This window comes from Idiomarina sp. UBA3176, assembly GCF_002364295.1.
Lineage (GTDB): Bacteria > Pseudomonadota > Gammaproteobacteria > Enterobacterales > Alteromonadaceae > Idiomarina > Idiomarina loihiensis.
On the sequence record NZ_DEXU01000018.1, the window covers coordinates 72,651 to 130,321 of the forward strand.

The 57,671-nt window shown below is 49.1% G+C and carries 47 protein-coding genes and 1 other RNA gene (2 of these 48 cut by a window edge); 36 read left to right on the plus strand and 12 right to left on the minus strand.

What is annotated here, in order from left to right:
* Positions 1-46: RNase P RNA component class A (rnpB, locus tag B2U97_RS07280), an RNA gene on the plus strand; it begins 429 nt to the left of the window's first position.
* Positions 47-58: 12 nt separating this feature from the next.
* On the opposite strand, the gene B2U97_RS07285 is transcribed toward rnpB, so the two are convergent.
* Positions 59-2,197 (minus strand): bifunctional diguanylate cyclase/phosphodiesterase, encoded by a 2,139-nt coding sequence (locus B2U97_RS07285; RefSeq protein WP_286822974.1) that lies wholly within the window; start codon positions 2,195-2,197, stop codon positions 59-61.
* Between the two features lie 224 nt (positions 2,198-2,421).
* Here B2U97_RS07285 and mraZ point away from each other — a divergent pair, with 224 nt between their 5' ends.
* The 16 genes from mraZ to lpxC all read left to right on the plus strand — a co-directional run bounded on the left by mraZ (position 2,422) and on the right by lpxC (position 20,151).
* On the plus strand, positions 2,422-2,880 hold the full coding sequence (gene mraZ / locus B2U97_RS07290) for a division/cell wall cluster transcriptional repressor MraZ (protein ID WP_011233688.1): 459 nt from the start codon (positions 2,422-2,424) through the stop codon (positions 2,878-2,880).
* Positions 2,880-3,827 carry a 16S rRNA (cytosine(1402)-N(4))-methyltransferase RsmH gene (gene rsmH / locus B2U97_RS07295; RefSeq protein WP_034818620.1) on the plus strand — a complete coding sequence of 316 codons (948 nt, stop codon included), beginning with the start codon at positions 2,880-2,882 and terminating at the stop codon, positions 3,825-3,827. The genes mraZ and rsmH overlap by 1 nt, the downstream gene beginning before the upstream one ends.
* Positions 3,820-4,137: a cell division protein FtsL gene (ftsL, locus tag B2U97_RS07300; protein WP_034818618.1), complete on the plus strand. Its 318-nt coding sequence runs from the start codon at positions 3,820-3,822 to the stop codon at positions 4,135-4,137. Before rsmH ends, ftsL begins: the two co-directional genes overlap by 8 nt.
* Complete coding sequence (locus B2U97_RS07305) at positions 4,128-5,861, plus strand: peptidoglycan D,D-transpeptidase FtsI family protein (protein ID WP_110013575.1); 1,734 nt, start codon at positions 4,128-4,130, stop codon at positions 5,859-5,861. The genes ftsL and B2U97_RS07305 overlap by 10 nt, the downstream gene beginning before the upstream one ends.
* Positions 5,858-7,324 (plus strand): UDP-N-acetylmuramoyl-L-alanyl-D-glutamate--2,6-diaminopimelate ligase, encoded by a 1,467-nt coding sequence (gene murE / locus B2U97_RS07310; RefSeq protein WP_243734924.1) that lies wholly within the window; start codon positions 5,858-5,860, stop codon positions 7,322-7,324. Before B2U97_RS07305 ends, murE begins: the two co-directional genes overlap by 4 nt.
* Positions 7,321-8,724, plus strand: coding sequence for a UDP-N-acetylmuramoyl-tripeptide--D-alanyl-D-alanine ligase (locus tag B2U97_RS07315; RefSeq protein ID WP_110013576.1), 1,404 nt, complete (start codon positions 7,321-7,323; stop codon positions 8,722-8,724). The genes murE and B2U97_RS07315 overlap by 4 nt, the downstream gene beginning before the upstream one ends.
* Complete coding sequence (gene mraY, locus B2U97_RS07320; protein WP_034818612.1) at positions 8,718-9,800, plus strand: phospho-N-acetylmuramoyl-pentapeptide-transferase; 1,083 nt, start codon at positions 8,718-8,720, stop codon at positions 9,798-9,800. Before B2U97_RS07315 ends, mraY begins: the two co-directional genes overlap by 7 nt.
* A gap of 6 nt (positions 9,801-9,806) precedes the next feature.
* Positions 9,807-11,198 (plus strand): UDP-N-acetylmuramoyl-L-alanine--D-glutamate ligase, encoded by a 1,392-nt coding sequence (murD, locus tag B2U97_RS07325; protein WP_034818610.1) that lies wholly within the window; start codon positions 9,807-9,809, stop codon positions 11,196-11,198.
* Positions 11,182-12,411: a putative lipid II flippase FtsW gene (ftsW, locus tag B2U97_RS07330; protein WP_011233696.1), complete on the plus strand. Its 1,230-nt coding sequence runs from the start codon at positions 11,182-11,184 to the stop codon at positions 12,409-12,411. The genes murD and ftsW overlap by 17 nt, the downstream gene beginning before the upstream one ends.
* Entirely contained in the window at positions 12,408-13,496 is a 1,089-nt protein-coding gene (murG, locus tag B2U97_RS07335; protein WP_011233697.1) for an undecaprenyldiphospho-muramoylpentapeptide beta-N-acetylglucosaminyltransferase, read from the plus strand. Before ftsW ends, murG begins: the two co-directional genes overlap by 4 nt.
* Entirely contained in the window at positions 13,489-14,961 is a 1,473-nt protein-coding gene (gene murC / locus B2U97_RS07340; RefSeq protein ID WP_034818604.1) for a UDP-N-acetylmuramate--L-alanine ligase, read from the plus strand. Before murG ends, murC begins: the two co-directional genes overlap by 8 nt.
* Positions 14,951-15,880 carry a D-alanine--D-alanine ligase gene (locus B2U97_RS07345; protein WP_286822972.1) on the plus strand — a complete coding sequence of 310 codons (930 nt, stop codon included), beginning with the start codon at positions 14,951-14,953 and terminating at the stop codon, positions 15,878-15,880. The genes murC and B2U97_RS07345 overlap by 11 nt, the downstream gene beginning before the upstream one ends.
* A 2-nt stretch (positions 15,881-15,882) precedes the next feature.
* Entirely contained in the window at positions 15,883-16,629 is a 747-nt protein-coding gene (locus B2U97_RS07350) for a cell division protein FtsQ/DivIB (protein ID WP_011233700.1), read from the plus strand.
* A gap of 6 nt (positions 16,630-16,635) precedes the next feature.
* Entirely contained in the window at positions 16,636-17,868 is a 1,233-nt protein-coding gene (ftsA, locus tag B2U97_RS07355) for a cell division protein FtsA (protein WP_114982071.1), read from the plus strand.
* A gap of 39 nt (positions 17,869-17,907) precedes the next feature.
* Positions 17,908-19,107, plus strand: coding sequence for a cell division protein FtsZ (gene ftsZ, locus B2U97_RS07360; protein WP_011233702.1), 1,200 nt, complete (start codon positions 17,908-17,910; stop codon positions 19,105-19,107).
* 123 nt (positions 19,108-19,230) lie between these two features.
* Positions 19,231-20,151 carry a UDP-3-O-acyl-N-acetylglucosamine deacetylase gene (lpxC, locus tag B2U97_RS07365; RefSeq protein WP_011233703.1) on the plus strand — a complete coding sequence of 307 codons (921 nt, stop codon included), beginning with the start codon at positions 19,231-19,233 and terminating at the stop codon, positions 20,149-20,151.
* Here lpxC and B2U97_RS07370 read toward each other — a convergent pair.
* Entirely contained in the window at positions 20,148-20,552 is a 405-nt protein-coding gene (locus B2U97_RS07370; protein ID WP_235598896.1) for a DUF721 domain-containing protein, read from the minus strand. The two genes, lpxC and B2U97_RS07370, sit on opposite strands and share 4 nt — an antisense overlap.
* Before the next feature lie 88 nt (positions 20,553-20,640).
* On the opposite strand from B2U97_RS07370, the gene B2U97_RS07375 reads away from it, so the two are divergent.
* From B2U97_RS07375 to mutT, 3 genes are all read left to right on the plus strand, one after another.
* Positions 20,641-21,573: a M23 family metallopeptidase gene (locus B2U97_RS07375; RefSeq protein WP_272988676.1), complete on the plus strand. Its 933-nt coding sequence runs from the start codon at positions 20,641-20,643 to the stop codon at positions 21,571-21,573.
* 82 nt (positions 21,574-21,655) lie between these two features.
* Complete coding sequence (gene secA, locus B2U97_RS07380; RefSeq protein ID WP_011233706.1) at positions 21,656-24,373, plus strand: preprotein translocase subunit SecA; 2,718 nt, start codon at positions 21,656-21,658, stop codon at positions 24,371-24,373.
* A 6-nt stretch (positions 24,374-24,379) separates the two neighbouring features.
* The gene (mutT, locus tag B2U97_RS07385) at positions 24,380-24,796 is read left to right on the plus strand and encodes an 8-oxo-dGTP diphosphatase MutT (RefSeq protein ID WP_011233707.1); all 417 of its coding nucleotides are present in this window, start codon (positions 24,380-24,382) and stop codon (positions 24,794-24,796) included.
* A 35-nt stretch (positions 24,797-24,831) separates the two neighbouring features.
* On the opposite strand, the gene yacG is transcribed toward mutT, so the two are convergent.
* The 8 genes from yacG to nadC all read right to left on the minus strand — a co-directional run bounded on the left by yacG (position 24,832) and on the right by nadC (position 31,244).
* Entirely contained in the window at positions 24,832-25,026 is a 195-nt protein-coding gene (gene yacG, locus B2U97_RS07390; protein WP_011233708.1) for a DNA gyrase inhibitor YacG, read from the minus strand.
* A complete protein-coding gene (zapD, locus tag B2U97_RS07395) occupies positions 25,023-25,787 on the minus strand; it encodes a cell division protein ZapD (RefSeq protein ID WP_034818590.1) in 765 nt (254 codons plus the stop codon). Before zapD ends, yacG begins: the two co-directional genes overlap by 4 nt.
* A 40-nt stretch (positions 25,788-25,827) precedes the next feature.
* A complete protein-coding gene (gene coaE / locus B2U97_RS07400; protein WP_034818588.1) occupies positions 25,828-26,436 on the minus strand; it encodes a dephospho-CoA kinase in 609 nt (202 codons plus the stop codon).
* A 2-nt stretch (positions 26,437-26,438) separates the two neighbouring features.
* Positions 26,439-27,299 (minus strand): prepilin peptidase, encoded by an 861-nt coding sequence (locus tag B2U97_RS07405; protein WP_011233711.1) that lies wholly within the window; start codon positions 27,297-27,299, stop codon positions 26,439-26,441.
* 15 nt (positions 27,300-27,314) lie between these two features.
* On the minus strand, positions 27,315-28,493 hold the full coding sequence (locus tag B2U97_RS07410; RefSeq protein ID WP_286823014.1) for a type II secretion system F family protein: 1,179 nt from the start codon (positions 28,491-28,493) through the stop codon (positions 27,315-27,317).
* Complete coding sequence (locus tag B2U97_RS07415; protein ID WP_011233713.1) at positions 28,480-29,793, minus strand: GspE/PulE family protein; 1,314 nt, start codon at positions 29,791-29,793, stop codon at positions 28,480-28,482. The genes B2U97_RS07410 and B2U97_RS07415 overlap by 14 nt, the downstream gene beginning before the upstream one ends.
* Entirely contained in the window at positions 29,793-30,275 is a 483-nt protein-coding gene (locus tag B2U97_RS07420) for a pilin (protein ID WP_011233714.1), read from the minus strand. Before B2U97_RS07420 ends, B2U97_RS07415 begins: the two co-directional genes overlap by 1 nt.
* A gap of 99 nt (positions 30,276-30,374) precedes the next feature.
* The gene (gene nadC / locus B2U97_RS07425) at positions 30,375-31,244 is read right to left on the minus strand and encodes a carboxylating nicotinate-nucleotide diphosphorylase (protein ID WP_011233715.1); all 870 of its coding nucleotides are present in this window, start codon (positions 31,242-31,244) and stop codon (positions 30,375-30,377) included.
* Positions 31,245-31,311: 67 nt separating this feature from the next.
* Here nadC and ampD point away from each other — a divergent pair, with 67 nt between their 5' ends.
* The 10 genes from ampD (at position 31,312) to B2U97_RS07475 (ending at position 46,510) form a co-directional block, all read left to right on the plus strand.
* Complete coding sequence (gene ampD, locus B2U97_RS07430; protein ID WP_011233716.1) at positions 31,312-31,860, plus strand: 1,6-anhydro-N-acetylmuramyl-L-alanine amidase AmpD; 549 nt, start codon at positions 31,312-31,314, stop codon at positions 31,858-31,860.
* A 10-nt stretch (positions 31,861-31,870) separates the two neighbouring features.
* Positions 31,871-32,695: a beta-lactamase regulator AmpE gene (ampE, locus tag B2U97_RS07435; protein WP_011233717.1), complete on the plus strand. Its 825-nt coding sequence runs from the start codon at positions 31,871-31,873 to the stop codon at positions 32,693-32,695.
* Between the two features lie 85 nt (positions 32,696-32,780).
* Positions 32,781-33,527 (plus strand): pyruvate dehydrogenase complex transcriptional repressor PdhR, encoded by a 747-nt coding sequence (gene pdhR, locus B2U97_RS07440; RefSeq protein WP_011233718.1) that lies wholly within the window; start codon positions 32,781-32,783, stop codon positions 33,525-33,527.
* Between the two features lie 25 nt (positions 33,528-33,552).
* On the plus strand, positions 33,553-36,225 hold the full coding sequence (aceE, locus tag B2U97_RS07445) for a pyruvate dehydrogenase (acetyl-transferring), homodimeric type (protein WP_286823013.1): 2,673 nt from the start codon (positions 33,553-33,555) through the stop codon (positions 36,223-36,225).
* A gap of 12 nt (positions 36,226-36,237) precedes the next feature.
* A complete protein-coding gene (gene aceF / locus B2U97_RS07450; RefSeq protein ID WP_114982077.1) occupies positions 36,238-38,007 on the plus strand; it encodes a dihydrolipoyllysine-residue acetyltransferase in 1,770 nt (589 codons plus the stop codon).
* A gap of 111 nt (positions 38,008-38,118) precedes the next feature.
* Complete coding sequence (lpdA, locus tag B2U97_RS07455; RefSeq protein ID WP_272988691.1) at positions 38,119-39,546, plus strand: dihydrolipoyl dehydrogenase; 1,428 nt, start codon at positions 38,119-38,121, stop codon at positions 39,544-39,546.
* Positions 39,547-39,680: 134 nt separating this feature from the next.
* Entirely contained in the window at positions 39,681-41,750 is a 2,070-nt protein-coding gene (locus tag B2U97_RS07460; protein WP_272988693.1) for a M13 family metallopeptidase, read from the plus strand.
* Positions 41,751-41,761: 11 nt separating this feature from the next.
* The gene (locus B2U97_RS07465; protein WP_145914804.1) at positions 41,762-42,115 is read left to right on the plus strand and encodes a hypothetical protein; all 354 of its coding nucleotides are present in this window, start codon (positions 41,762-41,764) and stop codon (positions 42,113-42,115) included.
* 43 nt (positions 42,116-42,158) lie between these two features.
* A complete protein-coding gene (locus B2U97_RS07470) occupies positions 42,159-43,400 on the plus strand; it encodes an efflux RND transporter periplasmic adaptor subunit (RefSeq protein WP_272988697.1) in 1,242 nt (413 codons plus the stop codon).
* 8 nt (positions 43,401-43,408) lie between these two features.
* Positions 43,409-46,510 carry an efflux RND transporter permease subunit gene (locus B2U97_RS07475; RefSeq protein ID WP_286830390.1) on the plus strand — a complete coding sequence of 1,034 codons (3,102 nt, stop codon included), beginning with the start codon at positions 43,409-43,411 and terminating at the stop codon, positions 46,508-46,510.
* 286 nt (positions 46,511-46,796) lie between these two features.
* Here the strand turns inward: B2U97_RS07475 and B2U97_RS07480 are convergent, their stop codons facing one another.
* Positions 46,797-47,675 (minus strand): LysR family transcriptional regulator, encoded by an 879-nt coding sequence (locus B2U97_RS07480; protein ID WP_011233726.1) that lies wholly within the window; start codon positions 47,673-47,675, stop codon positions 46,797-46,799.
* A gap of 106 nt (positions 47,676-47,781) precedes the next feature.
* Here B2U97_RS07480 and B2U97_RS07485 point away from each other — a divergent pair, with 106 nt between their 5' ends.
* From B2U97_RS07485 to B2U97_RS07505, 5 genes are all read left to right on the plus strand, one after another.
* The gene (locus B2U97_RS07485; protein ID WP_286823010.1) at positions 47,782-48,849 is read left to right on the plus strand and encodes an efflux RND transporter periplasmic adaptor subunit; all 1,068 of its coding nucleotides are present in this window, start codon (positions 47,782-47,784) and stop codon (positions 48,847-48,849) included.
* Positions 48,849-51,902 (plus strand): efflux RND transporter permease subunit, encoded by a 3,054-nt coding sequence (locus B2U97_RS07490; protein ID WP_110013596.1) that lies wholly within the window; start codon positions 48,849-48,851, stop codon positions 51,900-51,902. The genes B2U97_RS07485 and B2U97_RS07490 overlap by 1 nt, the downstream gene beginning before the upstream one ends.
* 141 nt (positions 51,903-52,043) lie before the next feature.
* Positions 52,044-54,632, plus strand: coding sequence for a bifunctional aconitate hydratase 2/2-methylisocitrate dehydratase (gene acnB / locus B2U97_RS07495; RefSeq protein WP_286823007.1), 2,589 nt, complete (start codon positions 52,044-52,046; stop codon positions 54,630-54,632).
* 265 nt (positions 54,633-54,897) lie between these two features.
* Positions 54,898-55,158, plus strand: coding sequence for a type II toxin-antitoxin system Phd/YefM family antitoxin (locus B2U97_RS07500; protein WP_034818500.1), 261 nt, complete (start codon positions 54,898-54,900; stop codon positions 55,156-55,158).
* 9 nt (positions 55,159-55,167) lie between these two features.
* Positions 55,168-55,500 (plus strand): hypothetical protein, encoded by a 333-nt coding sequence (locus tag B2U97_RS07505; protein WP_034818499.1) that lies wholly within the window; start codon positions 55,168-55,170, stop codon positions 55,498-55,500.
* 254 nt (positions 55,501-55,754) lie between these two features.
* Here B2U97_RS07505 and B2U97_RS07510 read toward each other — a convergent pair whose 3' ends face one another.
* The gene (locus B2U97_RS07510) at positions 55,755-57,497 is read right to left on the minus strand and encodes a DUF885 domain-containing protein (RefSeq protein WP_286823006.1); all 1,743 of its coding nucleotides are present in this window, start codon (positions 57,495-57,497) and stop codon (positions 55,755-55,757) included.
* 116 nt (positions 57,498-57,613) lie between these two features.
* Here B2U97_RS07510 and B2U97_RS07515 point away from each other — a divergent pair, with 116 nt between their 5' ends.
* Positions 57,614-57,671, plus strand: the beginning of a protein-coding gene (locus B2U97_RS07515) for a Dyp-type peroxidase (RefSeq protein ID WP_114981855.1). 908 nt of this gene lie beyond the right edge of the window; the window shows 58 of its 966 coding nt (coding positions 1-58); the start codon lies at positions 57,614-57,616; the stop codon falls past the right edge of the window.

The window sequence follows — 57,671 nt, forward strand, 5'->3', positions numbered from 1 at the left end:
GAATGATTGGCCACGACAGAACCCGGCTTATCGGCCGGCTCTCCACCTTTTTAGGGTTTTAAAACTGCCAGTCTTTTAGAAACTTCAATAATTCATTAAGCGGCAATGGCTCACTAATAAAATAGCCCTGTGCAAAATCGCATCTCTGTCGCTGCAGTAATTCCCACTGTTGCCGGGTTTCAACGCCCTCGGCAATAACGTTAATATCCAAAGCTCTGGCTACCTGTAACAACGCATCCAGCAGTGCTACCTGCACCTTATTTTGAGGTGCCTGACTTAAAAAACTACGATCTATTTTTATATAATCGACAGGATACCGTTGCAGGTAATTAATACTGGAATAGCCGGTACCAAAATCGTCGATTGCTAACTGCACTCCCTGAGACCGCAAATAATGTAAAATTTGTAATTGCCGCTGTTTATTGCTCATTAACAGTGACTCGGTAATTTCAAAGGTTATGCTGGTATTAGGTATTCCATGCTGACTGATGCAGGACAGCCATCGTTTGGCCGACTCCATATCATTAAGTTCACGTTCGGAGCGATTAATTGAGACCTCAATGGGGTAACCAGACTTGTGTACGACAGCCCAGTCAACGCAAGCTTGCTCCAGAACAAACTGCCCTAGTTCATGAATAAGCCCGGTACGTTCAGCAACCGGAATGAATTCAGCCGGCGAAATCATGTTTCCGTCTTCATCCTGCCAGCGCAAGAGCGCTTCGCATTTACTGATTTTACCGGTGCTGAAGTCGATGATGGGTTGATAAACCAAATAAAACTCATGCCGCTTAAGGCCTTCACGCATACGTTTATGAATGGCGTTTTGGCGTTCAGTTTGCTCTCTTAATTCGTCGTTAAAAAAGTAATGAGTGCGTCGCCCAGCCGTTTTTGCTGCGTACATGGCAAGATCGGCATTTTTTAATAGTTCAGAGGCTTTGATGCCGTCGTCAGGGTAAAGCGCAATACCTATGCTGCAGGTGGTTTGAATTTGGTTCTGGCGTAAGTTGAAAGGTTCACTTAACTGCCGGTTAATTTGGCTGGCAAGGTCATTAATTATTTGATGCGACGTAAAACGGTTAATAACGACAACAAATTCATCACCACCAATACGGGCAATGAAGTCGGAACCCCTTAGTTGGTTTCGTAAACGGTCAGAAACTGAAACTAACAGTTCGTCGCCAGCATCGTGACCAAGGTTATCGTTAACTTCTTTAAAGTGGTCAAGGTCGATGAATAGAATGGCAAAGTGTTGTTCCCTGCCTTTCTGGGTAAGTTGATCAAGGTAGTCGACAAAAGCCCGACGATTCGGTAAATCAGTAATCGAATCAAAATGCGCCTGGTGGTCAATAGTAACAAGCGCCGAGCGCAGTCGGCTTTGCGCCGTCACCAAATTGTACATAAAGGCGGTCATTAAAAAGGACAACAGCAGTCCGGCCACAATAATGCTCCAATAAATGCTGCCGCGATGGGCCCAAACTGCATTTTTTGGAGCCAGAGCCAGTATCCACTTGCCGGTTGAAACCGCCACTTCAATGGCGACGTAATCTTGCTGCCAGAGTGAAGCATCGCCGAAGTCAAACAGGTGGTCGCCATTGCCGTTTTCTTTCTTTAACGCGAAAAGGTAGTCGTTGACGGAGTCCAGGCCGCTGCTGGCAATTAAGTCTCCTATATCAATGACCACGGCAATCATGCCCCACAGCTTATTGTCATTGATAAAAACCGGAGCTCTGGCAATTAACGCCCAGCCTCCTTGTATTAAGTTGACCGGGCCATCGATAACAATTTGCTTTTTCTGAATAGCTTCCTGAACGCTTTCGAATTGCTGTGGAGATGTGCGGTAGTCAAAACCCAGAGCAGCTTTATTTGGAGCCAGAGGGTAAACAAACTCAATGATCAAATTAGGTGCTAACGCTACGTGCCGTACCGGAACATCGCTATCAATAAGCTCCTGCATTAACAGCCGGTAACGTTCAGGAGAAATGTCTGGTGAGAGCTTAATTTCGGCCTGTAGTGCACGAGCCGTAACTAACGACGAATTGATCTGACCTTCCAGCGCGGCGCGAAGTTTACCTAAGCGCTCGGTAGCTACCCGCTTGCGTGACTCTACTACCTGTGAATGCTGGTTTTCAGCAAACCAGATAACGCCCGTTACCAGAATGCAGAAGCTGATGAAAATAACGAATAAGTAGCGTTTCATTAATTACCGTTGCCCACCAAAACTGAAATGAGTATCGCACAAAAATTATACGAGCTCTAACGGAAAAATAATTTTACGCGTTGCATCAACCGCTTAATGTAAATTTACCGTCAAGGCCTGACAAATAGAGAGGTTTTTTCTTGACAGTGGGAAAGAGAGACACCTAGACTGTAACATTGTGGGGATTTGTGGATAATAGTGGATCGCAATGATCAGGTGGGATCATGTTCCGAGGTGCAACAACATTAAGTCTGGATAGCAAAGGACGGTTAGCCATACCGGCTAAATACCGTCATGCGTTGTCATTAGACTGTGAAGGCAAAATGGTCTGCACGATTGATATTAAGCAACCGTGCCTGTTGCTGTACCCGCTTCCCGAGTGGCAAATCATCGAACAAAAGCTTACTCGATTATCCAGTATGAACCCTGCAGAACGTCGCTTACAGCGACTTCTTTTAGGCCACGCCGACGACTGTGAAATGGATAAAAATGGTCGTTTGCTCCTGTCAGCTCCGTTGAGACAACACGCCGGTTTAGAGAAAAAACTGATGCTTGTCGGGCAGCTGAATAAATTTGAAGTTTGGAATGAAGACGCCTGGCACGAACAAGTGGCGCAGGACATGGATGTTGAACGCGAAGGTGACTTTACTCTTAACGAACGACTAGAAGACTTTTCATTATAATGATTACAACGTCACCGCAACACGTTTCGGTGCTACTGGAAGAGTCGATAGAAGCATTAGCGACTGATCCGCAAGGCACATACATCGACGCCACATTTGGTCGCGGCGGACACACGCGTGCTCTGCTCAACCAGTTAGGTGACGACGCCCGCGTTATTGCCCTGGATCAGGATCCTGAGGCTATTGCTGCGGCTGCAGCATTTGCTGATGACCCCCGTTTTCAAATTATCCACACCCCTTTCTCAAACCTGCAACAGGTACTTGATGACTTGCAGTTGAACCAGCAAGTGACCGGAATTCTATTTGACCTTGGCGTATCTTCCCCACAATTAGATGACGCTGAGCGTGGCTTTAGCTTTATGCGGGACGGTCCTTTGGATATGCGGATGAACACCACCAGTGGAGAAACCGCAGCCGAGTGGCTTAATCGCGCAGAAAAGGACGATATTAGCTGGGTTCTGAGAGAATACGGAGAAGAGCGTTTTGCCCGCCGTATCGCCAGTGCCATTGTTATGGATCGCGAGAAAAAGCCGTTTACCCGCACTAAAGAACTGGCTGAAATGATTGCCCGCGTGAGTCCGGTAAAAGAAAAGCATAAACACCCGGCAACACGAACCTTTCAGGCCATCCGCATTCACATTAACCGCGAACTGGAACAAATTGAACAGGCGCTGGACGCTTCGCTGTCTGGTCTGAAAGAAGATGGGCGACTGGTGGTTATTAGTTTCCACAGTCTGGAAGACCGTTTAGTAAAACGTTTTATTCGCAAACATAGCGAAGGAAAGCAATTACCTCCTGGCTTGCCGGTAACTGAAGCCGAGCGCAATAAAGATAAAGCGCTGGAGAAAGTTGGTAAAGCAATTAAGCCGGGTAAAGCGGAAGTGCAGGTTAATCCTCGTTCGCGCAGCTCTGTGTTGCGTATAGCAAGGAGGGTTCGCAATGACTAAGCGGCGCTACCCCAGTCTGATGAAAATGTTGCTGCAGGATTTGTTGCAGCATAAATGGGTTTTACTTCTGAGTGTGGTGGTTATCGGCAACGCGTTAAGCATTGTCTATACCGCCCATTTGAACCGCCAGTTAACTGGCGAACGTGATGATTTATTATCGCACCGGGATACTCTGGATAGAGAGTGGCGACACCTTGTGGTGGAGCAAAACGCCCTGACTGAACACAGCCGGGTTGAACGTATTGCGCAGGAACAACTGGGCATGCGGGACGTTGAGCCAGAGCAGGAGGTGTTGGTTTCATGGCAGTGAATCGTCGCAATAAACGCACAGAGCCAGTCGGTACTCGTTGGCGCTTTTACACCGCAGTATTCTTACTGTTCGGTGTGTTTTCTGTGTTAATTGCACGCGCAGCCTATATCCAGGTCATAAGTCCCGATGCTTTTTCGCTGCAAGGCGATATGCGCAGTTTAAGGGCATCCAGCGTCGCGGTTCAGCGAGGCACTATTGTTGATCGTAACGGAAGAGAACTTGCGGTTAGCGTCCCGGTAGAAACCGTATGGGCCGATCCCAAACGTATCGCCGAGCGCGAGGCTTTAGCTGACGAACGTCGCTGGCAGGCCCTGGCTGAAACTTTTCGCATGAACCGTAACGAGCTGGTCAGTAAAGTGGACGACCCGTCAAAACGTTTCGTTTATCTGCAACGCAAAGTGACGCCATCAGAAGCGGATTATGTGAAGCAGTTGAAAATTCCCGGTGTGTATTTAAAAACAGAGTCACGCCGTTATTATCCTACCGGTGAGATCAGTTCTCACTTAATCGGTTTAACCGACATTGACGGCGCTGGGCAGGAAGGCCTGGAGCTTCTGTACGACGAGCATTTAACCGGTACGCCGGGTAAACGAGTTTATCGCAAGGACGCAGAAGGACGGGTTGTTGAAGAAATTAGCCAGACAGATGCACAACAACCAAAACAGCTGACACTGAGTATCGACCAACGTATTCAGGCAACTGCTTATACCGAGCTGAAAAAAGCCGTGCGCTACAATCAGGCAACTTCAGGCTCGGCAGTAGTGCTGGATGTCGAGACAGGTGAAGTGCTGGCTATGGTCAATAGCCCGTCCTATAACCCTAACAATCGTGCGGACTTGCAGTCTTTCAGAATGCGGAACCGGGCGATTACCGACAGCTACGAACCCGGTTCAACGATGAAACCTCTTGTGGTTCTTAGTGCGTTAGAAAAAGGTCGGCATAAAGCCGGCGATACTATTGATACGAGCCCCGGTTGGTTAAGAATCGGTGGACGCCGGGTGAGTGACCCTCGTGACTATGGCGAATTGACATTGAGCGAGGTGCTTGAGCATTCATCTAACGTGGGTGTAACTAAAATAGCTTTGGATCTTGGCGTTGACTCTTTATTGCAAACCTACGCCGACGCAGGCTTAGGTAGTGACACTGGGGTTGCTTTGCTAGGCGAGAGTATTGGTTTGCTGAGTGGCAGACGCCGCTGGTCGGATTTTGAAACTGCGACATTGGCTTATGGGTACGGTTTGTCGGCAACGACACTGCAACTGGCTAACGCTTATAACATTATCGCTAATGGCGGGAAAAAAAGGCCGCTGACGATTTTCAGGCAGGAATCGCCTTTACCTGCAGAGCAAGTTTTCAATCCGGATAACACCCGAGCCGTTATGCATATGCTGGAAGAGGTGGTTCGCGATGGAACAGCCAAAGCAGCACAAGTGCCCGGATATCGTGTTGCAGGAAAAACAGGGACTACCCGTAAAACCAAAGCAACAGGTGGGTACGGTGATGAATACGTCGCGTTGTTTGCGGGGATAGCTCCGGTTAGCGATCCGAAAGTGGTTGTGGTGGTGACAATAAACGAACCCGGCACTGATGACTATTATGGCGGCACAGCCGCTGCTCCGGTGTTCTCAAAAATTGTATCGCAAACTATGCGGCTACTGAATATACCGCCGGATAACCTGGATGATACACAGGTGCACGCCGCTGGCTTTGGGGGGGATAAATGATGAAGCTTGCAGAATTGTTAACTATGCTGCCGACGTCGTTTTCCGTTCCGGATGTTACCGTTAGTGGTATAAAACTCGATAGTCGGCAAGTAGCCAATGGCGATGTTTTTGTCGCTATTCCGGGCTATGAAACCGATGGCCGCGCTTATATTGATGCAGCTATTGATGCTGGTGCAGCAGCAATTATTGCTGAAGCTCCGGGAATGGCTGTTGAACAGCGCCGGGGCGTGGTCGTTATCGGTTTTAGTGGCGTTCGTGAGCATCTCTCCCGCATCGCCGGTAATTTTTTCGGCCATCCATCAGAGAAAATGAACCTGGTTGGTGTGACCGGAACCAATGGTAAAACGTCGGTTACCCACATTATGGCGCAGTTGGCAAAAGCCCTGGGTATGGAAGCGGCTGTTATTGGTACAACCGGAAGCGGACTTATTGGTCGCTTATTACCTGAGCGTCATACCACACCAGATGCCGTTACCGTCCAACAACGTCTGGCTACGCTATTAGCTGAAGGCGCAGAACTGGTTGCTATGGAGGTGTCTTCACACGCACTGATACAGCGCCGTGTCGAGGCTTTACACTTTGCGGCGGCCGCCATAACCAATATTAGTCGGGATCATCTCGACTATCACGGCACCATGGAAAATTACGTGGCCGCAAAACAACGTTTATTTGCTGACTTTGGCGTGCAAAACCGAGTGGTTAACGCCGACGACGACACGTTAAGCCAGTGGCAGCAGGATGATTTAGCCGATTTATGGGTAAGTCTTAATGCCAGCCCCAACGAACCATGCCTGCAGGCGACTGGTGTTCAGTTCCATGAGCAGGGCTCGGTGTTCAGTTTAAATTGGCAGGGTGAATCCTGCGTCGTTGAAACTCCATTGTTGGGCCGTTTCAACGTTTATAACTTACTCTGCGCGGTTGCTGTATTGCTGAAACTGAATAAGCCTCTTGCGGATATCGGCAAAGCCTGTGGCAGTTTGCAGCCCGTTCCCGGACGGATGGAAGCCTTTCATAATAATCAGTCGCCGCTGGTGGTGGTTGACTACGCGCATACACCGGACGCTCTGCATCAGGTATTGAGTGCGCTGCGCCTGCATTGCAAGGGCCGTTTGTGGTGTGTGTTTGGCTGCGGCGGTGACCGTGACCGTGGCAAGCGTCCGCAAATGGGTAAAGTCGCGGCAGATTACGCTGATGTTGTTGTGGTTACCGATGACAACCCGCGGACAGAACCCGCGGAACAAATTATTGAAGATATTTTGACCGGCATTGCGGATAAAACTCAGGTTAAGGTTTGGCCGGGTCGCCGCGAGGCGGTGATACGTGCAATGCAGGAAGCCGGAAAAGATGACGTTGTATTACTCGCCGGTAAAGGACACGAAGACTATCAGGTTATTGGTACTCAACGCATTGACTATAACGAACGAGCGGTAGTCAGTGAATGGCTGCAAGGAGACTGCGCATGATCTCAGTATCACTGAAATGGATTGCGGAGCAGGTGGAAGGCCGCCTGATTGGCTCTGATTGTACAATTGATGCGGTGTCCACGGACACTAGAGCGGATTTAACCGACGCGTTATTTATAGCCTTAAAAGGCAAGAATTTTGATGCCCACGACTTTGTCGAACAGGCTATAGCTAAAGGCGCCGCGGCAATTATTTGCGAAAAGAAAGTGGATAGCGAGTGCCGCCAGATTATTGTCGAGAACAGCCGTCATGCGCTGGGGCGCTTAGGTGCGGCTATTAAGGCGAAGGTAGCGCCGAAAACCGTGGCTGTCACCGGCAGCAACGGTAAAACCACAGTAAAAGAAATGCTGGCGGCCATCTTATCTATTCGTCATCCGGTATTGGCCACGCAGGGTAACTTTAATAACGATATTGGTGTGCCGCTTACATTATTGCGCCTGCAGGAAGAACACAAATACGCAGTGGTTGAATTGGGCGCGAACCATCCGGGGGAAATTGCCTACACTACTGACTTGGTCAAGCCCGATGTTGCCATATTGAATAACGTGAGTGCAGCGCATGTTGAAGGTTTCGGAAGCTTACACGGGGTTGCCCGTGCTAAAACTGAAATATTCCGTGGAGTGAGTAGCCAGGGAACGGCCATTACCCCGCGCGATTCTGAGTTTTATCCTTGCTGGGAACGCGCCTGTGCTGACATGAAATGGAAGAGCTTTGGTTTAACCGACTCCGCCGATGTTTATGCAAGTGACGTGGTATTGAACAGTGACGGACACCCTGCGTTTACTCTGCATTTGGGCGGTGAAACGAAGCGTATTGAACTGAAGTTAAGCGGTCGTCACAACGTGCTTAATGCGCTTTCAGCCGCTGCTGCGGCAAGTGAGCTGGGTATATCGCTGGATGACATTGTTACTGGGCTGCAAAGGGTCGAGCCGGCTCAGGGACGTTTGACAACGATAAAAGTGAGTGACCACTTACGTATTATTGATGACACCTATAACGCCAGCGTTGCCTCAACTAAAGCTGCCCTGGATTTGCTGGGAAGTTATCAGGGGTATCGCATTTTTGTATTGGGCGATATGGGTGAGTTAGGTGCCGATGCGCGCGCTTATCACGAAGATATTGGTGAACATGCTATCGGCACTGGCATTGATAACTTATACAGTCTGGGCGTACTCAGTCAAAGTGCCAGCGAGGTCTTTAACGGCCACGGAGGTAAGCACTTCGGTAGCTTACAGTCGCTGGTTGAATCTGTTTTACAAAGACTTACAGAACAGACCGGCAAGCAACCTGTCACAGTGCTGGTTAAAGGCTCACGCTCCGCACATATGGAGCGCGTTGTTGCAGCAATACAGCAGGCTGTCGCGGTCAGTGGCAGCGTAGAGGATAAGCACGCATGTTAGTTTGGTTGGCGGAGTACCTAACCCAGTTTGAAAGCGCGTTTAACGTGTTTTCCTACTTAACCTTGCGGGCAATACTCAGTGTTTTGACCGCACTGGTTTTGTCGTTGTGGTTAGGACCAACATTAATTCGTCGTTTGCAGCGTTTGCAAATAGGGCAAACGGTACGGGACGACGGTCCGGAAAGTCATTTAGTAAAAAGTGGTACGCCGACTATGGGCGGCGTATTGATACTGGCAGCGGTTCTGGGTTCCTCACTACTCTGGGCTGACTTAGATAACCGTTATGTCTGGGTCGTTCTAATGGTTATTACCGGCTTTGGTATTGTCGGCTTTGTCGATGATTATCGCAAAGTTGTACGCAAAGATCCGAAGGGGCTAATCGCTAAATGGAAGTATTTCTGGCAGTCGGTCATTGCCAGTGTGGCTGCCGTTTACCTCTACTGGAGCAGTACTCAGGGCGCTGAAACCGCTCTTCTCGTTCCATTCTTTAAGGACGTTATGCCGCAGTTGGGCATGCTCTATATGCTCATGGCCTATTTTGTCATTGTCGGCACCAGTAATGCCGTCAATTTAACTGACGGCCTGGACGGTCTGGCCATTATGCCAACCATTATGGTGGCTGCTGCACTGGGTATTTTCGCCTACGTGTCCGGCAATGTGAACTTTGCTGAATATCTGCAAATTCCTTATTTGCCACTGACCGCTGAATTGTTGGTCGTGTGCACCGCTATTGTTGGAGCGGGTCTCGGATTTCTCTGGTTCAATACTTATCCTGCGCTTGTATTTATGGGCGACGTGGGTTCTCTGGCCTTAGGTGCTGCACTTGGCATTATCGCGATATTGGTTCGGCAGGAGCTGGTGCTGTTCATTATGGGTGGTGTGTTTGTTATGGAAACCTTATCGGTGATGCTGCAGGTGGGTTCCTACAAATTGAGAGGCAAACGAGTTTTTCGAATGGCTCCAATTCATCACCATTACGAATTAAAAGGATGGCCAGAACCGCGGGTAATCGTGCGTTTCTGGATATTGTCACTCATTTTTGTGCTGATAGGACTCGCAACCTTGAAGTTGCGTTAAAAAATAATGACTAAAATAGCCTGGCAGAATACAAAACACATTGTTGTCCTTGGTCTTGGAAAGACCGGGGTGTCTGTGCTGCGCTATTTACAACATAAACGGCAGCAGGATCAGAAGCTTGCCGAGATCAAAATTCAGGTTTTTGATTCGCGTGAAAACCCTCCTGGCCTGGAAGAAGCAAAACAAATACTGGGAGATGCTGAACTGCTTAACCGGCATTGGGAATTAGAAGACACGCTGGCGGCCGACTTAATTATTGCCAGTCCGGGTATCGATTTACGTGAAGACCCAATCGTTTTGGCGCGTGATGCAGATATTCCGATTGTTGGTGATGTTGAGCTGTTTGCGCAAGAATCAAAATTGCCGATAGTAGCGGTAACTGGCTCTAATGGAAAATCCACAGTAACTCGCATGGTCGAGTTTGTTGCTAAGCAATGCGGCAAAAATGTGGCTGCAGCCGGCAATATAGGCGTACCAGTACTCGACTTGCTGCTGCAGGAGCAGCACCCCGATGCTGTAATACTGGAGCTTTCCAGTTTTCAGTTGGAATCAGTTTCCAGCTTGAAACTTAAAGCGGCGGCACTTATGAATATTAGTGCCGATCATATGGATCGTTACTGCACTCTGGATGAATATGTAAAAGCTAAGCAACGCATTTTCACTCATGCAAAAACCTGGATACTGAACCGTCAGCAGCAGGATACCTGGCCACACCCGGTTACGGGAAAATTAATGACCTTCGGTAATGACTCGCATCCCAAACACTTTGGTTTGCTGTCTGGAAATATCGACCGTGTCAGTGGGCCGGTTGCCGTGACTTTCGATGGCAGTGTTGTACTGCGGGCAGATCAATTGCAACTCCAGGGCATTCATAACCTGGTGAATGTGCAGGCAGCTCTGGCTTTGTGTCAGGCAATAGATATTGATATTGAAGCTGCGGTTCGTGCGGTAAAAGAGTTTAAAGGTCTGCCGCACCGCTGTGAATTAGTCAGTGACAATGAGGGCGTGCTCTGGGTTAACGATTCAAAAGCCACAAATATCGGTGCTACTGCTGCCGCGGTTGAGGGGCTGAGACCAATGATAAACGGGCGTTTACTGCTAATAGCGGGTGGGGTCGGCAAAGGAGCAGACTTCCGTGAGCTGCAGTCGACCCTGGAGCGGGTCGATATTCTCTTAACCATAGGTGAAGATGGTCCCCGCATTGGTCAGTTGTTTAACGGTTCACGGCAGGTAAAAAGTTTACAGCAGGCCGTGGAGCTAGCGGCATCTTTAGTGCAAACCGGCGACATGGTGCTGTTATCGCCTGCGTGTGCGAGCTTCGATCAGTTTCAGAACTTCGAGCATCGGGGCGACAGTTTCCGTCATGCAGTGGAGGCGCTTTATGTCAACAGTGCGTGAAGAACAGTTAAATCTTGAGATACCGGCTTCCGATGTCGGTAGTCGTTGGCAAAAGCTGATTAACTGGTTTCAACCAAAAGCCAGTCAGCCACTGTACGACCGTATGCTGTTTACCCTGGCAATGGCGTTGCTGGCTTTTGGCTTTGTTATGGTCACGTCTGCGTCTTTACCTACGGCAGACCGGTTAACGGGGAATCCGTTCCATTTTGCCATTCGTCACGGCATTTATATTCTGATTAGTTTAGCCGTTATGCTGGCGACTTTACGGGTACCGGCGAATAGCTGGAATCAACAGAGCGGTAAGTTGTTGTTGCTCGGCTTGATTATGCTGTTAATGGTTTTAGTTGTGGGATATGAAGTTAACGGTGCACAACGCTGGATAAAAGTCGGGCCAATTACTTTTCAGGCGGCAGAGGTCGCTAAACTTTTCTTCTGTATTTATATGGCCAGTTATTTGTCCCGCAGGGAAGACGAAGTCAGAGAAGCGACTAAAGGCTTTATAAAACCTCTGGCGCTGTTGTTTATTGCTGCAGTGCTTTTATTAATGCAGCCGGATTTCGGAACCGTGGTTGTCTTGTCGGCAACAACCGTCGCCATGCTGTTTTTAGCTGGCGCTAGATTGTGGCAGTTTTTTGCTGTGTTCATTACCTGCGTACTGGCATTAATTTTACTGATCATCGTTGAGCCTTACCGGATGCAGCGTCTGCTCACCTTCCTGGAACCGGAGAAGGACCCATTCGGTGCCGGATATCAGTTAATGCAGTCGCTTATTGCCTTTGGGCAAGGCCACTTTAGCGGCGCCGGTTTGGGTAATAGCATTCAAAAATTACAATACCTACCCGAAGCACATACTGACTTTATTATGGCTGTTGTTGCCGAGGAACTAGGTTTTCTTGGCGTGCTGGCGGTTATTGCAACCGTATTAATGTTGGTATGGCGAGCTTTAATTATTGGCCGTCGCTGCTTAATGCAGGAGCAACGTTACGGCGGTTATCTGGCTTATGGTATCGGTATTTGGTTTAGTATCCAGGCCTTTGTGAATATCGGTGTTGCGTCCGGTGCATTACCAACTAAGGGACTGACACTGCCTTTGGTGAGCTACGGTGGTAACAGCCTGATCATATCGGCTCTGGCCGTTGGGCTGTTGTTACGCATAGACCATGAACGTCGGATGCTGGGTCGCAAAGTGGCACCGCGCGGAGGTGCCGAATGAACAAAGTTTTGATAGCAGCAGCCGGCACCGGTGGTCATATTTTTCCGGCCTTAGCCGTAGCAGAACAAATGCGCGACAACGGCTGGCAAGTTGACTGGCTGGGTACGCAGGAAGGTCGTTTAGAAAGTCGGGTGATTCCGGCAGCTAACTTCCCTTTACACAGCATTAGCATGACTGGAGTTCGCGGTCATGGGCTGAAAAGAAAGCTGTTCATGCCATTCACTTTGGCGAAAGCCGTGCTGCAATGTCGACGCTTGCTGAAAACACTACAGCCACAGGTAGTGGCAACCTTTGGCGGCTATGTCTGCGCGCCAATGGGGTTAGCTGCGAAACTGCTGGGCATCCCCTTAGTGGTGCACGAACAAAATGCCATACCGGGCATGACTACCCGGTTGTTAGCCCCCAGAGCAAACAAAGTTATGTTGGGGCTACCGGTTGCCCTCCCGCAATGGCAGCAGTATCCGGTTGTTGGTAACCCTCTGCGCAAGGGGTTATTGGCACAAGCGGCTGAACAGACAGAAAAATCAAATACAGACGGAGCCTTGAATATATTGGTGGTTGGCGGAAGTTTAGGTGCGCAGGTATTGAACGAAGCCGTGCCGGAAGCCGTCAAAGCATTAGAAGGTGTTGAACTTAATGTCCTGCACCAGTGTGGTGCTGAGCGTGAGGCAACAACTGAAAAGGCTTACTTAGGTGCATCAGTGCTTAAAACGCTGAAAGTCACCGAATTTATTGAAGATATGGGCGACGCTTTTAAAAATGCTGATTTGGTTATTTGTCGCGCTGGCGCATTAACCATATCTGAGTTGGCGGTAATGGGCGTAGCGTCCATTCTGGTGCCATTGCCACACGCTGTGGATGACCACCAAAGCGCCAATGCGAAAGTTTTAGAAAGCCGTGGTGCGGCAGTTTTATTGCCGCAAACTGAAGTAGTGGAAGGCGCATTGAAACAACAGTTAAAACGTTTATTGCATGACAGACAACAACTGTGGACAATGGCGCGTTTCGCTCGCCAGTGTGCGATGCCAGAGGCAACGCAACGACTGGTGAATGAATGTATGGAATATAGACAGAGCGATGACTAGCATGACCGCAACCAACGCACAGCCATTTACTATTGTGAACGTCCCGGAAATGCGCCGGGTACAGCGAATCCATTTCGTTGGTATCGGTGGTGCAGGCATGGCCGGTATTGCCGAGGTTCTGTTAAATCAGGGCTATCAGATTTCGGGTTCGGATATTGCCGAAAACGCCAATACTGATCGTTTACGTTGCCTTGGAGCGACGGTGATTCTGGGGCATATGGCCAACAATATCGAAGGCGCCAGTGTGGTTGTGGTATCCAGTGCAATAAAAGCGGATAACGCTGAGCTGGTAGCTGCACACCAGTTGCGGGTGCCGGTGGTACGTCGTGCAGAAATGCTGGCCGAGCTTATGCGTTTTCGCCATGGTATTGCGGTAGCCGGTACACACGGCAAAACAACGACCACGTCATTGGTTGCGAGTATTTTTGCCGAAGCCGATCGCGATCCCACTTTTGTTATTGGTGGTTTGCTCAATAGTGCCGGTTCGAATGCTCGTTTAGGTAACAGTAAGTACCTCATTGCAGAAGCCGATGAAAGCGATGCGTCGTTTCTGCATTTACAACCGATGGTTGCGATAGTGACGAATATCGAAGCAGACCATATGGACACCTACGAAGGTGATTTCAATAAGCTGCTGGACACCTATGTTGAATTTTTGCATAACCTGCCGTTTTACGGTTTAGCTGTTATGTGTGTCGATGACCCTGTCGTATCTGATCTAATACCACGACTCGGCCGTCAGACCATGACCTACGGCTTTAGCGAAGCCGCTGATGTACGAGCAATAGATTATAAACAAACCGCCAGTGAGAGCTGCTTTACTATTTTACGCAAAGGGCTGAAACCACTTGACGTGTGTCTTAATCTGCCGGGTAAGCACAATGTGTTGAATGCTCTGGCCGCAGTAGCTGTAGCAACAGATGAAGGAATTAACGACGAAGCCATTAAGTCAGCATTGAATAAATTTGAAGGTATTGGCCGTCGTTTTCAGCATTACGGTAACTTTGCCATCTCAGATAAAGAGTCGAATAAAGAGCCGGGTGAAGTGATGCTGGTTGATGATTATGGTCACCATCCTTCAGAAGTTGCGGCCACGATTCAGGCCGCGCGGGAAGGCTGGCCGGAGCGTCGTCTGGTAATGGCATTTCAACCGCACCGTTACTCACGCACACGAGATTTGTATGAAGACTTCGTTAACGTGCTGTCGCAGGTTGACGTATTACTGATGTTGGAAGTTTACAGTGCCGGGGAAACGCCGGTAAGCGGCGCAGACAGCCGTTCATTATGTCGTTCAATACGCCAGCGCGGGCAGATAGACCCGGTTTATGTGGCAACCGTGGATGATATGCCGGAAGTTCTTGAATCGGTGCTTGCTCCGGGAGACTTGCTGTTAACGCAGGGCGCTGGAAATATCGGCGCATTGGCCAAGCGAATTGCAACTGAGGTGTTGAGTCATGAAAGCTAATGCCTTTGGTAAAGTGGCCGTCATGCTGGGCGGTACGTCGGCTGAGCGCGATGTTTCGCTGAAATCCGGAATGGCGGTATTAAAAGGCCTGGTTGCGAAAGGCATCGATGCACACGCATTTGACCCGGCGGCGCATAGCTTGCAGGAGCTTGTGGAGCAAAAGTTTGATCGCGTATTTATCGCTTTGCATGGCCGCGGCGGTGAAGATGGCAGCATGCAGGGGGCATTGCAAATACTGGAAATGCCATACACCGGCAGTGATGTTCTGGGCTGTGCGCTGGGTATGGATAAAGTGCGTTGTAAACAAATTTGGCATTCAGTGGGTCTGCCAACCGCCAATTGGCGGGTGGTAACGCAAGCTGAAATAGAGCAAGTGAACGTGGAAGCTATGTTGCAGGAGCTCGGTGGCCGGGTGATTGTAAAACCAGCACGTGAAGGCTCCTCTATAGGTATGAGCATTGCCGATAACGGGCGAAGCCTGGCTTTAGCTTTGCAGCATGCGGCTGAGTTTGACGACGACCTTTTGGTCGAACAGTGGGTTGAAGGTGCGGAGTATACCATTGGCATACTGGAAGGTAAGGCATTACCGGTTATTCGACTGCAAACGCCACATGAGTTTTATGATTTTGAAGCCAAGTATCAGGCAAATGATACCCAGTATCACTGTCCTGCAGGGCTAAGTGACGATGACGAAGCAAGTTTGCGAATGTTGGCTGAACGCGCTTTCGCGGCCATAGGAGGTAGTGGCTGGGGACGCATCGATGTGATGCGCAATAACGCGGGTGAGTGGTTTTTGTTAGAGGCCAATACGGTACCGGGAATGACAGAAAAAAGCCTGGTACCTATGGCGGCAAAAGTTGCTGGTTTACAGTTTAATGACTTAGTGGAGCGCATTTTAGCGCAAACGCTGGAGCGCTAACGATGGCTGCTGAACAGCGCCTGCGCTCAGTCAACTTTTGGTCAGGTGTGGTGGTGTTATGCCTGACTATTGCGGGGGCACTGGTTGGTATCTATCAGTTAAACGAAGTGCTGACAGACGAACAGCAAGTACCGCTGGCTGAATTAAGTGTTCAAGGCGAGTTGCATTATACCGCCAGCGAAGAGGTTAGGCAGGCATTGACAGCAGAGCCGTTAGGAAGCTTTTTTACGGCCGATGTGGATGATTTAAGGCGTCGGGTAGAGCAGTTGCCGTGGGTGCAAAAGGTCTCTATTCGCAAGGTTTGGCCGGATAAGTTGTCGGTTTATGTGACGGAGCACAAACCCGTGGCCATGTGGAACGGCGATCGACTTATCAATCAGCATCAGGAAGTTTTCCGGGCTGATATAACGAGAGCTGACAGCAGTTTGCCACAGTTGTTCGGTCCGGAGAACGCGGTGAAAGAGACCTGGAAGGAATTTAACCGGGTACAGCAAATGCTGGAGGTTAATGGCTTTCAGATAAGAGCGTTGAGATTAACCGAACGCTTTGCTGTCAACGTGGTTCTGGCACAGGGAATTGAAATTAAGTTAGGGCGCGAAGCCACATTAGAGAGAATTAAGCGGTTTATCGATGTGTTTCCCAGCATCGTTGAGCACGAAAAAAGTAAAAACAACGAAATCGATACTGTGGATTTACGATATGACACCGGGGCTGCAGTGGCCTGGCGTGAAGCAAAAAGTGAGAGTTAGACGGTTATGTCGAAAACATCGGAACACAATATGGTTGTAGGTCTGGATATAGGCACCAGCAAAGTGACTGCACTTATAGGTGAGTTATTACCTGATAATGAGATCAGTGTTGTTGGCGTTGGCACGGCTACGTCGCGTGGCATGGACAAAGGTGGTGTGAATGACCTTAATCTGGTTGTGCAATCGGTACAGCGTGCTGTGGATGAAGCCGAATTAATGGCTGATTGCCGCGTGGCATCGGTGTATTTGAACATTTCCGGACGTCATATTTCCTGTCAGAACGAAAGTGGCATGGTACCGATTAACGAAGCTGAAGTGACTCAGGATGATGTCGACAGCGTGATTCACGCCGCGCAGTCAGTGCCTATTGCAAAGGAACGTCGTATTTTACACGTCTTGCCGCAGGAGTACGTCATTGACTCACAGGAAAGTATCCGCAGCCCAATAGGCATGTCCGGTGTCCGTATGGAGTCGAAAGTGCACATTATTACCTGTGCCAACGATATGGCGAAGAACATTATAAAGGCTGTAGAGCGCTGCGGCCTGTCAGTCGACAAGCTGATATTTTCAGCGTTGGCATCGAGCATCTCGGTGCTGACTGACGACGAAAAAGATTTGGGTGTGGCCCTGGTCGACTTAGGCGGCGGCACCATTGATATTTGCATTTACGCGGGCGGGGTATTGCGCCATACGGCGGTGATTCCGGCAGCGGGTAATCAGGTTACGAGCGACATTGCCAAGATATTTCGCACGCCGACTAACCATGCAGAGGAAATTAAGACGAAGCATGCCTGTGCGTTGCGACAGATGGTCAGCATGGAAGACACTATTGAAGTGCCTTCGGTGGGTGGTCGTCCATCGCGGGTCATGTCACGTCATACGTTGTCCGAAGTGGTAGAGCCGCGTTATCAGGAATTATTTGAATTGGTCAGGGATGAAATTCAGCAAAGTGGTTTAGATGAGCAAATTGCAGCGGGTGTCGTGATAACCGGCGGCAGCGCTAAGATGGAAGGCTGCGTGGATTTTGCCGAAGAAATTTTTCAAATGCCGGTTCGTGTCGGCGTTCCTCTGGGCTTGAAAGGCCTGCGGGATTACGTCGAAGATCCGGTTTATGCCACAGCGGTGGGACTGTTACGGTATGGGCAGGAAGATGCCGCTGTGTCACAAAAAGAAAGCTCTAAAACTGACGTGATCGGACTCTGGCAAAAAGTGCAGAGTTGGTTCAAAGGTGAGTTTTAACTTGGGGTAGCACGTTAAAAGCAGGTAGGGAGAATTATTATGTTCGAACTGATGGACAATTACGAAAGCGAAGCCGTCATTAAGGTGATTGGCGTCGGTGGTGGTGGCGGAAACGCTGTCCAGCACATGGTGAAAGAATCAATTGAAGGTGTGCAGTTTATTGCCGCTAATACCGATGCGCAGGCTCTGCGCAATCATACGGCGGATGTCACCATTCAATTAGGTCAGGACATTACTAAAGGTCTTGGTGCTGGAGCCAACCCGGAAGTAGGCCGCCAGTCGGCAGAAGAGGACCGTGAGAACATCCGCGTCCACTTAGAAGGTGCCGACATGGTCTTTATTGCAGCCGGCATGGGCGGCGGTACCGGAACCGGTGCAGCACCTGTGGTTGCTGAGGTTGCCAAAGAACTGGGTATTCTGACCGTTGCGGTTGTGACCAAGCCTTTCCCGTTTGAAGGGAAAAAGCGTATGGCCGTAGCCGACGAAGGCATTAACGCACTGGCACAAAGTGTCGACTCGTTAATTACTATTCCTAACGAAAAATTGCTAAAAGTTATGGGCCGTGGAACCAGCTTGCTGGACGCCTTTAGTGCTGCAAACAACGTATTGTTGGGCGCGGTTCAGGGTATTGCTGAGCTGATTACTCGTCCGGGTCTTATTAACGTCGACTTTGCTGACGTTCGCGCGGTAATGAAAGAAATGGGTACCGCCATGATGGGCACCGGTGTTGCCAGCGGTGAAGACCGTGCGCAGGAAGCTGCGGAGATGGCCATTAACAGCCCGTTACTGGAAGACATCGACTTGTCTGGTGCTCGTGGCGTTCTGATTAACGTGACCGCCGGCATGGACATGAGTATTGAAGAACTGGACACCGTAGGTAATACGGTTAAAGCCTTTGCTTCAGATAACGCAACGGTGATCGTGGGTACGGTTATCGATACTGAAATGTCTGACGAGTTGCGCGTAACTGTTGTTGCTACAGGTATTGGCGCGGAACGTAAGCCCGATATCTCTTTGGTGAATAATACTAACCAGACAACGGCCAAGCGTGAACCGCAACCGGCTTACCGTAGTAATGATATAGACCGCGGCGGTGCAGCACCTCGTTATGAGGAGCAGGAAGAGCTGCAACCGGAAGCAAAAGCGGAACCAAAACGTCAGCCTGCTGCCAAAGCTAAACAGGATAAAGAACTCGATTACCTGGATATTCCGGCTTTTTTGCGAAAACAGGTCGACTAAATTGACGTAACGCTTGATAAGTATGCGTAAAATTTGATCGAACCATGACAAATGTCGTATAATATGCGGCCGCTTTGGCTTTAGCCATGGCGAACCGAATATAAAGGTAGGTGAACAAGTACCATGATTAAGCAACGTACATTACAGCAAGCGATATCAACCACTGGTGTTGGGCTGCACAAAGGCAATAAAGTAAACCTTACTTTACGCCCTGCGCCGGCCAATACCGGTTTGATATTCCGTCGTGTGGACCTTGATCCTGTGGTGGATATTCCAGCACGGGCCGACTGGGTGCGTGATACGCAGCTGTGTACCTGTCTTATCAATGAGGAAAACGTTCGCGTTTCTACCGTCGAGCATTTGCTCGCTGCGCTGGCCGGCGTTGGAATTGATAATGCGATTATCGAAGTCGATTCGCATGAAATTCCAATTATGGACGGCAGCTCGCACCCGTTTGTTTACCTGCTACAAAGCGCGGGCATTGAAGAGCAGTCAGCAGCGAAGAAGTTCATCCGGATCAAACAGCCGGTACGTGTCGAAGACGGTGATAAGTGGGCGGAACTGCTACCCCACGATGGTTTCCGTATCGACTTTGCTATCGACTTTGAACACCCGGCTATCGCAGACACAGGCCAGACCGTCAGTATCGACTTTAGCGCTAATGCTTTTATCAAAGAAATTAGCCGTGCTCGTACCTTTGGCTTTATGAAAGACATTGAGTATTTACGGGAAAATAACCTGGCATTAGGCGGCAGTTTTGATAACGCTGTTGTGCTGGATGAATTCCGCATTCTGAACAGTGACGGTTTGCGTTACGACGATGAATTCGTAAAACACAAAATGTTGGATGCTATTGGTGATTTGTACATGGGTGGCCACAGTATTTTAGGTCACCTGCGTGCTTACAAGTCAGGGCATGCGCTGAATAATCAGCTATTACAGGCTTTGTTAGCGCAGCAGTCAGCATGGGAGTTTGTGACCTTTGACGAAGAGCAGGCTACTGCGCCTATCGCTTTTTGGTCACCAGCAACCACCACAGCTTAATCTTTATCGTTGGCGGTAAACTTTGCCGCCAACGCTTTTAATTCCGACTTCAACGGCTCATCACACCCCTCAGCCATTGTCATTAGGCGTTCTGCGCTGCTCGAACCTTTCTGGTTTTTAATACTTTTCTCAAAACTGTTCATTGACGGAGACACCTTAATTGAAAGGCTCTGTACCGGGACCGTCGCATTGTGGCGAAAATGCGTTATAATGGCCGCTTGCTGAAGTTTTAGCCTGGTTGCCCAGCTACCGTTATCCACCTGAATGATCATTTGACCATCGCGGATATTCAGCAATTGGCAGTGTTGACTGGTATTTTTATCAACGCATTGTTGAAACAATTGTTGCCAATGCGAAAGTTGGGCGGCAAACTGTGCATAATGTCGTAATGTTGACGACAAGGTTTTTTGACCTGAACGAAGCCATTCTGATGGTGTTTTCGGATGTCGTGACATAATTGCGTAGTAGGCAAATATTAAGAGAGTTCGGATGAGTTTATCAGTCTTTTATCGAGGCTCCAAAATACGTTTTCGTATTCGGTTAAGTCGACGTCGATTTTTTTCCTTTGTCGGTATTGCTGCCTTTATTGGTCTTGCTAGCTGGCAGCCATGGCAGTATCAGGGTATTGACCCTGCGGTGGCACAGAACAAAATCACGGAAGAGCAGAAAAAGCTTGTTTTACAAGAGCAAGCACTAAAAGAGTTAAAAGAAGATACTCAAAAGCGTCTGGGTGCTATGACCATTTATCTGGGTGAGTTAAGAGCTCAAATGCGTCGTCTGGACGCCTTAGGTGAGCGTTTAGCTGGTGTCGCTAATCTCGACAATGGTGAGTTTAACTTTAATCAGGAACTTCCTATTGGCGGACCAGAGTTAGAAGTTGCTGAATTGCCTCACAGCTCTGGTACGGATGTCCTCACTGAAATTGAAGATATGCTGTCGCAGATCTCTGACAAACAAAAACAGCTATCGCTACTTGAATCTGTGATGATGAATCACCAACTTAATAATGATGCGTATATTGCAGGCCGTCCAATTTCAGATGGTTGGTTGTCTTCGCAATATGGAGTTCGTAAGGACCCTTTCAATGGCACACCCGCTATGCATAAAGGGTTAGATTTTGCCAGTTATAACGAAGACGTTAAGGTTATTGCTACCGGAGCCGGTGTTGTCACCTGGGCCGGCGACAGATACGGTTACGGCACCTTAGTCGAAATTGACCACGGTGGTGGCTTAAAAACCCGTTACGGTCATAACGACGAGTTAACAGTTTCAGTAGGGGATGTTGTTACCCGCGGTCAGCAAATTGCGAAAATGGGCAGCAGTGGTCGGTCGACTGGACCACATGTTCATTACGAAGTTTTGCGTAATGGCCGTCAAATTGACCCTAATCAGTTTGTGTATCGTAAAGCTGACTCAAAATAACTCGGTAATTAATTAGAACGTAGGCGGTACTTTAGGTACCGCTTTTGTTGTTCAGGAAAGTAACACAGGATAAATCAATCTCATGCTAGGCAGTCTGTTTCGAAAAGTATTTGGTAGTCGCAACGATCGCATTCTCAAAACTATGAAGAAAGACGTTGAGCGAATTAATTTGCTGGAACCCGAGTTTGAAGCGTTAAGTGATGCCGAGCTAAAAGAGAAAACCGCTGAATTTCGCAAGCGTCTGAACGATGGTGAGCGCATAGAGAAAATTTTACCCGAAGCCTTTGCTACCGTTCGTGAAGCCAGCAGACGTGTTTTCGGGATGCGTCACTTCGATGTACAGCTTATTGGCGGTATGGTACTGAACGATAACCGCATAGCAGAAATGAAAACGGGTGAAGGTAAAACGCTGACAGCGACCTTACCGGCTTACCTTAATGCGTTACCGGGTAAAGGCGTTCACATTATTACGGTGAACGATTACCTGGCCAAGCGTGATGCTGAATTCAACCAACCATTATTTGACTTCCTTGGGTTGACCGTAGCGTTCAACATTCCGGGCATGGCGCCTGAAGACAAGAAAGCGGCTTATCAGGCCGACATTACTTACGGTACCAATAACGAGTTTGGTTTTGATTACCTGCGCGACAATATGGCCTTTGCGCCACAGGACAGGGTTCAGCGCGAATTAAACTACGCTTTGGTCGATGAAGTCGACTCAATTCTGATTGATGAAGCCCGTACGCCGCTGATTATTTCCGGTCCGGCTGAAGACAGTTCAGAAATGTACCGCAAAATGAATGAGCTGGTTCCACACTTGGTTCGTCAGGAAAAAGAAGACACTGAAGAAGAACAAGGCGACGGCGACTTTACCATTGATGAAAAAGCCAAGCAGCTGCATCTTACCGAACACGGTCAGGAACACATTGAAGAGCTGCTGAAAGAGAAAGGCATGCTGGACGCTGATGATTCGCTATACTCAGCCGCTAATATCAGTTTACTGCACCATATCAATGCTGCTTTACGCGCTCATCATCTATTTCAAAAAGATGTGGATTACATCATCAAAGACGACAAGGTTGTCATTGTCGATGAACATACAGGACGTACAATGGAAGGTCGCCGTTGGTCTGAAGGTCTGCATCAGGCAGTAGAAGCCAAAGAAGGCGTGCCAATTCAGAACGAAAACCAGACTTTGGCATCCATTACTTTCCAGAATTATTTCCGTTTATACAACAAGCTTGCCGGTATGACCGGCACAGCGGATACTGAAGCCTTCGAGTTCCAGTCTATTTATGGTCTGGAGACCATTGTACTGCCAACCAATAAACCAATGGTTCGTGATGACAGAGCCGATCTTATTTATCTGACCACACTGGAAAAATACGAAGCTATAGCCGAAGACATTGAAGAGTGCCGTAAGCAGAAGCGCCCGGTGTTGGTGGGTACGGTTTCTATTGAGAACTCTGAACTCTTGTCGCAGTTGCTGAAGAAAAAGAAAATTCCTCATGCGGTACTGAACGCTAAATTCCACGAACACGAAGCAGACATTATTGCTCAGGCAGGCCGTCCGGGAACGGTAACCATTGCGACCAACATGGCCGGTCGTGGTACCGATATTGTTCTGGGCGGAAGCTGGATGGCAGAAGTTGAAAAGCTGGAAGAACCATCTAACGACAAAATCGAGAAAATAAAGCAAGACTGGCAGAAACTGCATGATGCCGTAATTGAGGCTGGCGGTTTGCACATTATTGGTACTGAGCGCCATGAGTCGCGTCGTATCGATAACCAGTTACGCGGTCGTGCTGGTCGTCAGGGTGACCCGGGTTCATCGCGTTTCTATTTGTCGCTGGAAGATCCACTTATGCGGATTTTCGCTTCAGACCGCATTGGAACTATGATGAAGCGTCTGGGTATGAAAGAAGGCGAAGCCATTGAACACCCTTGGGTAACGCGAGCTATTGAAAATGCGCAACGCAAGGTGGAAGGACGTAACTTTGATGTCCGTAAACAATTGCTTGAGTATGACGATGTAGCCAACGATCAGCGTAGTGTTGTCTATGACCAGCGTAATGAATTGCTGGACGAAGGTGATATCTCTGAAACCATCGTTGCGATACGTGACGACGTGATCAATTCAGTGATCAGCGAGTACGTTCCGCCTCAGTCTCTGGCTGAGCTCTGGGACTTAAAGGGTTTGGAAGAGCGTCTGCGCGGCGATTTCCACATCGAGCTGCCGTTACAGCAATGGCTGGACGAAGAAGATCATTTCCATGAGGAAGTGTTGCGCGAGCGAGTACTGGAAGAGCTGGTTAAAGCTTACCAGGAAAAAGAAGAGATGGTGGGGCCTGAAGTGCTGCGCCGCTTCGAAAAATCCATCATGTTGCAAAGCCTTGACCAGCACTGGAAAGAACACTTAGCAGCAATGGATCATCTGCGTCAGGGTATTCACCTGCGTGGTTATGCTCAGAAAAACCCGAAACAAGAATACAAAAAAGAGGCCTTTGAACTCTTTACCGAGATGCTGGAAGCGCTGAAGCTAGACGTTGTGACTATTTTGAGCAAGGTGAAAGTGCGTGCTCAGGAAGATGTGGACGCAGTAGATGAACAACGTAAAGCAGCCGATAGCGCGCCACGTGAGTTCCGCCATGAGCAAAGTGGGCCAGCAGCTGAAGAGCCTCAGAAAAACACTGATAATGCTCAGGGACAACCGGTTCGTAAAGGCGCAAAAGTGGGTCGTAACGAGCCATGCCCTTGTGGGTCAGGCAAAAAATATAAACATTGTCACGGTAAACTATAGGTTTTTATGGAGACCCAAAAATCGCCTGCTGTCCATGTGGCAGTAGGCGTGATTGAAAATGAACAGGGCGAAATTTTTATCGCTCAACGTCATCCTGAACAACATCAGGGTGGTAAGTGGGAATTCCCCGGCGGTAAAGTCGAAGCTGGCGAGAATGTTCAACAAGCATTGCAGCGCGAACTAAAAGAAGAGTGCGGTATTGATGTGACCGACATGGCTCCATTAACCGTCATAGAGCATCAGTACAAAGATAAGCGAGTTTTACTCGATGTCTGGTGGGTGCTTTCATACAGCGGTGAAGCGCGTCAGTTAGAAGGTCAGGACTGGTGTTGGGTTGATAAAAACCAGCTGGATGCATTCCAGTTTCCGGAAGCTAATCAACCCATTGTCGAATGCATTATGCAGTCATTGAACGCTTATTAGTACAGCAACTCGTACTCTAATGGCTACTACCTGAACTAATAATCTGATTCTTCGTTGTTATAGTCGTCGTTAGCTATGACAACTGGCTCGCCCGGGATGCTTTTTTCCTCGTTTGCCCATTCACCTAAATCAATCAGCTTGCATCGCTCACTGCAAAAAGGTCTGGCAGGGGATTTTTCTGACCACTCTACCTTAGTCTGGCAGGTTGGGCAGTTAACACTAATACTCATGGACTACACCTTGCTAGTTCAAATTCAATATCGTGCAGGGATGTTTCTTTGCTCTCCCCGGGTAAAGGCATGAATCGTACCGTAAATCGCTGCCGATGCCCACTGATGACCGGATAAATCTTGGCAGAGCGGGGGACCTTAATTCGCAGCATGGCAAGCAGTTGCTCTGAACTTTCCTGCAGGAAACCATTTTGCAATTGTATTGGCGCAAAAACGGATTGCTCGCGTAATAATGTCAGTTTTAAGGTAATAGCCAGTTCAACAAAAGCCAGTGTCTGACTCCAGCTTTCACATTGTTGCCGCTTTTCTTCAGCAGACTGACTTAACCATAAATGTAGCTGAGGTAATTCAAATAAGCCGCTCATGCCCGGCTGGCTGAATCGCTGGCGTATACTCGTTAGCAGTGCATCGTCTTTGAGTTGGCGCAAGTACTTTGGAATATCCTGAAGCGTGTTGATGCAATGCTCAATTTCATTAATGGTTCTTCGCAATGCATCGCGGTCAACATCGGGGTGCTCTTCCCATTTTTGTAAACGCTGTTTGTCGAGCTCTAAGTCTTTCGTCAGTTCGGTACGGATGTCACAGCGCTCAAGTAGTTCGGTGACAGCAAACAGGGCGTTAAAAAAGGGTTCAGCCTGTTCATCAAAACAGACTCGGCTGGCTTTTAACTGTTCGAAGCCATGTTCTAAACGCAAATAAGTTCGCATACGCTCCTGAAGCGGATATTCATAGAGAATGTTGTCGTTATCAGTAGATGTCATGCGATTGCCGATTGTTGAACTCTGTTGCTATGATAGCGGATTACTCTTCCTGTGCAACGGTTGCCGCAAGATAGCGCTGATGCAGTTGGTTAACTTGCCGACGTAATTGGTCGATACTGCCCTCGTTATTCAGAATATCATCCGCTTTGCGAAGTCGTGTCTCACGACTCAGCTGAGCTTTCATTATTGCCTCAACTTCTTCTTTTGGACTCTCGTCGCGCTGAATGGTTCTTTGCAGTTGCAATTCTTCCGGAACATCCACGACTAATACCCGCTGGCAGTACTTATCTAAATTATTTTCCAGTAACAGCGGCGCTGATAAAATTACATAGGGTGAGCTGGCCTGTACCAGTTGAGTCAGAATTTCCTCACGTATGGCTGGGTGCAACAAGCTGTTCAACCAGTCTTTTTCTGCAGGGTCAGAGAATACTTTTTGGCGTAGCGCTTTGCGATCAAGCTCGCCTTTGTCGGTTAGCAGATCTCGACCGAAATGTTCTGCAATTGCTCGCAGGCAGGGGGTGCCCGGCATTACCACCTGACGGGACACAATATCGGCATCGATCACGGTTATGCCCAATTTTTCAAACTCAGCTGTGGCTGCCGACTTTCCGCTACCGATACCACCGGTTACACCAACTACATAGGTCATACTCAAGTTCCCCCTAACCAATGCCAGTAGCTGAACAACAGCTCCATACCATAGAAATAACTCAGCAGGCCTCCGCCGATTAGAAAAGGCCCAAAAGGTATGGGTTGAGAGCGGCTTTGCCGGCGTAACATAATCAGGCCTATTACGGCTCCGCAAACCGAGCTGGCAAGAATTGTGACCGGCAACAGAGTCGCGCCGGTAAAAGCGGTGATAGCTGCCAGCAGTTTAAAGTCACCATAGCCCATACCTTCTTTGCCGGTGATAAGCTTATAGGCCCAGAACACGCTCCAAAGGCTAAGATAACCCGCTGCGGCACCAATAATTGCGGAGGTTGGAGTCATGTCACTTAAGTCAGAGATAGACCAGAGCAAAGCCACCCAGAGTAAAGGGTAAGTGAGCTGATCGGGCAGTAACTGATGACGCCAGTCAATGACGAACAGGCAAATTAATAACGAAAAGACCGTAGCATATACCAGCGCTGGCAGAGTGAAGCCGAAATACCAGCCTATTATGCCAAACGCCAGGCAACTGATAATTTCAACCAGCCAGTAGGTAACCGGAATGCGAGTTTGACAATGGCGGCAGCGTGCGCGCAAAACCAGATAACTCAACAGCGGAATATTATCGTACCAGGCAATAGAGGCCTTGCATTCAGGGCAATGGGAACCCGGAAACGCGATGGAAAAGCGGTCCTGTTTGGTTACCGGCGTTCCGTTCATTTCGGCACATTCGCGCTGCCATTGGCGTTCCAGCTGTATTGGTAGCCGGGTGATCACTACATTCAGGAAGCTCCCAATAACAGCTCCCAGCACCAGCGCGACCATCAATGTCGGTATTGATCCGGCAGCAAGCAAGTATTCCATACTTCTATTCCTTAGTTATTGAAACTGCTGCCCCATAGAAAACAGCGGTAAATACATAGCGACCAAAAGAGTGCCTATAATGCCGCCTAAAACGACCATCAGCAAGGGCTCTGCCAGTGCAATCAGGCGCTCACAATTTTCCTCAAAACGTTGTTGCTTGAAATCGGCAAGTGCGGCGAAGGCATTATCGATTTTACCATTTTGCTCGCCAACTTTAAGAAAACTGAGAGTGCGGGGCTCATTCAGCGCACTGGAACGGAAACTGTCTACCCAACCGTTACCGGACTCTAGTTGCTGATGAATTTGACGCAAGGCTGCTTTATGGGGCAACCAGTTCAGGGACGATTCGGTGCTGAGAATAGCTTGCCGGGTTTCAATACCGGCACGCAGAGCTACTGCCAACCGGTGAAACAGCTGCTGCAGTTTCATATCCTGCAGCAATTGACCAACAACGGGTAACTGCGCGAGTGTGCATTGGGAGAATAGCGGAGCTTTATTTTTAACGGTCAAAAGAGTAACTGCCGCAGCTAATATCGCACCGAAAATGACAAATGTTTGCTCTTTCAAAAAAGCTGATGAGTTCAGTAAAACGGCAGTGAGCCAGGGTAGCTCACCTTCGCCAAAAAGCTGAGCAAAGGCAGGCAAAACCCAGCCCATCATCATGAAGCAAACACCAGCAGCTACTATTAATACAATGACGGGATAACGCAGCGCTTTGGTTAATTGTTTTTTCAGTTGCTGCTGGCGTTTTTCCAGTTCTTGTAACTGCTGTAATGCATCGGCAAGCTGGCCATTTTGTTCGGCCCAGGCTATAGCGTTAATGTCAGCTTTGGGGAGCCAGTTTTCATAATAGGTTAGGGCGTGACTGAAAGAGAAGCCATGCTCAATGCTGCGAATACAATCTTCAATTAACCAGCGCAGGCTTCTGGACCTGGTTTCGCAAATACTGTGTCGCAGAGCTTCTGAAAGCGGCAGGCCACTCTCCAGCAAACTGGCGGTTTGTTGCAACAGAATGTACCAGAGCGATAATTTAGGTCTATTAAGTTTCCTCTGACGCTTGGATAAGCGTTTTATTTTTGTGCAACGGATATGATGTTGCGATAACAGCTGTTTCGCCTGCAACAGCGAGTCTGCATGAACCAGCCCAGACGCATTGTCAGCCTGCCACTGCCAGCAGTAATCAAGCGTCTTCATAAGTGAAACGCTCCTTTTCCGCAGGGCTGATTAAGCCGCTATCGATATAATGCTGTAGCGCCTGCGAAAAATCCGGAAGCTTCAAATGGCCCAGATAGTGACGCAAATCTTCAATGGAGGCTCGTGAGTTGGTTAATGTCTCAATTAACCCTTCAGTTGTATCCAGCCAGGGCACCACCTCAAATACTGCCTGACGGTTTTTCTCTGTTCGGCTGTGGCTGTCGGCTACAGGCAGTAAACGTTGACTGACAATAAGCTTTAATGAGCTGCGAATATCCAGGGGATTAACGCCCAGAGAGTGCAAACGCTTTAATGTATCCAGGCAGTTGTTGGTATGCAGTGAACTCAGAACTAAATGACCCGTTTGCGCGGCCTGAACTGCAATTTTGGCTGTCTCCGCATCGCGGATTTCGCCAATAAGGATGACATCGGGGTCTTGCCTAAGGAGGGCGCGAAGAATCGATGCGAAGGTCAGCCCCTGGCGCGCATTGACCATCACCTGACTGCAGCCCGGCAGCGGGACCTCTACCGGATCTTCAACACTGCAAACGTTGCTGCGCTCAGTATCCAGCTGGCTCATTGCGCTGTACAAAGTTGAAGTTTTGCCGCTACCTGTCGGTCCGGTCACCAGAATTAACCCCTGCGTCTGGCTTAAACAGCGGGCAAACCAAGCGTACTGCTGTTCCAGCAGCCCGGTTTGCTGTAAGGGGGTAATGTTGTGTGTGGGCTGTAAGCACCGCAGCACCAATTTTTCACCTCCGATAACCGGACAGCAGTTTAATCTGAATTCCAGTTGCGTGTTATCACGGAATTGCACGGACAAGCGTCCGTCCTGCGGTTGACGTTGTTCGGTTAAATCGAGGCTGGCCTGTACTTTAATTCGCGAGTAAACCTGCTGCGCAAACTCTCGCGCTATAAAATCTAAACGGTGCAACTGGCCGGCTTCTCTGCCTCTGACAACAACACCTTGGTTCAGAGGTTGCAGATGCAGGTCAGACAGCCCTTTCTCTGAGCAGTACAACAGCAACTGGTCAACGTATTCGATAGCCGAGTCCTTTGGCAGTTGAATACCGGATCGCTTGCCTTTGCCACGAATGAGCAATACTCTTTTATCGCTGTAAAAGCTCAGTAGTACCGCGTCAACCGGCGCAAACCCGGGTTTTTGCAATAACATGAGCCACTTTTCCCCTTGCGCAAAAGGCAGCAAACCATGTTGTTGTAGGAAAGGGTCGTACTCATTTTCCGACGAACTCGTCGGCCCGGGCAGGTGGGTGAGTGAACAGCAGGCGAAATCAGTCATTAGTAGCTTACCTGTTGTTCACAGTTTTGCACTACTGAGCGCATTTCGCTGTAATCGGAACAGGCAATGTTCCAGTCTAAATGCGTATTCGTGGCGTTGGGTGTCAGTTCAATCTGCAGTGGCTGATTATTAATACTCACCGAGTTGAGAGTTAGGCGCACCGCAGCAGATTCGGTCAGACTGAGGTCGCTGAGCTCATCGGGGAGAGGCGAGGGTAAACCGGGGATGCCTTTATTTCCGGCTTGATTGCATTTATTTAACTGCCCCTCAATTTGCCAGCACAAAGCAATACCCAGCTGTAGTGGCTGAGCATGGGCTAAGGCTTTACTGACTTTGGCCTGCTGGGTGTAATAGGTGTACGACGGAACGGCAATAGCCGAGAGGATGGCAATGATGGCCACCACGACCATCATCTCGATAAGACTAAAACCCTTACCTGGCAAACGAAGAACGGGCAAACGGCGAAAATGTGCTTCCTGCATAATTCAGCTCCCTGTTTAAGAACAGCAGAACTGTGGTTCACCCGGGCGAATTAGTAAATTCTATTTTCCTGTAAGTTATTGGCTATCCACCGCCATTTTCTAGTTATCTTCTGAAATTCTCATTGATAAATCAATTGCCTGGACGTTCTTTGTCAAAGCGCCGGAGGAGATAAAATCAACCCCGGTGGCAGCCAGTTCCGGTAAACGCTCATCGGTAATATTACCCGAAACTTCTAGTTGCGCGCTGTGCCCGGCATTGTCACGGTTTTGCTGCACGGCCTGCTTAATGTCTTCAATACTGAAGTTGTCCAGCATAATCACGTCGGCTTCGGCCTTCAGAGCCTGTCCAAACTCATCCAAATTTTCGACTTCAACTTCCACCGTTTTACCGGGGTTCAGGCGTTTGGCCGTAGCGACAGCCTGAGTAATACCCCCACAGGCAAAAATGTGATTCTCTTTAATCAGGTAGGCATCAAATAAACCAATGCGGTGATTCACACCGCCACCGCAGCGCACCGCGTATTTCTGTGCTAAACGCATACCAGGCAGAGTTTTCCGGGTATCCAGCAGTTGTGTTTTATAACCGTCGAGCAATTTGCTGTAATGATAAGTGGTGGTCGCGGTAGCAGATAGCGTCTGTAAAAAGTTAAGTGCCGTGCGTTCGCCGGTCAGCAAAATGCGGCTGGGGCCCTTTAAGCGGCAGAGTTCCGTATTGGCTTTGACGTTATCGCCGTCTTTTACCAGCCATTCTATTTCTACCTGATTTCCCATTTGGCGAAACACCTGATCAACCCAGGCACAACCACAAATGACAGCGTCTTCTCGGGTAATAATGCTGGCGCGGGACTGGCTTTGTTCCGGAATCAGTTGCGCAGTAATATCTAAACGGGCATCTTCGCCGAATAAATCTTCTTTCAATGCGGCGCGCACACCGTCTTGAATAGCAAGTTGCAGCTCGGGCTGACTCATAGATGGCTTTACCTTTTAACAGACAATACGGATACTAGGGGGCAAACTTTACCGTTTTGTTGAGCCTGTGAAAAGCGACCCGATAAAAAATCATAAAATAACCACTGCGGTGCAGCATCCGTCCCCGCATTACGATGATCGCCCGCAAAGCGCTGAAGTCAGTCTGCTGGTCATTCATTGTATTAGCCTGCCGGAAGGACAATATGGTACACCTTATATTCGCCAGCTGTTTATGGGCGAACTGGAACCCGATGCACACCCGGATTTTGCTATTCTGAACGGACTGAGGGTGTCGGCGCATTGTGTGATCCGCCGCAATGGTACAGTTGAGCAATACGTGCCCTTTGATAAAAGAGCCTGGCACGCGGGTATGTCCCGTTACTGCGGGCGTAGGCGATGTAACGATTTCAGTATAGGCATTGAGCTCGAAGGAACCGACCACAGTGCCTATACTCAACAACAATACGAACAATTAATTGCAGTCACTAAGGCGTTAATCAGCACATATCCTAGGTTAAACCGTCGACGTATTGTCGGCCATCAGGATATCGCCCCGGGTCGTAAAACGGACCCGGGCAGTGAATTTGACTGGCAAACCTATTTAAATGCCTTATAAGGAGTCATGAATGGTCCTCATTGCGTTGCTGATTGCATTAAGCGTTGAGCGTTTGTATCACAGCCCGGCCTTTTTGCACTGGTCGTTTTTTCTGGAACGCTGGCAACACTGGAGTGCGGCACGGCTTACAAACGAAAAGTGGAAAAGTGAGCCTCTGCAACTGGTTCGCCTGCTGGTTCCTGCTTTGGCTGTCGGTTTTCTGGTGGTGTTGCTGGACAACCTGATGGTGACCTTTATTGTCAGTATTTTGTCTTTACTGCTGGCGATGAATTGCGAGCCCGCCCGCAAAAGCTATAAGGCTTATTTAAAGGCCGCAAACCGGGGCGATGAACAACAGGTAAATGAACATCAACACGCATTAACTGAATTTGCCGGGCAGCATCAGCCAAAGCAGTTAAGTGACTCGTTAATCTGGATCAATTACCGGCAATATATTGCGGTAATGTTCTATTTTGTGCTGTTTGGCAGTTTCGGCGCTCTGGTATACGCCAGTCTGCGTTATGCCGAGAAGCAAATAAGCGAACCGGAGTCGACTAAACTCTGGCAGCAATTTATGTGGTTTGCAGACTGGGTTCCGGCTCGCTTAGCTGGATTCGGTTTATTAATTGTCGGGCATTTTTCGCGGGCGTTCCCAGTTTGGGTCAAGCACAGTCTGAACCCGCAGGCCGACCCGGATAAACTGCTTTTTAATGTCGCCAGCAAAGCAGAAGACATCCCTCAGCACCCCGACGACAGAACCGAGCACATCGCTTGCCAGTTGCGCTTAATGCGCCGCCAGCAGATTTTCTGGGTGTGTGTTATTGCCGCCTTAACCTTAACGGGTTGGGTGAATTAGAGGTTGTACCAGCTGAGAAAAATTTGGGCTCAGCCGTTAAATGATTTAGAATAACCGCATCTTTTGGTCTGACCAATTCACCGTTATGCCAGATTTACCCATAAAACAGACGAAGCTTTCCGACACTATCGTGGCGCATCTGGAACAGATGATCGTCGATGGTCGGCTTAGTGCCGGGCAAAAACTGCCGGCAGAGCGTCAACTGGCTCAGCAATTTAATGTTTCACGCCCATCGCTGCGCGAAGCCATTCAAAAATTGGAAGCCAAAGGTGTGGTAGAACGTCGCCAGGGCGGCGGAACTTACGTTGTGAATAGCATCAATGAGCAACTAACAGAGCCACTGTTTGAGCTCTTGGCCAAGCACCCTGAGTCGCAGTTTGATTTGCTTGAGTTCCGTCATGCACTGGAAGGCATCTCGTCCTTTTATGCAGCATTACGAGGCACCGAGGCCGATCTGGATCGGATTTCTGAGAGTATAAAAGACTTAGAGAATAGCCGGGCTAACAGCATCGATGATCAGGTCAATGCAATAGTGGAATTCTATCACCGTATTGCAGAGGCCTCGCACAACGTTATTTTGTTGCATGTCATTCACGGCATGCAGGAATTACTGGCCGAAAATATTAGGCAGAACCTGGAAATACTGGCGGGTCGTGACGACTTGCTGGGAAAACTGAATCAACACCGTCAGCAGCTGGTTAGTGCCATTGTTGCCGGTAAACCGGAGCAAGCGCGGGATGCGTGTCATCAACATTTAGCCTATATTGAACAGACATTGTTAAACTTAGGCAAAGAACAGTCACGCATTCAACGTTCGCTACGACGTTCCTGAATTGATAAAAAGGTAAGGAATAGCTATGAGTGAAGAATTAAACAAAGATGTCGACCAGCAGGAAACTCAAGAGTGGTTAGACGCTCTTGAGGGGGTGCTTGAGGCTGAAGGCCCGGAAAGAGCGCACTATCTGTTAGAGCAACTGGTCGACAAAGCTCGTCGCAATGGCGCTTATTTACCGTATAAGCCAACCACGGCATATCTGAATACCATTCCTGCCAGTCAGGAACCCACTATGCCGGGTAACCAGACGCTGGAATCGCGCATTCGTTCAGCCATTCGCTGGAATGCCGCCATGATGGTGTTGCGTGCATCGCAAAAAGGCGAAGAGTTAGGTGGCCACCTTGCCAGTTTTGCTTCTTCGGCGATGTTATACGATGTTGGCTTTAACCATTTCTTCCGTGCGCCAAATGAAGACGATGGTGGTGACTTCCTGTTTATCCAGGGGCATGTGTCACCTGGTATCTACGGCCGGGCCTTCATTGAAGGACGTTTGACCGAAGAGCAATTGAATAACTTTCGTCAGGAAGTCGACGGTAAAGGCTTACCTTCTTATCCGCACCCGAACTTAATGCCGGACTTTTGGCAGTTCCCGACGGTCTCTATGGGCTTAGGCCCAATTCAGGCTATCTATTTAGCCCGCTTCCTTAAGTACCTGACTGACCGTGGCATTAAAGACTGTTCAAAACAACGTGTTTACTGCTTCTTAGGTGACGGTGAAACCGATGAGCCAGAAAGCTTAGGTGCTATTGGTCTGGCTGCTCGCGAGGAGCTGGACAATCTGACTTTCGTTATTAACTGTAACCTGCAGCGCTTAGACGGGCCGGTACGTGGTAACGGTAAAATCATTCAGGAACTGGAGGGTAACTTCCATGGCGCCGGCTGGGAAGTGATTAAAGTTATCTGGGGGCGCTACTGGGATCCGCTGTTGTACCGCGACACCGAAGGTAAATTGCAGCAGTTAATGGAAGAAACCGTTGACGGTGATTACCAGAACTTTAAAGCCAAAGGTGGCAAGTTCACCCGTGAAAACTTTTTTGGTAAGTACCCTGAAACCGAAGAAATGGTCGCCAACTTGTCTGACGAAGACATCTGGCGCTTAAACCGTGGCGGGCATGACCCGGTAAAAGTCTACTCGGCGTACCATAAAGCCGCTAATACCAAAGGTCGGCCACAGGTTATTTTAGCGAAAACCGTAAAAGGTTATGGCATGGGTGCTGCGGGCGAAGGTAAAAACATTGCCCACCAGGTTAAGAAAATGGATTTAGACGCGGTTAAGCACATGCGTGACCGTTTCAATATCCCGTTTGAAGACAAAGAGCTGGAAGACCTGCCTTACTACAAGTTTGACGACGACAGCGATGAAATGAAGTATTTGAACGAGCGTCGCGAGAAGCTCGGTGGTTATATGCCAGTGCGTCGTCCGGAAAGCGATGTTGAGCTTGAGCTGCCCGCACTGAAAGCTTTTGATGCGGTTCTGAAAGGTTCAGGGGATCGTGAAATTTCCTCAACTATGGCCTTTGTTCGTGTACTGACAGCGCTGCTGAAAGACAAGAAAATTGGTAAACGTATTGTGCCAATTATTCCGGATGAAGCTCGTACCTTTGGTATGGAAGGCTTGTTCCGTCAGGTGGGTATTTATTCGCACCATGGCCAGAAATACACGCCGCAGGATAAAGACCAGGTTGCCTATTATCGTGAAGATAAAAAAGGCCAGGTGATTCAGGAAGGCATCAACGAACTCGGTGCTATGGCGTCCTGGATTGCAGCGGGTACCAGTTACTCGTTAAATAACGAGCCGATGATTCCGTTCTACATTTACTACTCAATGTTCGGTTTCCAGCGAGTCGGTGACTTAGTCTGGGCCGCAGGTGACAGTCAGACCCGCGGCTTCCTGGTCGGAGGTACTGCCGGTCGCACAACGCTTAACGGTGAAGGTCTGCAGCACCAGGACGGACACAGCATGGTTCACTTTGGCACGGTGCCAAACTGCATTAGCTATGATCCGACATACGGTTATGAAATTGCAGTTATCGTGCACGATGGCCTGAAACGCATGTTTGGCGACCAGGAGAATGTTTTCTATTACCTCACTGTAATGAATGAAAACTACCATCAACCTGAAATGCCGGAAGGTGTCGAAGAAGGCATCATCAAAGGTATTTACGAACTGGATAAAGTGAAGGCCAAGAATAAGGCCAAAGGCGACGTTCAGTTGTTAGGCAGTGGCACCATTTTGCAGCAAGTACGTGAAGCCGCGACAATCTTGTCTGAAGAGTATGACGTGAACTCAACGGTTTACAGCGTAACTTCATTCAATGAGCTGGCACGTGACGGTCTGGATACTGACCGCTGGAACATGCTGAATCCTGAGAAGAAAGAAAAAGAAGCCTACATTACGCAAGTCATGAAAAAGGCAAAAGGACCGGCAGTAGCAGCAACTGACTACGTTAAGCTGTACGCTGATCAGGTTCGCGCCTGGGTACCAACCTCTTACCGCGTATTAGGTACCGACGGCTTTGGACGCTCAGACAGCCGCGCTAACTTGCGTAAGCACTTTGAAGTGAACCCGCACTATATTGTGGTTGCAGCACTGAAAGAGCTGGCAGACCAAGGTGATATCGATAAGAAAGTGGTAGCTAAAGCTATCAAAGACTACGATATCGACACTGACAAGCTGAACCCGCGTTTAGCATAAGGAGGTACTGAGATGGCCGATCAAATCGAACTCAAAGTCCCCGACGTGGGCGGCGAAGAAGTAGAAGTCATTGAAATTTTGGTCAGTGAAGGCGATACCGTTGAGCAGGAAGACGGTATCGTTACTGTCGAAAGCGACAAAGCTTCCATGGATATTCCGGCGTCTTCAGGCGGTAAAATTACCGAGCTGAAAGTAAAAGTTGGTGACACCATTAGTGAAGGCGATGTGCTGGCTATGATCGAAGCTTCCGGAGGAGCCGACGAATCGGATGAGTCTGACAGCGAAGAAGAAGCTGAAGACAAAACCGATGACAAAGCGGACGAGGAAGAAACCAAAGACAAAGCTGAGGAATCGGAAGATAAACAGGAAGAAGAGAAAGACGAAGACTCTGAACCTGAGAAGAAATCTTCCGGTGGCGGCAGTAAAGTTATCGACGTAGAAGTACCGGATATTGGTGACGAAGAAGATGTTGAAATCATTGAAATCCTGGTGTCTAAAGGTGACTCTGTTTCTGCCGAAGATGGCTTAATTACCCTGGAAACGGACAAGGCGACTATGGATGTGCCTTGCCCTGAAGACGGCGAAATTGAAGAAATGCTGGTGAAGGTCGGCGACAAGGTGTCGCAGGGCTCAGTTATTGCCAAGCTGAAAGTTTCCGGCGGCGCTGATGACTCTGAAGCTGAAGAGAAAGACTCAGCGAAAGAAGAGAAGTCAGAATCTAATAAAGACTCTGGCGAGAAGTCCGAAGATAAAGACCAGAAGCAAGAAAAAGACAGTGGTAGTAGCGTTAAGCCAAGTAGCGAACGCCAGCCGCCGGTTCCTGATCATCCAAGCCAACGTAGCGATCGTAAAGAAGGCATTCTGCATGCGTCACCTGCGGTACGTCGTGTGGCACGTGAATTTGGTGTCGACTTATCGCAAGTGAAAGGCTCGGGCCCTAAAGACCGTATACTGAAAGAAGACGTGCAGGAGTTTGTTAAATACGAACTGTCCCGTCCAAAAGCCGTGGCTGGTGCAACAGGCCAGGGTGGCGGTGGATTACAGGTTATTGACCCGCCTAAGGTCGACTTCAGCAAGTTCGGTGAAGTGGAAGAAGTTCAGTTGTCGCGCATTCAGCGTAAATCTGGACCAAACCTGCACCGTAACTGGGTGACTATCCCTCACGTAACACAGTTCGATGAGGCCGATATTACTGAGCTGGAAAACTTCCGTAAGTCAGAAAACGAAGTGGCTAAGAAGAAAGATCTGGGCTTCAAGATAACGCCGTTAGTGTTTATTTTGAAAGCGTGTGCCAAAGGCCTGCGTGAGTTCCCGACCTTTAATTCGTCCTTATCAGAGTCTGGTGAATCACTGTACATGAAGAAGTACGTGAACATTGGCGTTGCGGTTGATACGCCAAATGGTCTGGTGGTTCCGGTTATTCGTGATGTCGACAAAAAAGGCATTTACGAGCTTTCGGAAGAACTGGTGGAAATTAGTTCGAAGGCGCGTGACGGTAAGTTGAAAGCAACCGATATGCAAGGTGGGTGTTTCTCAATTTCCAGCCTGGGCGGTATTGGTGGTACAGCCTTTACGCCTATCGTGAATGCTCCTGACGTGGCCATTCTCGGGGTCTCTCGTAACGAGATGAAACCGAAATGGAACGGCAAAGAGTTTGAACCACGTCTGACTCTGCCATTATCGTTGTCATACGATCACCGTGTTATTGATGGTGCTGAGGCCGCGCGTTTCACCGCCTATTTAAGTGGTGTACTGGGAGATATCCGCAAATTGGTGCTTTAAGCACCAATTGGGGTAGGAAATACGAAAAAATTCGCGCTACAATAGCGCCACATTTAGCGTTGACTGAGCGCAGCCGGTGGCTCAACTGGCTGTGACAAAAAAGGGGTTAACATGAGCGACAAAATTACAACACAGGTAGTGGTGTTAGGTTCGGGCCCGGGCGGATATTCAGCAGCTTTCCGTGCAGCTGACTTGGGTCTGGATGTTGTTTTGATTGAGCGTTACAGCACCTTAGGCGGTGTTTGCCTGAACGTTGGCTGTATCCCGTCAAAAGCATTGCTGCACATGACCAAGCACATTGAAGAAGCTCAGCACCTGGCAGAAGAAGGTATTGAGTTTGGCGAACCGAAAATCGACCTGGATAAGCTGCGCAAACACAAAGAAAAAGTGGTTGGCCAGTTAACCGGCGGTCTTGGTCAGATGTCAAAAATGCGTAAGGTAAAAGTTGTTAACGGTTACGGCAAATTTACCGGCAGCAACACCATTAAAGTTGAAGGCGACGACGGCGAAACCGAAGTTAAATTCGATAACGCGATTATTGCTGCAGGCTCTCAAGCCATTAAATTGCCGTTCATTCCACATGACGACGACCGCGTATGGGATTCCACCGACGCGCTGGAACTGAAAGAAATTCCTAAGAAAATGTTATTGTTAGGCGGTGGTATCATCGCTCTGGAAATGGGGCAGGTTTACGCATCACTAGGTTCTAAGGTTGATGTGGTTGAAATGACGGACCAACTGGTACCGCCAGCGGATGCCGACATCATCAAGAACTTCAACAAGCAAATCAAAGGCCGTTTTGAGAATATTATGCTCAATACCAAAGCGACCAATGTTGAAGCGAAAAAAGACGGTGTGTATGTGACCTTTGAAGGTGATAAAGCGCCAAAAGATCCAGTCAAGTACGACGCTGTACTGGTTGCTGTAGGCCGCGCACCAAACGGTAATAAAATTGACGCAGACAAAGCTGGCGTTGATGTCGACGACCGTGGCTTTATCAAAGTTGATAGCCAAATGCGCACCAATGTTGACCATATCTTTGCCATTGGCGATGTTGTTGGCCAACCCATGTTGGCGCACAAAGCGGTACATGAGTCGCACGTGGCGGCAGAAGTGATATCCGGTAAGAAACACTTCTTCGAACCTAAAGTCATTCCTTCTATCATGTACACCAACCCGGAAGTTGCTTGGGCAGGTGTTACAGAGAAAGAAGCGAAAGAGCAGGGCATCGAATATGATGCAGTGACTTTCCCCTGGTCTGCTTCAGGCCGCGCTATCGCTTCAAACGCACAGCAAGGCATGACCAAGCTCATCTTTGATAAGAACAACCGTATTATTGGTGGTTCTATGTGTGGCACTAACGCTGGTGAATTGTTGGGCGAAGTTTGCCTGGCAATTGAGATGGGCTGTGATGCAGAAGATATCGCTCTGACTGTTCATGCACACCCAACCTTACATGAATCAGTTGGTTTAGCTGCTGAAATTCAGGAAGGTGCTATTACCGATATGCCGAATCCTAAGGCGAAAAAGAAGAAGTAACATTTTGTTACGATAAATCATCGGTAAAACGGCTGCATTCATCGCGAATGCAGCCGTTTTTTTTGCGCTGAATTTAACAATGCGCTAGTTTAGTGGGGTTAAAATAACGAACACAAAAGAAAGGGTAATAACCGATGAAAAAATTAACCGCTGTAGCGCTTGGCGTATCTATGGCTTTAACTCTGGGCGCCTGTTCTCCACAGCAGGAAGAATCAAAACAACAAACCCAGCAGGCTGAAGAAGCAAAACAAGAACTGAGCTCTGGCGTTGTACTTGAGAACTTTGATCACAGTGTTAAACCGCAGAACAATTTATTCCATTATGTAAACGGTACCTGGATTGATAAAACAGAAATCCCTTCTGATCGCTCATCTGTAGGTTCGTTTTTCGATTTGCGCGAACAAAATCAGAAACGTTTACGCGATATCATTGAATCAGCAGCCTCTTCTAACCCTGAACCAGGCACAAACGAGCGTAAAATTGGCGACTTCTTCAATGCCTATATGGATGTTGAAACACTGAATGAGCTAGGCGCAAAACCAATTGCGAGTGACTTAGACGCTATTCAGGCACTGGAAGATTACGACTCAGTTGCTGAGCATATGGCACGCATGTTCCGTGGTGGCGTTTCAGTTCCATTTGGTTTTTATGTTTACCCAGATGCGAAAGACCCGCAAATTAACGCGATGTATGTTTCTCAGTCAGGCTTAGGTCTGCCGGATCGTGACTATTACCTGAAAGACGAGGAAAAGTTCGAAGAATTCCGTAACGCATACGTCGAATACGCGGAAGACATTCTGGGTATGGTTGGGGTCGAAGACGCAGCAGGCGCCGCAGAGCGTATTCTGAAGTTAGAAACTCAACTGGCAGAAATTCAGTGGAGCCGCGTAGAAAGCCGCGATGCGAATAAAACCTACAATAAAAAATCAGCCGACGAAGTTGCTGAAATGCTTAACAACTTTGATTTCAAAAAGTTTATCGAGACGTCTGAGTTATCTGATGTAAAAGAAATGGTTATTCGTCAGCCATCTTATTTTGAAGAATTTGGTGAACTGTTTAATGAAGTAGACTTACAGGCGTGGAAAGACTACTTGAGCTTCCGTCTTGTGAACGAGTACGCTTCTGCGTTAAGCGAAGATATCAGCAAGCGTCGCTTTGATTTTTACGGCACAACATTACGTGGTACACCAGAGCAGGAACCTCGCTGGAAACGCGCGGTTGATGCAACCAACAGCGTATTAGGTGAAGTGTTAGGTCAAGTTTACGTTAAAGAGTACTTCCCGCCAGAAGCTAAAGAGAAAATGGAAGGTTTGATTGAAAACCTCCGTGACGCTTATGGTCAGTCTATTCGTAACTTGGAGTGGATGACGGACGAAACCAAAGAAAAAGCTTTTGAAAAACTGAAGAAATTTGACCCTAAAGTAGGTTATCCAAGCAAATGGCGTGACTACAGCGAACTGGAAATTTCGTCAACTGACTTAGTTGCTAACTACAAAGCTTACGCCGAGTTCAATTATCAGGAAGAAATTGCCAAAATTGGTGGTCCTGTTGATGAAGAAGACTGGGGTATGACTCCGCAAACAGTCAACGCCTACTACAGCCCGGTACGTAACGAAATCGTTTTCCCGGCTGGCATTCTGCAGCCTCCATTCTTTGATATGGACGCCGAAATGGCAGTAAACTACGGTGGTATCGGTGCGGTAATCGGTCACGAAATGGGACACGGTTTTGACGACCAGGGCGCCAAATATGATGGCGACGGTAACCTGCAAAGCTGGTGGACTGATGCTGATAAAAAGGCGTTCGAGGAACGGACTCAGCAACTGTCTGAACAGTATAGCCAGTACGAGCCAATTGAAGGCCTTAATGTTAATGGTGACCTGACTCTGGGTGAAAACATCGGCGATTTAGCCGGCCTGACCATCGCGTACGAAGCCTACAAAATGTCATTAGAGGGCGAAGAAGCCCCAGTTCTTGACGGCTTTACCGGTGAACAGCGCGTGTTCATTGGCTGGGCTCAGGTATGGCGCGGCAAGTATCGCGAAGACGCAATTCGTGAGCAGGTTATGAGTGACCCGCACTCGCCGGCGGAGTATCGAGTAAATGGTACTGTTGTTAACGTTCCGGCGTTCTACGAAGCCTTTGATGTTGAAGAAGGTGACGAATTGTACGTTGCGCCTGAAAACCGCGTTACTATCTGGTAATATAGCGGACTATGAAAACATTAACGGTTGTCTGGATATTGGTTACAGCACTGCTGGTGGGGAGTTTCTCCTCACCAGCAGTGCATGCTATGCCGATGTCAGACACCGTTAGTGCTTCGTCATCTCAGGATATGTCACAGCATGACTGTTGTGATGAGTCCGACATATCAATGGAGCAATCGAACTGCGACAGTGAAAGCTCCTTTTGCCAGCAGTGTGAACAACATTGTGCGGGTCAACTGGCGCTGTTGAACCCATTCAAACAACTTTCGCCAGCAGCATCCACGCACGCTGCCCATCCCCTTTATTCAAACCTTCCGGTTATTACTGAAACGCTGATACGTCCGCCGAAATACGCAGTTTAAGCCCAGTTTTTACGTCTTAAACCTTTGTTTTCGAGGAAATACCATGCGTTATTGGATAGCGATATTACTCCTGATCCCACTTCTATCTGTGGCTCAGGAACACAACCACAATCATTCAGAAGATCAAAACCCGTTTGAGCAGAGCTCCGAGTACGTGTGCCCTATGCACAGTCAGGTGGTTCGGAACGAGCCGGGAACCTGCCCAATTTGTGGGATGGATTTAGTCGAGAAAGAGCCTAAACAGGACCCTTCTGAGCATGAAGAAGAAAAAAGCTTCACCGTGCCGGAGTCCAGTCAGCAGGCTATTCGGGTAACTACCGCAAAAGCGGTTCGCAAAGATCTGCAACCGCAGCTTATGGCACAGGCTCAGGTACGCTGGCAGGAGTCCGCTCAGCGGCATATCCACAGCCGCGCCGAAGGCTGGGTAGAAGAATTACATGCTGACGTTGAAGGACAGTGGGTAGAGAAGGGTGACAAACTCTACAGCCTGTATGCACCAGACTTAGTTGTGGCTCAGGACGACTACCTGCAGTTACTTGATTCACTCTCAGATATCCGTAACGGTAACAGTCAGCAAAGTTTTAAGCGCCGCGGCCAGCAGCGTCTGCGTTTGCTCGGTATGAGCGAAGCGCAGATTAAAGCTCTGGAACAAGGTGGCGAAACCGAATATGTGGTCGATTACTACGCACCTGAGTCGGGCTATATTACCAGTCTGGATATTCAGGAAGGCATGTACGTGTCTCCGGGGCTTAAGTTGCTGACGCTGACGCAGGATAATCAACTGTGGTTCTTTGCCGATGTTCCGGCGCGTTACAGCAAACAGTTAAAAATCGGGCAAATGGCCCATATTTCTTCTGAGCACTTCCCTGGCGGCCACTGGATGAACGCCATTGACTATATTTATCCACAAATTGACCCGGTAACCCAGACAATCAAAGTACGTATTCCGGTTAACGACTCTATTGATCGGCTGCGTGAAGGACTCTGGGCGACGGCTCATATTGAACTGGAGGCAGTAAAAGATGCTGTGGTTGTGCCGGTTGCCAGCTTAATTGTCACCGGTGCCAATAACCGCGTGGTGGTAAAATCCGGAGCGCGCGAATTTGAAGTGCGCGAAGTGACGACCGGGCTGCGTGTGGGTAACCAAATTGCCATTGAAGAAGGCTTGCAGGAAGGTGAGTTAGTGGTCACTTCCGGGCAATTCCTTCTGGATTCAGAGGCCAGCTTGCAAGGTCTGGGTCTGGATAGCAGCGATGATGCCCCTGCGCCACAACATAACCACTAGGAGGTTTTATGTTAGCTCGTATTATTGAAGCCTCCATACGTAACTCGTGGATGGTGTTGCTGCTGTTCTTAGGTCTTGCATTCTGGGCCTGGCAGTCGCTGCAGCAAACCAAACTGGACGCAATACCGGACTTATCGGAAGTTCAGGTTATCGTCAAAACCAATTACCCGGGGCAAGCGCCGGCGGTAGTGGAAGAGCAGGTGACGTACCCGCTTTCGAGCGTGATGCTGTCCGTACCTAAAGCCACCTCAGTGCGCGCTTTTTCGTTCTTTGGCGACTCGTACGTTTACGTTATTTTTGAAGACGGAACCGACCCTTACTGGGCCCGAAGCCGGGTGAACGAGTATCTGGATCAGGCACAAAGCCAGCTTCCTGACCAAGTTCGGCCGGAGTTAGGCCCCGATGCGTCCGGTATTGGCTGGGTGTATCAATACGCATTGGTTGATGAAACCAATCAGCTCAATCTGGGTGAACTAACCCGCTTGCAGAACTGGTTTTTAAAACAGGAACTGCAAAGTGTGCAGGGGGTAGCAGAAATTGCCACAGTTGGCGGCATGGTTGAAACCTACCAGGTAGTGGTGCAGCCGGAAGCTTTACATCGTTATAACCTCACCCTGAACCAAATTAAGCAAAGCATTCAGCAGGCCAATAACGAAGTGGGCGGTTCGGTGGTTGAAATGGGTGAAGCTGAATACATGGTGCGCGGCTTAGGGTATTTAAAAAGTGTTGAAGACATTCGCAAAATTCCTTTGCCGCTCACCTCAGAGCAGCAGGGTACTGTGCTGTTGGAAGAAGTGGCGGATATTCGCATTGGACCGCAGGTGCGCCGCGGTATTACCGAGCTGAATGGCGACGGTGAAGTCGTGGGCGGTATTGTGGTTATGCGCCATGGCGAAAATGCTCTACAAACCATTGCCGCAGTAAAAGATAAACTGGAGGAGCTAAAACAGGGCCTGCCAGAGGGCGTTAAAGTGGTGCCGACCTATGACCGCTCAAACCTGATCCAGGCATCGACAGATAACCTCACCACAAAGCTGATAGAAGAAATGTTCTTTGTTGCTGTGGTGTGCATCTTGTTTCTCTGGCATGCGCGCTCAGCGGTGGTGGCTATTATCAGTTTGCCGCTGTCGGTTTTGTTCGCGGTGTGGATAATGAACATGCTGGGTATCAGTGCCAACATTATGAGCCTGGGGGGAATCGCCATTGCCATTGGCGCGCTGGTGGATGCCGCCATTGTCATGATAGAGAACACCCACAAGCACCTGCAGAATTATCAGGAGCGGCACAAAATCGTGGCTAAAGGCTCGGCACGGCTTAAAATTGTTAATGAAGCCTGTCGCGAAGTGGGGCCTTCGCTGTTCTTCTCGCTACTGGTAATTACCGTCAGCTTTGTTCCGGTGTTTGTGCTGCAAGGCCAGCAAGGGCGTCTGTTTGAGCCTTTAGCCTATACCAAAACTCTGGCCATGGCCGCTGCCGCAATTATTGCCGTGACACTTATTCCCGTGCTGATTGCGTTACTGGTGCGCGGGAAAATACCCGCTGAAGAAAAGAACTGGCTGTCTCGCGGTTTAATTGCGCTTTACCGTCCACTACTGGCTTTTACGCTTAAGTTCCCTAAAACCATTATTGTACTGGCTCTTTTGGTTACCGCATCTGCCTGGCACCCTTATAAAGAGCTCAATTACGAGCTGATGCCGCCGCTACATGAGGGGGACCTCATGTACATGCCCACCACACTGCCAGGCATCAGTGTTGAAAGTGCCGGTAAGCTGTTACAGCAAACCGACAAGCTCATTGCTGCGCAGCCCGAGGTTGAGCGTGTATTCGGCAAAGTTGGTCGTGCTGACACCGCCACCGATCCGGCGCCAATGACCATGATAGAAACCAGCATTACGCTGAAGCCGGAAAGCGAATGGCGTGAAGGAATGACGGTAGATGACATTATTGCTGAGCTGGATGAGCGGGTGCAGATACCCGGCGTGACTAATGCCTGGGTACAGCCCATTCGTACCCGCATTGAAATGCTCGCCACCGGTGTTAAAACCCCGTTAGCTATTAAAGTGAGCGGTAGTGACTTTCGTGAAATAGAAAAACTGGCCACCCGTATTGAAGATACGCTTTCTGAGCAGGATGCAACGGGTTCCGTTATTGCGGAACGTTCCGGCGGCGGCCGTTACATTGAGATAGAGCCGAAATTGCGACAAGCGGCTCGTTACGGCCTGACCCAGGCAGATATCCACGAGCATATTCAGTACGCCATTGGTGGTGCAAATATTGCGACATCGGTACAGGGCAATGAGCGTTTTCCTATTAACTTGCGTTATCCTCGAGAGCAACGTGACCATATCGAGAAGCTGAAAACCCTGCCGGTTAAATCGACTTCCGGGCAGTGGCTTACTCTGTCCGATGTCGCCGATATAAGGGTAACTCAGGGACCGGCCATGCTGAAAAGCGAAGATGCCCGTTTAAGCAGCTGGGTCTTTATTGAGCCGGATAAAGGCGTCACGGTTGGTGACTATATTACCCAGGTTAGTGGCGTTATGGATAAGTTGGAAATACCGGTAGGTTACAACTGGAGCTGGACCGGGCAATATAAAGCCATGCAACAGGTGGAAAGTGACTTAAAAGAAATCATTCCTCTGACATTGCTGGTTATTTTGTTGTTACTGTACATGACCTTCCGTTCTCTACCGCAGGCGTTACTGGTGATAGGTACCTTACCGCTGGCATTAACCGGTAGCTTATGGCTGATTTATTTGTTGGACTACAACCTGTCACTGGCGGTTATTGTCGGCATGATAGCTCTTGCCGGTGTCGCTGCGGAATTCGGAGTGGTTATGCTGTTGTACCTGAACAACGCATGGAAAGCCGTGGGATACGACAAAAATCAGCTAAAAGCAGCAGTAGAAGAAGGCGCGTTGCTGCGCGTCAGACCGAAAGCCATGACCGTGCTGACCATTATTGTCGGCCTACTACCGATAATGCTGGGCGGCGGTGTTGGTAACGAAGTCATGCAGCGCATCGCCGCTCCTATGGTGGGTGGTATGGTACTGGCACCACTAATTTCCATGCTAGTGATCCCCGCGGTGTTTTATCTGGCGCGGAAATAACGCGGAGTAGCCTGACATTTATGTCAGGTGAGGTGGAAGATAGCGAGTGGAGGTTGCAGGAACCATTGAGGAGGACGCCCGTAAATACATCCCTGTAGGGCTTGGGCAGCGCCATCCATGGCGCCGCACACCTCCTCAATGGTTCGCCGCAACCGTCGGGCGCGCTCACTATCTGCCACCGCACCTGACGCAAACTGCACCGATCTTTCCGCCCGGCATCTCACCTGACATAAATGTCAGGCTACGTGCTGTGATCGTCACGCGCGCAATTCCCCCAAAATTAACGTCAGGCGAAACTTTCCCAAATGGCATTAGCCGCCGGGCCTAACGTCCTGTTTGCAGAGCGCACTAGGTGAATTTCCAGGCGCACTTGCTGGACGAATCCGGGAATGCTGATTTCTACCAGCTTGCCCTGCTCAAGGGCGTCCAGAGCAATGTGTTTAGGAATAATGCCCCAGCCAAAACCTGCCATTAGCAATTCAAACTGAGTGTTAACCTCATTTACCCTTATGCGCTGCTGGCTGGGCAGACGCAGTACTGCATCCAGATTAATGCCTATCTCCAGGTTTTGCGGCACCAGCATAGGCAGCTCTAATAAATCCTGGCGGCTTTGCGGCATACGACCAAACTCTTTCATTAGCGCAGTTGAAATCACAACCGTTAATTCAAACGGTGCTACCGGCAGGGTTTCAAAGTCGCCATATTGACGAAATAAAGGCAGCCAGGGGCACAAAGCTAAGTCGGCACTGCCGTTATCTATACGCTTCAGCGCCCGCATTTGTGACTCGCCGTCTACGTGCAGTTCGGTAGTCGGGTATTGCTGTTGAATGTGCTGGATGCTGGGCACCCAAAGCTTACTGTCGCAGGTATGGTCATAGCATAGTGTCAGCAGGGGTTCGGCCCCATGTTTCAACTGTGTTGCCAGCGACTGGAGACGCTGTTGCTGGCGCACCACTTCTTCTGCCTGGCGTAAAAAGTGTTGCCCCTGCTCGGTCAGTTCCAGTCGATAGCCATCGCGGTTAAATAGAGCGAAACCCGCGTTCTCTTCCAGTTTTTTTAAAGCCATGCTAACCGCGGACTGTGTGCGGTTGAGTTGCTCGGCTGTTTTTTGCAGACTACCGAGGTTAGCTACCGTGATCATCATTTTTAGGTGAGATAAATTCATTAAATTTTTCTGATTATCTTTTTAATTTTAATTCAATATAACTGTAACTATACTTACGGTAAACTTATTCCAATTAAATTTCCCTGAAAATATCGGAACCGAATTCATGCGCTGGCTGAAACCTCTTTCTATCGCTCTGGCTGCTGTTGTTGTAGCGGCGTGCAGTGAACAAGCAGAAGTTAATGATACTCAACAGGCGCGCCCGGCGCGGCTTATGCAGGTGACTGAAGCTGACGGGCCACGGTTGCGTGAATTCCCTGCTGTGGTAGAGGCGGCCAAAGTGGCTCAACTGACGTTCCGTGTCGCAGGTGAGATTACTGAGTTACCAGCTCGCCCGGGTACCGAAGTCAAGCAGGGCGATCTCATCGCGCAGTTGGATCCAACCGACTACCAACTGGCTGCTGATCAGGCAAAAGCACAATATGAGCTGGCATCATCTCAATACGACCGAAACAAAGTTTTGGTTAATGAAGGAGTCATGTCGGAAGGCCAGTTTGATCAGATAGAGTCAGAGCTTGCGGTGGCAAAATCAAACTACGAAACCGCCAAAGCGAATTTACGCTATACCAAGCTCACTGCGCCTTTCGACGGCGTTGTGGCGAACCTAGCCGTGGAAGCTTATGAAAATGTGCAGGCTAAGCAGCCTATTGTTACCTTACAAATCAGCAACGCGATTGATATCAGCATTAATGTACCGGAAAAGCTCTTTGCTAAGGTGAAGAAGCAAATCGATTACCAGCCTGAAGTGCGCTTTGATGCCGCGCCGGAATTCACTTATCCGGCTCACTTAAAAGAGTGGGATTCACAATCGGACGGCGCGACGAATACCTACGAAGTCGTGTTCACACTACCTAAACCGCAGAATATCAACGTTCTGCCGGGTATGACGGCAACAGTTATTGTCGACATTAATGAAGTACTGCGTTCCTCTCAAATAGGCATGGTGGTGCCGGCAAAAGCGGTGTTTAGTGACACAAATGACGCTTCCTATGTCTGGGTTGTTAACGACGATATGCGTGTGCAAAAACGTAAAGTGAATGTCGGACCAATGACTAACGATGGCCTTACGGTACTTGACGGGCTGCAAGAAGGTGAAACCATCGTCATAGCCGGGGTTCATCAGCTGAAAGAGAATCAGCAGGTGCGTGAATGGCAACGTGAACGGGGTCTGTAATGAATATAGCTCAATACAGTATGGAGCGAAAAACCACGAGCTGGATGTTATTTCTCATCCTGTTAATTGGTGGTCTGGTTGCCCTGACTCAGCTCGGTCGCCTGGAAGACCCCAAGTTCACAATTAAGCAGGCCATGGTCATTACGCCATACCCGGGCGCATCGGCTCAGCAGGTAGAAGAAGAGGTAACCTATAAGCTGGAAAATGCGATTCAGGAGCTAAGTTACGTTGACCACGTTAAGTCTATTTCCAAGCCCGGGTTGTCGCAAATAACGGTTGAGATGAAAAGCATCTACCGCGAAGAGCATTTGCACCAAATATGGGACGAATTGCGGCGTAAAATTAACGACACCAAAGGTCAGCTTCCTCCTGGCACCAGCGAGCCTATTATTCGCGATGACTTTGCTGACGTGTATGGCGTTATGATGGCCATTACCGGGCCCGATTATTCCTACAAAGATATTGAGCATTATGCTGACTTTTTGCGTCGTGAACTGGTTTTAGTTGATGGTGTAGGCAAAGTCACTCTTGCGGGAGAGCAACAAGAGCAGGTTGTGGTAGAAGTGTCGCGCTCACGCCTGGCAAATTTTGGGGTTCCCCCCAGCCGTATTGCTGGGCTGCTGCAAACTCAGAATGCCGTAGCAAACGCCGGACGGGTAACCGTTGACCAGGAAGCATTGCGCATTGCAACCAGCGGTGAATTTGCCAATGTGGAAGATATGGCAAAGCTGGTTATTAGTAACCCCGGCGCTGAACAGCGTATCTACTTGCGTGATGTAGCGACCATTTATCGTGAAACCAAAGACATTCCGGATCATGTGGTGCGCTATAACGGAAAGGCTTCCTTGTGGCTGGCATTGTCATTTGCGGATAACGTGAATGTTGTCGAAGTGGGAGAGCGTCTGCAAAAACGAATGGATGAGCTGGAGTATGCTAAGCCTATAGGGATGTCTGTCGACCGTATTTACGATCAGCCGCATCAAGTTGAAAACTCAGTTAATGATTTTCTGCTGAACCTGGTAGAGGCGGTGGCCATCGTTATTATTGCATTACTGCTGACCATGGGCTTCCGTAGTGGCTTGCTGATTGGCACGGTACTGTTGTTGACGGTGCTGGGCACCTTCATTTTTATGCGCCTGGGAGATATTAACCTGCAACGAGTTTCCCTCGGTGCGTTGATTATTGCGCTGGGCATGCTGGTGGATAACGCGATAGTCATTGCCGACGGTATTATGGTTGGTATGCGACGGGGCATGAGTAAAGTGGATGCCGCCGTTAGCGTGGTCAAGCAAAACCAGTGGCCGCTACTGGGAGCGACTGTTATCGGCATTATTGCCTTCGCGCCAATCGGTTTATCGTCAGACGCCACTGGTGAATTTGCCGGGAGTTTATTCTGGGTGCTGCTGATCTCCTTGCTGCTGAGTTGGGTGACTGCACTGACCCTCATTCCGTTTTTAGCCGACCGCTTATACTCTGCGAAGGACATTGGTAATAGCGATGAGCAGGACGATGTCTTTTCTCATCCGGTTTATCGTGGCTATAAGAAAATGCTGGCTGTTTGTTTGCGTCACCGCATTATCAGTATGCTGGTAATGCTCGTGACGTTGGTGGCAGCGGTGGTTGGATTCGGACAGGCGAAACAAGCATTTTTCCCGCCATCGACAACGCCGTTATTTTATGTCGATCTCTGGTATCCTCAGGGTACCGACATTCGTCATACCGAACAGGACTCTAAGCGCCTGGAAGATTATCTTCTGGAGAAAAGTGACGTCACTTCGGTTGCGACAACCATCGGGCAGGGCGCGCCGCGATTTACCCTGACGTATCTGGTGGAAAAAAGTTACGAAAGTTATGCGCAGTTGCTGGTACGGGTAGAAGGCAAAGACGCGATGGATGCGTTAATGCGTGACATTCGTGAGCGAATTCGTGAAGAGCATCCGGACGTTGAGGACAAACTGATACGGGTTGAAATTGGTCCGGCTACTCCGGCAAAGATTGAAGCACGTTTTTCCGGCCCGGATATTGGTACCCTGCGTGAGCTAAGTAAAAAGGCCCAGGCTATTCTTGCCGAGGATTCAGGCGCAGTAAACATTCGTTCCGACTGGCGTACGCCGACCAAATTGTTGCGGCCGGAATACGACGAAGCGGCAGGCCGGCGCGCCGGCATTACAAAAGAAGACGTGAACAATCTGCTACTGGCTAATTTTGTTGGCCGGCAAATTGGCATTTACCGCGATGGCACCGATTTATTACCGATAGTGCAGCGTGCACCCGCGGCAGAGAGGGTCGATTTAGACAACTGGCAGGAGCTGCAAATTTACAGTCCGGCGTTCGACCGTTTTGTACCTTTGGCTCAAGTTGCGCGTTCAATTGATGTGGTTTGGGAAGACCCTTTAATACTCCGTCGTGACCGTAAGCGAACACTCACTGTTATGGCCGATCACGACTTACTGGGTGAGGAAACGGCCGCGCAAGTATTTGAGCGGGTCCGGCCTAAGCTTGAGGGTATCGACTTGCCGCTAGGTTACGAATTAACCTGGGGCGGCGAGCATGAAGCCGCCGGTAAAGCCGAAAAAGCGTTGTTTGGTGCCTTGCCCTTAGGTTTTCTGGTGATGTTTATTATCACCGTGCTGCTGTTTAACAGCATTCGTCAGGCCGCTGTGTTGTGGACGACCGTACCACTTTCCATTATTGGTGTGACTGTTGGGCTCCTGCTGTTGGATAAACCCTTTGGCTTTATGGCGTTACTCGGCTTCCTCAGCCTTTCCGGCATGCTGATTAAAAACGGTGTGGTGTTACTGGAACAAGTGAATGCTGAGCTTGACGCCGGTAAAGAAGCAACCCAAGCGTTAAGCGATGCTGCGGTTAGCCGTGTTCGTCCGGTAGGCATGGCGGCAGCCACCACCATTTTGGGGATGATACCGTTACTGTTTGACGACTTCTTTGCGAGCATGGCAACGGTCATTATGTTTGGTCTTGGTTTTGCCACCTTGCTGACCTTGTTTGTTGTGCCTGTCATGTACGCCATAGTGCAACGAGTACCGCGCCCGTAACCCGGGCGCATTCACCCCGTTTATACCCTGAATTATCTGTTTTATAGCCCCGTGTCATGGGAATTTAACAGTAAAATCCGTATAATGCGCCGCACTAGTGAACCGTCTAGAATTCATGCAAGCAAATGAGAGGTACTATAAGTGCTTAAAGAATATCGTCAGCACGTAGAAGAGCGCGCCGCAGAAGGCATCCCTCCGAAGCCATTAAATGCCGAGCAAGTAGCCGATTTAGTGGAATTACTGAAAAATCCTCCAGCAGGCGAGGAAGACTTTCTGGTCGAGCTGTTAGCCGAGCGTGTACCACCTGGTGTGGACGAAGCGGCTTATGTTAAAGCAGGCTTTTTAAGCGCCGTTGTTAAGGGCGAAATTGAAAGTCCGGTTGTGAGTAAAGAATACGCAGTGAAGCTGTTGGGCAATATGCACGGCGGTTACAACATCGTCACTTTGGTGGAATTGCTGGACGACTCTCAGCTGGCTGAACTGGCGGCAAAAGAACTGAAAGAAACCATCTTAATGTTCGACGCCTTCCACGACGTGGAAGAGAAAATGAAAGCTGGTAATGCGCTGGCGAAAGAAGTGGTTGAATCCTGGGCCAATGCTGAATGGTTTACCAACAGCGACGAGCTGGCTAAGTCCATTAAAGCAACTGTCTTTAAAGTGACTGGCGAAACCAATACCGATGATCTGTCTCCGGCACCAGATGCATGGTCTCGTCCGGACATTCCTTTGCATGCTAAAGCGATGTACAAAATGCCACGCGAAGGCATTACCGATGCAGGCAAGCAAATTGAAGAGTTAAAAGAAAAAGGTCACCCGGTTGCCTTCGTTGGCGACGTAGTGGGTACCGGTTCTTCACGGAAGTCGGCAACCAACTCCGTATTGTGGAACATTGGCGAAGACATGCCGGGCACACCGAACAAACGCGCCGGCGGTATCTGCATCGGCTCTAAAGTTGCACCTATTTTCTTCAACACCATGAAAGACGCAGGCGCGTTGGTGTTTGAAGCCGACGTCGAAAAAATGAACATGGGCGATGTCATCACTATCTACCCATACGAAGGCAAAATCGAGAACGAAGCCGGCGAAGTTATCGCTGAATACGATTATGCGTCTCGCGTCATTCTGGATGAAGTCCGTGCCGGTGGCCGTATTAACCTGATCATTGGTCGTGGCCTGACAGAAAAAGCACGTGAATCCCTGGGCATGGGTCCATCAGACTTATTCCGTAAGCCAGAACAACCAGCAGACAGCGGTAAAGGTTTCTCGCTGGCGCAAAAATTGGTCGGTAAAGCTTGTGGTATGGAAGGTGTTCGTCCGGGCGCGTACTGCGAACCTAAGATGACTACCGTGGGCTCACAGGACACTACCGGTCCTATGACTCGTGACGAGTTAAAAGACCTGGCATGCCTTGGTTTTAACTCAGACTTAGTTATGCAGTCGTTCTGCCACACCGCCGCTTATCCTAAGCCGGTTGACGTTGAAACTCAGCACACCTTGCCTGACTTTATCATGAACCGTGGCGGTGTTAGCTTGCGTCCAGGCGACGGTATCATCCACAGCTGGTTAAACCGCATGTTGTTGCCAGACACTGTTGGTACCGGTGGTGACTCACACACGCGTTTCCCGCTGGGTATTTCATTCCCTGCCGGCTCTGGTCTGGTTGCGTTCGCCGCAGCTACAGGTGTTATGCCGCTGGATATGCCTGAATCTGTATTGGTGCGCTTCAAAGGCGAAATGCAACCGGGTATCACCCTGCGTGACTTAGTTCATGCCATTCCTGCATTCGCTATCAAAGAAGGTCATCTGACCGTTGATAAGCGTGGCAAGAAGAACATTTTCTCAGGTCGTATCTTAGAAATTGAAGGTCTTGATCATTTAACCGTTGAGCAGGCATTTGAATTGTCTGATGCTTCTGCTGAGCGTTCAGCGGCCGGTTGTACCATCGATTTGTCTGAAGAGTCGGTTGCCGAGTACCTGCGTTCAAACATCACTATGCTGCGTTGGATGATCAACGAAGGCTACGGCGATGCGCGTACGTTGGAGCGTCGTGCCCGTAAGATGGAAGAATGGTTAGAGAACCCGCAGCTAACGCGTGCCGACAAAGATGCCGACTATTCTACGGTTATCGAAATTGACCTGAACGACATTAAAGAACCTATCGTTTGCTGCCCGAACGACCCGGATGACGCGAAGTTCCTGAGCGAAGTGTCAGGTAACAACGTTGATGAAGTCTTCATTGGTTCGTGCATGACCAACATTGGTCACTTCCGTGCGGCGGGTAAATTGTTAGAGAAAAACTCTGACCCATTAAATACCCGTTTGTGGATTGCACCACCAACGAAAATGGACAAAGCGCAGCTGGAAGTTGAAGGGTATTACGACATTTATGAGCGTAATGGCGTTCGTACCGAAATGCCGGGTTGTTCACTGTGTATGGGTAACCAGGCACGGGTAGAACCGGGCGCAACGGTACTGTCTACTTCAACTCGTAACTTCCCGAACCGTTTGGGTGATGGCGCTAACGTTTACCTGACTTCTGCAGAGCTTGCCGCTGTCGGTGCAATTGTTGGTCGTCTGCCAACACCGGAAGAATACCTGGAGTACGCTCAGGACATCAATTCGATGGCTGGCGAAGTTTACAAATACCTGAACTTCGACCAGATGGATGCCTTCCGCGACGCAGAAAAAGCGGCCAAGGAAAACATCATCCCAACCATCAACGTGGCTTAATGAGTGCTTAGGTTGCAAGGACTCTTTACGAGGACGCCCGCAAGTACTTCCCTGTAGGGCTTGGGCAGCGCCATCCATGGCGCTGCACACCTCGTTAAGAGTCCTCGCAACCGCTGATCGCACTCATTAGCAACTTATAAAACCGCTTCGGCGGTTTTTTTGTGCCCGATATTCAGTAGCCTGATGTTCACATCAGGTACGATACTTAACTTGTCTTATGGTCTATTAGTGGTCTATATTTAGACTGTTCAGTCGGGAGAGAATCATGCAGATAAAAACCATTAGTTACATTAAACAAAATGCGGCATCGCTGGATGTGGAGGAGCCTATTGTGGTCACTCAAGGCGGCAAGCCTGTCTACCGGATTGAGTCGGAAGCGAGTGCTCGACAGCGCGATGAGGCTATTGCGACACTTAAACTGATGAACCTGGCTGAAAGGGATATTCGCAACCAGAATTTGCTATCCCTTAGCGAAGCGAAAGAAAGGTTAGAGCGTGAACTCGGCACAAAGACGTTTGAGCTTTAGCCCTCACTGATGAATTACGATGCCTATTTCACAGAGCTCAGCTATAAAACACTGGCCACTTTAACTCGTTATATGGAAACCTTTCTCGGTGAAGAGGAGGCCATTCGACTCGGTAAGCAGCTCCTTGATTTCGCCGCAATTAAGCTAGGTGCCAACCCTCTGCAATTTCCTGTTTCCCACGAGCTTGAGACATTAGGTATAGTCGATTATCGAGTGGTGCTTGTGGATAACTATAAAATCTTATTTCGCTTAGATGAGAAAGCCCGGGTGAGCTACGTCATGGCCTTCCTACGACAGAAACAGAATACCCAAGAACTTCTTTATCAGATAACGATTTTGTAGTGAGATCTCTGTGCAATAAACTGATACGTCATCGTTCTGTGTTGGTCAGCGGTGTGTTCGTAAGTTTATAGGGCAGGTTCTTCACTTATGAGCGTTATGAGTGTTGAGTACTTCTGTGGCGGAGTGTCGAAGGCCATGGATGGCCTTCGTCAAGCCCTCATGGATGAGCTCGTAGCGTCGCCGTCACAGAAGTACTCAATGCTCAAGCGAAATAAGTGAAGAACCTGCCCCTACCTGATAGCGGGGCTTTTGTTCTATTTCTGCTCAGCAATCCAGTCGTTGATGTGCTGCTCGAGTACTTTCAGTGGCACGCTGCCGTTTTCCAGTACCGCATCGTGGAACTCTCGAATATCGAACTTATCACCCAGCTGTTGCTCGGCTTCTGCACGCAAACGCTTAATGGTCAGTTCGCCCAACTTGTACGAAAGTGCCTGCGCAGGCCAGGTAATGTAACGGTCAATTTCGGTTTTCACGTTATGCAGTGACAACGCGGTGTTGTTGGCCATAAAGTCCATTGCGCGTTCACGGCTCCAGCCTTTGGCATGCATACCCGTATCCACCACTAAGCGCGCCGCGCGCCACATTTCGTAGCTTAAACGACCGAAGTTGCTGTACGGGTCCTGGTAAAAACCGGCTTCCAGACCTAAGTACTCAGAGTACAAACCCCAACCTTCACCAAACGCAGAAATATAGGTTTGCTGGCGGTACTCTGGTAAATCTTCCAACTCGCCGGCAATAGCGTTTTGTAAATGATGACCCGGAACGGCTTCGTGCAATGTCAGCGCTTCCATCTGATAAAGCGGACGGCGATCCAGTGCGTAGGTATTGACCCAGTAGAAACCGGCGCGGTCGTCGCGATTCGTTCCAGAATAGCGACCTGTGGTGTATTTCGGTGCTATTTCTTCAGGAACCGGGGCAATGCCGTATGGCTTCCGTGGTAGGGTCTTGAACAGCTTGGGTAATTCGCCATCCATCTTTTTTGCTATCCAGGCAGCGTAATGCAGCAATTCTTCTGCGGTTTCCGGATAGAACTGGTCGTCGGTACGTAAGAACTCGACGAATTCATCAAAGCTGCCATCAAACCCGCTTGCTTCAATAGCTTCCAGCATTTCACCGCGAATACGCGCCACTTCCTGTAGACCAATTTGGTGAATTTCATCCGCAGTTAAATCTAACGTAGTGTAATGTTTAATACGGTTTTGATAAAAAGCGTCGCCATTCGGCAGTTCGCTGGCACCAACGGTTTCACGTGCATTTGGAAGATACTCGGTGACCATAAAGTTGAAGTAGTCGTCATACGCCGGCATGACTTGCTGGTCAATGGCTGTTAAGGCATCTTCTTTTAGTTGCTTCCATTGCTCGTCATTAATAAAGCCCGGTTGTTCGGAAAACGGCGAGAAATAAACGCTTTGATCAGCGTCCTGTACAATGTAGGCCAGTATACTCTCTTCAAAGCCCGCCATTGCGGCAGCTGGCTGGGTATAACCCTCTTCTATTGCTTTACGTAACCAATGCGTTTGTTGTTCCATGTAACGAGGAATGGAACGCAGTTTCGCAATGTAATTCTGATAATCGTCAGCCGAAGAGAACGAGGTGTACGATGGCATAAAAGCAAGAGAACTATGGAAACTACCCTCTGCTGTCAATGGCATGTAGTGTGCTTTAAAACGATACTCATCTACTTTATTTTTTAACGTATAATGGATCATCGCATGATTAATTTGGTCATCCCGGCTAAGCGCGTTAAGGTTAACGGCGTTAAGCTGTTCGAGCCACTTTGAGCGTTGTTGATAGCGTTTTTCTAACGCCTCCGGTGACATATCGGTCAGCTCAGTATCGCTGGACTTATTCAGTTCTTCCCAGATAGTGTCAGCCAGCTGATGAAACTCGGCAGCAGGGCTCTGTTGCTGTGTGCTGCTACGCTGGGTTTGGTTATCAGCTGTGGTGGTGCAGGCAGTAACGCCCAGCAAACCAAAAATAAGTATCAGATTACGCATGATTTTTCCTTGCGGTGTCATAACGAATACAGGCATTCTATAATGCCTCTTACGCTAATTAATGTAAAAGCGAATAGAACGAACCCACAAAAATAACAGTTAAATGGGAGAATAGGGTGGATAAAGCTCAGTCAGGAGTCTACGCGGAACCTAATCTGCATGGTCTGACGTTGT

Bases quoted from the DNA above. Each gene is read 5' to 3' on its own strand.
- B2U97_RS07285 (WP_286822974.1), bottom strand. From the start codon at position 2,197: ATGAAACGCTACTTATTCGTTATTTTCATCAGCTTCTGCATTCTGGTA.
- mraZ (WP_011233688.1), top strand. From the start codon at position 2,422: ATGTTCCGAGGTGCAACAACATTAAGTCTGGATAGCAAAGGACGGTTA.
- rsmH (WP_034818620.1), top strand. From the start codon at position 2,880: ATGATTACAACGTCACCGCAACACGTTTCGGTGCTACTGGAAGAGTCG.
- ftsL (WP_034818618.1), top strand. From the start codon at position 3,820: ATGACTAAGCGGCGCTACCCCAGTCTGATGAAAATGTTGCTGCAGGAT.
- B2U97_RS07305 (WP_110013575.1), top strand. From the start codon at position 4,128: ATGGCAGTGAATCGTCGCAATAAACGCACAGAGCCAGTCGGTACTCGT.
- murE (WP_243734924.1), top strand. From the start codon at position 5,858: ATGATGAAGCTTGCAGAATTGTTAACTATGCTGCCGACGTCGTTTTCC.
- B2U97_RS07315 (WP_110013576.1), top strand. From the start codon at position 7,321: ATGATCTCAGTATCACTGAAATGGATTGCGGAGCAGGTGGAAGGCCGC.
- mraY (WP_034818612.1), top strand. From the start codon at position 8,718: ATGTTAGTTTGGTTGGCGGAGTACCTAACCCAGTTTGAAAGCGCGTTT.
- murD (WP_034818610.1), top strand. From the start codon at position 9,807: ATGACTAAAATAGCCTGGCAGAATACAAAACACATTGTTGTCCTTGGT.
- ftsW (WP_011233696.1), top strand. From the start codon at position 11,182: ATGTCAACAGTGCGTGAAGAACAGTTAAATCTTGAGATACCGGCTTCC.
- murG (WP_011233697.1), top strand. From the start codon at position 12,408: ATGAACAAAGTTTTGATAGCAGCAGCCGGCACCGGTGGTCATATTTTT.
- murC (WP_034818604.1), top strand. From the start codon at position 13,489: ATGACTAGCATGACCGCAACCAACGCACAGCCATTTACTATTGTGAAC.
- B2U97_RS07345 (WP_286822972.1), top strand. From the start codon at position 14,951: ATGAAAGCTAATGCCTTTGGTAAAGTGGCCGTCATGCTGGGCGGTACG.
- B2U97_RS07350 (WP_011233700.1), top strand. From the start codon at position 15,883: ATGGCTGCTGAACAGCGCCTGCGCTCAGTCAACTTTTGGTCAGGTGTG.
- ftsA (WP_114982071.1), top strand. From the start codon at position 16,636: ATGTCGAAAACATCGGAACACAATATGGTTGTAGGTCTGGATATAGGC.
- ftsZ (WP_011233702.1), top strand. From the start codon at position 17,908: ATGTTCGAACTGATGGACAATTACGAAAGCGAAGCCGTCATTAAGGTG.
- lpxC (WP_011233703.1), top strand. From the start codon at position 19,231: ATGATTAAGCAACGTACATTACAGCAAGCGATATCAACCACTGGTGTT.
- B2U97_RS07375 (WP_272988676.1), top strand. From the start codon at position 20,641: ATGAGTTTATCAGTCTTTTATCGAGGCTCCAAAATACGTTTTCGTATT.
- secA (WP_011233706.1), top strand. From the start codon at position 21,656: ATGCTAGGCAGTCTGTTTCGAAAAGTATTTGGTAGTCGCAACGATCGC.
- mutT (WP_011233707.1), top strand. From the start codon at position 24,380: ATGGAGACCCAAAAATCGCCTGCTGTCCATGTGGCAGTAGGCGTGATT.
- yacG (WP_011233708.1), bottom strand. From the start codon at position 25,026: ATGAGTATTAGTGTTAACTGCCCAACCTGCCAGACTAAGGTAGAGTGG.
- zapD (WP_034818590.1), bottom strand. From the start codon at position 25,787: ATGACATCTACTGATAACGACAACATTCTCTATGAATATCCGCTTCAG.
- coaE (WP_034818588.1), bottom strand. From the start codon at position 26,436: ATGACCTATGTAGTTGGTGTAACCGGTGGTATCGGTAGCGGAAAGTCG.
- B2U97_RS07405 (WP_011233711.1), bottom strand. From the start codon at position 27,299: ATGGAATACTTGCTTGCTGCCGGATCAATACCGACATTGATGGTCGCG.
- B2U97_RS07410 (WP_286823014.1), bottom strand. From the start codon at position 28,493: ATGAAGACGCTTGATTACTGCTGGCAGTGGCAGGCTGACAATGCGTCT.
- B2U97_RS07415 (WP_011233713.1), bottom strand. From the start codon at position 29,793: ATGACTGATTTCGCCTGCTGTTCACTCACCCACCTGCCCGGGCCGACG.
- B2U97_RS07420 (WP_011233714.1), bottom strand. From the start codon at position 30,275: ATGCAGGAAGCACATTTTCGCCGTTTGCCCGTTCTTCGTTTGCCAGGT.
- nadC (WP_011233715.1), bottom strand. From the start codon at position 31,244: ATGAGTCAGCCCGAGCTGCAACTTGCTATTCAAGACGGTGTGCGCGCC.
- ampE (WP_011233717.1), top strand. From the start codon at position 31,871: ATGGTCCTCATTGCGTTGCTGATTGCATTAAGCGTTGAGCGTTTGTAT.
- pdhR (WP_011233718.1), top strand. From the start codon at position 32,781: ATGCCAGATTTACCCATAAAACAGACGAAGCTTTCCGACACTATCGTG.
- aceE (WP_286823013.1), top strand. From the start codon at position 33,553: ATGAGTGAAGAATTAAACAAAGATGTCGACCAGCAGGAAACTCAAGAG.
- aceF (WP_114982077.1), top strand. From the start codon at position 36,238: ATGGCCGATCAAATCGAACTCAAAGTCCCCGACGTGGGCGGCGAAGAA.
- lpdA (WP_272988691.1), top strand. From the start codon at position 38,119: ATGAGCGACAAAATTACAACACAGGTAGTGGTGTTAGGTTCGGGCCCG.
- B2U97_RS07460 (WP_272988693.1), top strand. From the start codon at position 39,681: ATGAAAAAATTAACCGCTGTAGCGCTTGGCGTATCTATGGCTTTAACT.
- B2U97_RS07465 (WP_145914804.1), top strand. From the start codon at position 41,762: ATGAAAACATTAACGGTTGTCTGGATATTGGTTACAGCACTGCTGGTG.
- B2U97_RS07470 (WP_272988697.1), top strand. From the start codon at position 42,159: ATGCGTTATTGGATAGCGATATTACTCCTGATCCCACTTCTATCTGTG.
- B2U97_RS07475 (WP_286830390.1), top strand. From the start codon at position 43,409: ATGTTAGCTCGTATTATTGAAGCCTCCATACGTAACTCGTGGATGGTG.
- B2U97_RS07480 (WP_011233726.1), bottom strand. From the start codon at position 47,675: ATGAATTTATCTCACCTAAAAATGATGATCACGGTAGCTAACCTCGGT.
- B2U97_RS07485 (WP_286823010.1), top strand. From the start codon at position 47,782: ATGCGCTGGCTGAAACCTCTTTCTATCGCTCTGGCTGCTGTTGTTGTA.
- B2U97_RS07490 (WP_110013596.1), top strand. From the start codon at position 48,849: ATGAATATAGCTCAATACAGTATGGAGCGAAAAACCACGAGCTGGATG.
- B2U97_RS07500 (WP_034818500.1), top strand. From the start codon at position 54,898: ATGCAGATAAAAACCATTAGTTACATTAAACAAAATGCGGCATCGCTG.
- B2U97_RS07505 (WP_034818499.1), top strand. From the start codon at position 55,168: ATGAATTACGATGCCTATTTCACAGAGCTCAGCTATAAAACACTGGCC.
- B2U97_RS07510 (WP_286823006.1), bottom strand. From the start codon at position 57,497: ATGCGTAATCTGATACTTATTTTTGGTTTGCTGGGCGTTACTGCCTGC.